Raw genomic sequence first — 52,604 nt, 5'->3', positions numbered from 1 at the left:
TCTGATGACGACCACCACCACTCCGCGTCTGAAGCAGAAGTACCGTGAGGAGATCACGGGCAAGCTGCGTGACGAGTTCAAGTACGAGAACGTCATGCAGATCCCCGGTCTCGTCAAGATCGTGGTCAACATGGGTGTGGGCGACGCCGCCCGCGACTCCAAGCTGATCGAGGGCGCCATCCGCGACCTCACCACGATCACCGGTCAGAAGCCGGCCGTCACCAAGGCCCGCAAGTCCATCGCGCAGTTCAAGCTGCGTGAGGGCCAGCCGATCGGTGCCCACGTCACGCTTCGTGGCGACCGCATGTGGGAGTTCCTGGACCGCACCCTGTCGCTCGCGCTCCCGCGCATCCGCGACTTCCGCGGCCTGTCCCCCAAGCAGTTCGACGGCCGTGGCAACTACACCTTCGGTCTCACGGAGCAGGTCATGTTCCACGAGATCGACCAGGACAAGATCGACCGCACCCGGGGTATGGACATCACCGTGGTGACCACGGCGACCAACGACGCTGAGGGCCGCGCGCTCCTTCGTCACCTCGGCTTCCCCTTCAAGGAGGCGTGAGCGAGATGGCGAAGAAGGCTCTGATCGCTAAGGCTGCTCGCAAGCCCAAGTTCGGTGTGCGTGGCTACACCCGCTGCCAGCGCTGCGGCCGCCCGCACTCCGTGTACCGCAAGTTCGGCCTCTGCCGCGTGTGCCTTCGTGAGATGGCTCACCGTGGCGAGCTGCCGGGCGTGACCAAGAGCTCCTGGTAATCCCCTTCATCAGGGATTACAGGGCTCTCGGTAAGCACGTAGGGGTGGCAGGACGCCCGGCCCGCATGCCTTAGGCTTGTGGGGTTGGGCGTCTGCCGCCGCCCTTTCGCTCGCGGACACCTGTCCGCTCATTGCATGCTTACTACGCCGTAGGTCCACCGCGCCGCACCCGTCCCGTCTCGGATCGGGGAGAGGGATGGCGCACCAGGAAACCCCGGCGAGAGAGGCCGAAGGCCAATTCATGACCATGACTGATCCGATCGCAGACATGCTGACGCGTCTGCGGAACGCGAACTCGGCATACCACGACTCCGTGACGATGCCGGCGTCCAAGATCAAGTCGCACATCGCGGAGATCCTCCAGCAGGAGGGCTTCATCACGGGCTGGAAGGTCGAGGACGCCGAGGTCGGCAAGAACCTCGTCCTGGAGCTGAAGTTCGGCCCCAACCGTGAGCGCTCCATCGCGGGCATCAAGCGGATCTCGAAGCCCGGTCTCCGGGTGTACGCGAAGTCCACCAACCTGCCGAAGGTCCTGGGCGGCCTGGGCGTGGCGATCATCTCCACGTCCCACGGACTCCTGACCGACAAGCAGGCGCAGAAGAAGGGCGTGGGTGGGGAAGTCCTCGCCTACGTCTGGTAATTCGGGAACGGAGGAGAGACAGCAATGTCGCGTATCGGCAAGCTCCCCATCCCGGTTCCCGCCGGCGTGGACGTCACCATCGACGGCCGTACGGTCGCGGTCAAGGGCCCCAAGGGCGAACTGACCCACACCGTCATCGCGCCGATCGACATCGCGAAGGCCGAGGACGGCACCCTTCAGGTGCTCCGGCCCAACGACGAGCGGCAGAGCAAGGCCCTGCACGGCCTGTCCCGCACGCTGGTGGCGAACATGATCACCGGTGTGACCCAGGGATACGTCAAGAAGCTCGAAATCAGCGGTGTCGGTTACCGTGTCGTGGCCAAGGGCTCCAACCTGGAGTTCTCCCTGGGCTACAGCCACCCGATCCTGGTCGAGGCCCCCGAGGGCATCACCTTCAAGGTGGAGTCCCCGACCCGCTTCTCGGTCGAGGGCATCGACAAGCAGAAGGTCGGCGAGGTTGCGGCCAACATCCGCAAGCTGCGCAAGCCCGACCCGTACAAGGCCAAGGGCGTCAAGTACGAGGGCGAAGTCATCCGCCGCAAGGTCGGAAAGGCGGGTAAGTAAGCCATGGCATACGGGCAGAAGATCCTTAAGGGCGACGCCTACAAGCGCGCCGCGATCAAGCGCCGCCACATCCGTATCCGTAAGCACATCAACGGTACGGCGGAGCGTCCGCGTCTGGTCGTTACCCGCTCGAACCGCCACATCGTGGCCCAGGTGATCGACGACATCAAGGGTCACACCCTGGCGTCGGCGTCCACCCTGGACAGCTCGATCCGCGGTGGCGAGGGCGACAAGTCCGCGCAGGCCAAGCAGGTCGGCGCCCTGGTCGCCGAGCGCGCCAAGGCCGCCGGTGTCGAGGCCGTCGTGTTCGACCGTGGTGGTAACCAGTACGCGGGGCGCATCGCCGCCCTGGCGGACGCCGCCCGCGAGGCCGGACTCAAGTTCTGAGTCGGTTCCGTAGCTAGCGGAAACAGAGAGAGGTAATTCCAATGGCTGGACCCCAGCGCCGCGGTGGCGGTGCCGGTGGCGGCGAGCGGCGGGACCGGAAGGGCCGTGACGGCGGCGCTGCTGCCGCCGAGAAGACCGCGTACGTTGAGCGCGTCGTCGCGATCAACCGCGTCGCCAAGGTTGTGAAGGGTGGTCGTCGCTTCAGCTTCACCGCGCTGGTCGTGGTGGGCGACGGTGACGGCACCGTGGGTGTCGGATACGGCAAGGCCAAGGAGGTGCCGGCCGCCATCGCCAAGGGCGTTGAGGAGGCCAAGAAGCACTTCTTCAAGGTCCCCCGCATCCAGGGCACCATCCCGCACCCCATCCAGGGTGAGAAGGCTGCCGGCGTCGTGCTCCTGAAGCCCGCGTCGCCCGGTACCGGTGTGATCGCCGGTGGTCCGGTGCGTGCCGTGCTCGAGTGCGCCGGTATCCACGACGTGCTGTCGAAGTCGCTCGGCTCCGACAACGCGATCAACATCGTGCACGCGACCGTGGAGGCCCTGAAGGGTCTGCAGCGTCCCGAGGAGATCGCGGCCCGCCGTGGTCTGCCCCTCGAGGACGTCGCCCCCGCGGCTCTCCTGCGTGCGCGTGCCGGGGCGGGTGCGTAATCATGGCGCAGCTCAAGATTACGCAGGTCAAGTCCTACATCGGCAGCAAGCAGAACCACCGTGACACCCTGCGTTCCCTTGGTCTCAAGGGCATCAACACGCAGGTCGTCAAGGAGGACCGCCCCGAGTTCCGCGGCATGGTGCACACCGTCCGCCACCTCGTGACGGTCGAGGAGGTCGACTGATCATGGCGGAGCAGAACCCGCTCAAGATCCACAACCTCCGTCCCGCCCCCGGCGCCAAGACCGCCAAGACCCGTGTCGGTCGTGGTGAGGCGTCGAAGGGTAAGACGGCCGGTCGTGGTACCAAGGGCACGAAGGCCCGTTACCAGGTTCCGGAGCGCTTCGAGGGTGGCCAGATGCCCCTCCACATGCGTCTCCCGAAGCTGAAGGGCTTCAAGAACCCGTTCAAGACCGAGTTCCAGGTCGTGAACCTCGACAAGCTGGCCGCGCTCTACCCCGAGGGTGGCGAGGTCACCGTCGAGGGTCTGGTGGCCAAGGGGGCCGTTCGCAAGAACAGCCTCGTCAAGGTCCTCGGCCAGGGTGAGATCTCCGTGGCGCTGCAGGTGACGGTCGACGCCGTCTCCGGCTCCGCCAAGGAGAAGATCACCGCCGCCGGCGGTACTGTCACCGAGCTCGTCTGAACACCACAGGCGTCTCGATGACCTGAGCGATCCCGACCGGGGATACCCCACAAATGGGGTATCCCCGGTTGGTCGTTCCTAGGGCGGCAGTCTCGCCGGTAAGGTGGCCTGCACTGCCCACTTTTCACAGGGTGCTTCACTTCGGGCACTCTGAGCGGCAGTTGACCGTTACCCATGTCGTTGTTCCATTGGACTCTCAAGACGTCACCCTTGACGCAGTTGCGCGGGGGTCGCAGGAGGCACCGTGCTCACCGCGTTCGCCCGGGCGTTCAGGACGCCCGACCTGCGCAAGAAGCTGCTCTTCACGCTCGGCATCATCGTGGTCTACCGGGTCGGTACGCACATCCCGATCCCAGGCGTCGACTACCGGAACGTTCAGACCTGTATCGACAACGCCCAGGCCAACCAGGGTCTCTTCGGCCTGGTCAACATGTTCTCCGGCGGCGCGCTGCTGCAGATCACGATCTTCGCGCTGGGCATCATGCCGTACATCACGGCGAGCATCATCCTGCAGCTGCTGACCGTGGTGATCCCGCGCCTGGAAGCCCTGAAGAAGGAGGGCCAGGCCGGTACGGCGAAGATCACGCAGTACACCCGCTACCTGACGATCGCGCTCGCCATCCTCCAGGGCACCGGCCTCGTCGCCACCGCCCGCAGCGGCGCCCTCTTCTCGGGCTGCCCGGTGGCCAGCCAGATCGTCCCCGACCAGTCGATCTTCGTCACCATCACCATGGTCATCACGATGACCGCCGGCACGGCGGCCGTGATGTGGCTCGGCGAGCTCATCACCGACCGCGGTATCGGCAACGGCATGTCGATCCTGATGTTCATCTCGATCGCCGCCACCTTCCCGTCCGCGCTGTGGGCCATCAAGAAGCAGGGCTCCCTGGCCGGCGGCTGGATCGAGTTCGGCACCGTGATCCTCGTCGGCCTCGTCATGGTCGGCCTGGTGGTCTTCGTCGAGCAGGCCCAGCGCCGCATCCCGGTGCAGTACGCCAAGCGCATGATCGGCCGCCGTTCCTACGGCGGTACGTCCACCTACATCCCGCTCAAGGTGAACCAGGCGGGTGTGATCCCCGTCATCTTCGCCTCGTCGCTGCTCTACATCCCTGCGCTGATCGCCCAGTTCGCCGGCGGCAAGTCCGAGTGGAAGACCTGGATCGAGCAACACTTCGTCAAGGGCGACCACCCGTACTACATCGTTTCGTACTTCCTGCTGATCGTTTTCTTCGCGTTCTTCTACGTGGCGATCTCCTTCAACCCCGAGGAAGTCGCCGACAACATGAAGAAGTATGGTGGCTTCATCCCGGGCATCCGGGCTGGCCGACCGACCGCTGAGTACCTGAGCTACGTGCTCAACCGGATCACCTGGCCGGGTTCGCTGTACTTGGGTCTGATCGCTCTTGTGCCGACGATGGCGTTGGTTGGTTTCGGGGCAAACCAGAACTTCCCGTTCGGCGGGACCAGCATCCTGATCATCGTGGGTGTCGGTCTCGAGACCGTGAAGCAGATCGAGAGCCAGCTCCAGCAGCGCAATTACGAAGGGTTCCTCCGCTGATGCGTATCGTCCTCGTCGGGCCGCCGGGTGCCGGTAAGGGAACGCAGGCCGCGTTCCTGGCCAAGAACCTGTCGATCCCGCACATCTCCACGGGCGACCTGTTCCGGGCCAACATCAGCCGGCAGACGGAGCTCGGCAAGCTGGCGAAGTCCTACATGGACGCGGGCAATCTCGTGCCCGACGAGGTCACCATCGCGATGGCGAAGGACCGCATGGAGCAGCCGGACGCCGAGAACGGTTTCCTGCTGGACGGCTTCCCGCGCAACGTCTCCCAGGCCGAGGCGCTCGACGAGCTCCTCGAGAGCGAGAGCATGCAGCTGGACGCCGTGCTGGACCTCGAGGTCCCCGAGGACGAGGTGGTCAAGCGGATCGCCGGCCGGCGCATCTGCCGCAACGACTCCTCGCACGTCTTCCACGTGACGTACAAGCAGCCGGCCAAGGACGGCGTCTGCGACGTCTGCGGCGGCGAGCTGTACCAGCGCGACGACGACTCCGAGGAGACGGTCCGCACGCGGCTGGAGGTCTACCACACCCAGACCGAGCCGATCATCGACTACTACAAGGCCCAGGGCCTGGTCGTCACGATCTCGGCGCTCGGCAAGGTGGAGGACGTCACGACCCGCGCCATGGAGGCGCTGAAGCGTGGCGAGGACGGCGAGTAGTCGTCCGTACGCAGCTACGGCCGCGGTTCCCCTCGGGGAGCCGCGGCCGCTGTGCGGGTGGGGCCGGCCGCTCGGTCCCCGTATCGTTGAAGGCGTTCGTCGTCGTCGAAGGTCCAGAAAGGCCGTAGCCCCCATGGTGCAGATCAAGAGCCCCGAGCAGATCGCCAAGATGCGTGAGGCGGGGCTGGTCGTCGCGGCCATCCACGCGGCGACGCGTGAGGCAGCCGTGCCCGGGGCCACGACGAGGGATCTGGACCAGGTCGCGCGCAAGGTCCTCGCCGAGCACAACGCCAAGTCGAACTTCCTCGGGTACGGCGGCTTCCCCGCGACGATCTGCACGTCCGTGAACGAGGTCGTCGTCCACGGCATCCCGTCCGACGACGTCGTCCTCAAGGACGGGGACGTCATCTCCATCGACTGCGGCGCGATCATCGACGGCTGGCACGGCGACGCGGCCTACACGGCCTTCGTGGGCTCCGGTCACGCCCCGGAGCTGATCGAGCTCTCCCGGGTGACGGAGGAGTCGATGTGGGCGGGCATCGCCGCGATGAGGCAGGGCAACCGGCTCGTCGACGTCTCCCGGGCGATCGAGACGTACATCCGCCGCCAGCCGAAGCCCGGCGGCGGCAAGTACGGGATCGTCGAGGACTACGGCGGCCACGGCATCGGCACCGAGATGCACATGGACCCGCACCTGCTGAACTACGTCGACCGGCGCCGGGGGAAGGGGCCGAAGCTGGTGCCCGGCTTCTGTCTGGCGATCGAGCCGATGGTGTCCCTCGGCACGCCGAAGACCGAGGTCCTCGAGGACGACTGGACGGTCATCACGACGGACGGTACGTGGTCGTCGCACTGGGAGCACTCCGTTGCTCTGACGGAGGAGGGGCCGCTCGTGCTGACGGCTCCCGACGGGGGCAAGGCGAAGCTCGCCGAGCTGGGCGTCGTCGCCGCGCCGGATCCGCTGGCCTGAGCGTCGCCTGCGGCTGCGGGCCGGTGGGGGTTCGTCGCGCAGTTCGCCGCGCCCCTGAAGGGGCGCTTAAAGATCTGTCCGTCGGGGCAGGATCCTCGATTCGTGTTTCCGAGGGGCCTGACGTAGACTGACTCGTCGGCTCTTGTGTACCCGCATGTCTGCATGCGGCCGCACGGAGTCGATCAAGGTAGTCGATTCGAAGGGCGAAGCGTGGCCAAGAAGCAAGGTGCCATCGAGATCGAGGGCACTGTCGTCGAGTCTCTTCCGAACGCCATGTTCAAGGTCGAGCTCCAGAACGGCCACCAGGTCCTGGCACACATCAGCGGCAAGATGCGCATGCACTACATCCGCATCCTCCCTGACGACCGGGTCGTGGTGGAGCTGTCTCCGTACGACCTGACCCGTGGCCGGATCGTCTACCGCTACAAGTAGATCTTGCCTGTGCCCCGCCGCCCTGGGTGGTGGGGCTGCCGGCACTGACCCGGAGAACCTCACACCCATGAAGGTCAAGCCGAGCGTCAAGAAGATCTGCGACAAGTGCAGGGTGATCCGCCGTCACGGTCGGGTCATGGTCATCTGCGACAACCCGCGCCACAAGCAGCGCCAGGGCTGACGCACGACCGATCCCTCTGCATCTCTCGCAGAGATTCGCGCGACGCAAGCAGAACATGTTCATACGCAGGACCCAGGCGACCGAGCGTCCGCCTGACACCCCCGGTTCGGAGGCTGGGGACCCAGTTCGTACCTGGTACGGCGGCTGGGATCCGGTTCTGCGGAAGACCTCCGACAAGTAACTGGAGCCATTGAATGGCACGCGTTTCCGGTGTTGACATCCCGCGCGAAAAGCGCGTGGAGATCGCCCTCACCTACGTGTTCGGCATCGGCCGGACCCTCTCCCAGCAGACGCTGGCCGCCACCGGCGTGGACCCGAACACCCGTGTTCGGGACCTCTCCGAGGAGCAGCTGGTCGCGATCCGCGAGTACGTCGACAACAACATCAAGACCGAGGGTGACCTCCGTCGCGAGATCCAGGCCGACATCCGCCGCAAGGTCGAGATCGGTACCTACCAGGGTCTGCGTCACCGTCGTGGTCTGCCCGTCCGCGGTCAGCGCACCAGCACCAACGCTCGTACCCGCAAGGGTCCGCGTCGCGCCATCGCCGGCAAGAAGAAGCCGGGCAAGAAGTAGTCCACAGCGGACGCCTGTCCACGGTCTTCGCTGTAGGACCGACCACCTCCCGTAGGAGTTATAGATGCCCCCCAAGGGTCGTCAGGGCGCTGCCAAGAAGGTGCGCCGCAAGGAAAAGAAGAACGTCGCTCACGGCCACGCGCACATCAAGAGCACGTTCAACAACACGATCGTCTCGATCACGGACCCGTCCGGCAACGTGATCTCCTGGGCCTCCGCCGGCCACGTCGGCTTCAAGGGCTCCCGGAAGTCCACGCCGTTCGCCGCGCAGATGGCCGCCGAGTCGGCTGCCCGCCGCGCCCAGGAGCACGGCATGCGCAAGGTCGACGTGTTCGTGAAGGGCCCGGGTTCCGGTCGTGAGACCGCGATCCGCTCCCTGCAGGCCACGGGCCTCGAGGTCGGCTCCATCCAGGACGTCACCCCGACCCCCCACAACGGCTGCCGTCCGCCGAAGCGCCGCCGCGTCTGACGCGAGGCTGCTTCGCGCAGACCGTGGTTCCGGGCGGTACGGCTCTGAAAAGGGCCGTATCGCCCGTACCCTTGCAGTACCCGCACTTTTCCCGGTGCGGTTTCCGTCGGGCGTCAAATAGCGGGCGTCCACGAAAGAAGGATCTGATCCACACATGCTGATCGCTCAGCGTCCCTCGTTGACCGAAGAGGTCGTCGACGAGTTCCGCTCCCGGTTCGTGATCGAGCCGCTGGAGCCGGGCTTCGGTTACACCCTCGGCAACTCCCTGCGCCGGACCCTCCTCTCCTCGATCCCGGGTGCGGCGGTCACGTCCATCCGCATCGACGGCGTGCTGCACGAGTTCACCACCGTGCCGGGCGTCAAGGAGGACGTCACCGACCTGATCCTCAACATCAAGCAGCTGGTCGTCTCCTCGGAGCACGACGAGCCGGTCGTGATGTACCTGCGCAAGCAGGGCCCGGGTCTGGTCACCGCCGCCGACATCGCGCCCCCGGCCGGTGTCGAGGTGCACAACCCCGACCTGGTCCTCGCCACGCTCAACGGCAAGGGCAAGCTGGAGATGGAGCTGACGGTCGAGCGCGGCCGCGGTTACGTCTCCGCCGTGCAGAACAAGCAGGTCGGCCAGGAGATCGGCCGGATCCCGGTCGACTCGATCTACTCGCCGGTGCTCAAGGTCACGTACAAGGTCGAGGCCACGCGTGTCGAGCAGCGGACCGACTTCGACAAGCTGATCGTCGACGTCGAGACCAAGCAGGCCATGCGCCCGCGTGACGCCATGGCGTCCGCCGGTAAGACCCTGGTCGAGCTGTTCGGTCTGGCCCGCGAGCTCAACATCGACGCCGAGGGCATCGACATGGGCCCGTCCCCCACGGACGCCGCCCTGGCCGCCGATCTGGCGCTGCCGATCGAGGAGCTGGAGCTCACCGTTCGGTCGTACAACTGCCTCAAGCGCGAGGGCATCCACTCCGTGGGTGAGCTCGTCGCCCGTTCCGAGGCGGACCTGCTCGACATCCGCAACTTCGGTGCGAAGTCGATCGACGAGGTCAAGGCGAAGCTGGCCGGCATGGGCCTCGCGCTCAAGGACTCGCCTCCCGGGTTCGACCCGACCGCTGCCGCCGACGCCTTCGGTGCGGACGACGACGCGGACGCGGGCTTCGTCGAGACCGAGCAGTACTGAGAGCTCGGGTTCGACGGTTCGTTTTCGGCTGCCGGCCGGCGGTGGCCGGTCGCGCAGTTCCCCGCGCCCCTGTGGGGCGCGGATCCTCCGGGGTGCTTGAAAAGGCGCCCCGGATCTCCGACAGGCGACCGCCTGCTCGGATACTGACCCCGGTACCTGATACGGCCGGGGCAGACACCTAGGAGAAACACCATGCCGAAGCCCACCAAGGGTGCCCGTCTGGGCGGCAGCGCCGCGCACGAGAAGCTGATGCTCGCGAACCTCGCGAAGTCGCTCTTCGAGCACGGTCGCATCACCACCACCGAGGCGAAGGCCCGCCGTCTGCGGCCGTACGCCGAGCGTCTGGTCACCAAGGCGAAGAAGGGCGACCTTCACAACCGCCGTCAGGTTCTCCAGGTCATCACGGACAAGAGCATCGTGCACACGCTCTTCACCGAGATCGGCCCGCGGTACGAGAACCGCCCGGGTGGCTACACCCGCATCACCAAGATCGGTAACCGCCGTGGCGACAACGCGCCCATGGCCGTCATCGAGCTGGTCGAGGCGCTGACGGTGGCGCAGGAGGCGACGGGCGAGGCCGAGGCCGCGACCAAGCGCGCCGCGAAGGACAACGAGGCTGCCGAGGCCCAGGTCGACACGACCAAGGCCGAGGAGACCGAGGAGTCCAAGGACGCGTAAGCGTTCTGCCGGGGGCTGTGCGGTTGCGGCTGCGGGTTCGTGGTGGCTTGTCGCGCAGTTCCCCGCGCCCCTGCGAGGGCGTTGTTGGCGGGTCCGTTCCCTGGTGAGGGGGGCGGGCCCGCTTTCGTGTCGGTGAGAGGATCCTGGGGTGAGTGAGGAAGTGGAGGCCGGCCATGTGCGGGTCCGGCTCGATCTGTCGTACGACGGGAGTGAGTTCTCCGGGTGGGCCAAGCAGGCCGGGGGACGGCGGACCGTGCAGGGGGAGATCGAGGACGCCCTGCGGACCGTGACCCGGTCGCGGGAGACGTACGAGCTGACCGTCGCGGGACGCACCGACGCCGGTGTGCACGCACGGGGGCAGGTCGCTCACGTCGATCTGCCGCGTGAGGTGTGGGCCGAGCACCATCAGAAGCTGCTGAAGCGGCTCGCGGGGCGGCTGCCCCGGGACGTGCGGGTCTGGGCCCTCAGGGAGGCTCCCAGCGGCTTCAACGCCCGCTTCTCGGCGGTCTGGCGGCGGTACGCGTACCGCGTCACGGACAACCCCGGGGGCGTCGACCCGCTGCTGCGCAGCCACGTGCTGTGGCACGACTGGCCCCTGGACGTCGACGCGATGAACGAGGCCGCGCGGCCGCTGCTGGGCGAGCACGACTTCGCCGCGTACTGCAAGAAGCGGGAGGGGGCGACCACCATTCGCACGCTCCAGGAGCTGAGCCTGGTGCGCGGTGCGGACGGTGTCATCACCGCGACCGTGCGGGCCGACGCCTTCTGCCACAACATGGTGCGCTCGCTCATCGGGGCGCTGCTGTTCGTCGGGGACGGGCACCGCCCCGCCGACTGGCCGGGCAAGGTGCTGGCGGCCGGTGTGCGCGACTCGGCCGTGCACGTCGTACGGCCGCACGGGCTGACGCTGGAGGAGGTCGGCTACCCGGCGGACGACCTGCTCGCCGCGCGCAGCAGGGAAGCGCGGAACAAGCGGTCGCTGCCGTCGGCCGGCTGCTGCTGACGCCCGGTCACTCGTCGGCCGCGGCCGAGGCCTGGGCCTCCCCGCGGCGGCGGATCTGGTTGAACGTGAACTGCTGGAGGTCGTCGCCCGTGGCGAACACCTCGGTGTCCTTCGTCGTCACGTCCTTGCCGCTGGTGAAGCCGGCGTTGGTGAAGTAGGCGTAACGGCCGTAGGAGTTGCTGGTCGTGCGGCAGAAGCCGGATTCGCAGAAGGCCTTCACGCCGCCGCCGGAGAGCGACTTGACGAAGCTCTTCTTGGTGGTCTGGCCCTTGGCCTTGGCGGCCTGTGCCTCGGTGTCGAAGACGGCCACGCCGACCGTCACCGCGATGCCGTCCTTGACGTAGGTCACCCGTATCAGGCGGGTGCAGTCGTTGCCGGTGAGGATCTTGGGGAGGGTGCCGCCGGCCGCCGAGGCGCAGTTCCTCGTGTCCGCGGTGGGGCCCTTCTTGTAGACCGTCTCGCCGACGGTGAGCTGGGTGCCCGGGAAGAGCGTGTCCGGGCTGAGCGGGGCCTTGTCCTTCCTCGCGCTGGCGATGAAGTCCTTCGGGTCCAGGGGCGGCGGCGCGCTGGTCGGGGCGAAGGACGGCGCCGAGGCGGACTGGCTCGGGATCTCGGACGAGGGCAGCGAGGTCGGACTGCCCTGCTTGTCGCCGCCGGCGGACACGACGGCCACCGCGACGGCCGTGCCGATCGCGGCGGTGGCGAGCGCGCCGCCGCCGATCAGCAGCACCCGGCGTCGTTTGTTGCGGGCCTCGGAGGCTTCAGCGAGCGCTGCCCAGTCCGGAGACTGGCCGCCCCCGCTGTTCCAGGGCTGCTGCGACTGCGGTTTCCAGGGATCCCACTGGGACTGAGGTCCCCCCTGCCCAAAGCTCATGGGGCGCATCTTAGACGGGACAAGGGGCGTGCTGGTCCGCCCGGTTGGGCACCGAAGCCCCTAGCGTTCCTCCCATGCGCACGGGCAAAGGCGACATCTGCGGGTGGTTGGGACGGCTGCTGCCGGCCGTGGTGCTGCTGGGGTGTCTGCTGTCCTGGCCGGTCCTCACGGCCGGGGTGTGGCCGTCGGTCGTGGTGGGGGCGCTGGGGGCGCTGCGCCGTCCACGCGGGGGCGGGTCCGGCGTGCGGTGGTGGGCCGCGGTCGTGGTGGACGTGGTCGTCTCGTCGGTGTTCCCGTATGTGAGACCGCCGAGGCGGCGGACGCTGCGGCGGGCCGTCACGTTCTGTGCCGCCGTGTGCCTGTCGGTGACCGAGCGGCTGCGGTGATACCGCGTTTTGACCCTTGTGCTGAGCCCCGGTATTCTGCTTGTTCGTTGTGTATTGGCTTGCTCATTCTCACGGGACGGGCCCTTACACCGGTCCACCGGGCCGATGACCAGCGACCCCACGTACGCGGTATGCGTCGCCGCAGTGCGGTCCAGGCTGTCGTGATCGTTTCGGTGACCAGTTATGGACCATTCACTCGAAGCGAAGGCTACGAACCGTGCGTACGTACAGCCCCAAGCCCGGCGATGTGACGCGCCAGTGGCACGTCATCGACGCTCAGGACGTTGTCCTGGGTCGTCTCGCCACCACTGCCGCGACACTCCTCCGCGGCAAGCACAAGCCGATCTACGCCCCCCACGTCGACGCTGGTGACTTCGTCATCATCATCAACGCGGACAAGGTGCACCTGTCCGGCAACAAGCGGACCCAGAAGATGGCGTACCGCCACTCCGGCTACCCGGGTGGTCTGCGCTCCGTCCGCTACGACGAGCTGCTCGACAAGAACCCCGAGAAGGCCATCGAGAAGGCCGTCAAGGGCATGCTCCCCAAGAACACGCTGGGCCGTCAGATGCTCTCGAAGCTGAAGGTCTACAAGGGTGACCAGCACCCGCACGGCGCGCAGCAGCCGCAGCCGTACGAGATCACCCAGGTCGCGCAGTAAGTCCGGCCACCCCCTAAGACTGAACAGAATCTGAGGAGAATCGTGGCCGAGACCACTGCCGAGCAGCCGCTCGAAGAGCTTGACATCGACAGCTACACCACCGAGTCCGAGGTCCCCGTCGAGGGTGAGTACACCTCGGAGTCCATGGCCTCCCGCTTCGGTGAGCCCCAGCCGGCCGCCGGCCTGGGCCGTCGTAAGAACGCCATCGCCCGCGTCCGGATCGTCCCGGGCACCGGCAAGTGGAAGATCAACGGTCGCACCCTCGAGGACTACTTCCCGAACAAGGTGCACCAGCAGGAAGTCAACGAGCCGTTCAAGGTTCTCGAGCTCGAGGGCCGCTACGACGTCATCGCCCGCATCGCCGGTGGCGGTGTCTCCGGCCAGGCCGGTGCGCTGCGTCTCGGTGTCGCCCGTGCGCTGAACGAGGCGGACGTCGACAACAACCGCGGCCCGCTGAAGAAGGCCGGCTTCCTCAAGCGCGACGACCGTGCGGTCGAGCGCAAGAAGGCCGGTCTGAAGAAGGCCCGCAAGGCGCCGCAGTACAGCAAGCGCTAAACGCGACGCCCGTCCTCGCGACTGGCTTCGCCTCGATCGCCCCGGCGGCACGGTTGTGCTGCCGGGGCGGTTCGTTTACACAACCCCTACCGGTCCCGGACAGTCTCAGGGAAGGTACGCGGGAATGTGAGCCGCATTCTCTCCAGCACTGCCGCATTCTCTTCAGCACTACGGAGGACACCACTGTGGGACGACTCTTCGGCACGGACGGCGTGCGCGGTGTCGCCAACGCGGATCTGACGGCGGAGATGGCCCTGGGCCTCTCCGTGGCCGCGGCACACGTACTGGCCGAGGCGGGCACGTTCGAGGGACACCGGCCGAAGGCCGTGGTCGGGCGTGACCCCCGTGCGTCCGGGGAGTTCCTGGAAGCCGCCGTGGTCGCGGGCCTCGCCAGCGCCGGGGTGGACGTCCTGCGTGTCGGCGTGCTGCCGACGCCCGCCGTGGCGTTCCTGACCGGGGAGCTCGGCGCCGATCTCGGTGTGATGCTCTCCGCGAGCCACAACGCCATGCCCGACAACGGCATCAAGTTCTTCGCCCGTGGCGGGCACAAGCTCGCCGACGAGCTGGAGGACCGGATCGAGTCCGTCTACGAGGAGCACCGCACCGGCGCCCCGTGGGACCGTCCGACCGGGTCCGGCGTGGGCCGCGTACGCGCGTACGAGGAGGGCGCCGACCGGTACGTCGCGCATCTGCTGAGTGTCCTGCCGAACCGGCTCGACGGGCTGAAGGTCGTCCTGGACGAGGCGCACGGCGCCGCCGCCCGGGTCTCGCCGGAGGCGTTCCGGCAGGCCGGTGCCGAGGTCGTCACGATCGGGGCCGAGCCCGACGGGCTCAACATCAACGACGGCTGCGGTTCGACGCACCTGGACAAGATCAGGGCCGCCGTCGTGGAGCACGGGGCGGACCTGGGCATCGCGCACGACGGTGACGCCGACCGGTGTCTCGCCGTCGACCACACGGGTGCCGAGGTGGACGGGGACCAGATCCTCGCCGTGCTCGCGCTGGCGATGCGGGAGCGCTCCGCGCTGCGCTCCGACACCGTCGTCGCGACGGTCATGTCGAACCTCGGGTTCAAGCTGGCCATGGAGCGCGAGGGCATCCGGCTGGTGCAGACCGCCGTCGGTGACCGGTACGTGCTGGAGGAGATGAAGGAGCACGGGTTCGCCCTCGGGGGCGAGCAGTCCGGGCACGTGATCATCCTCGACCACGCGACGACCGGGGACGGGACGCTGACCGGGCTGCTGCTGGCGGCGCGGGTGGCGCAGAGCGGGCGCACGCTGGCGGATCTCGCCGCCGTCATGGAGCGGCTGCCGCAGGTGCTGATCAACGTCCCGGACGTGGACAAGTCCCGGGTGAAGACCTCCGCGGAGCTGTCCGAGGCCGTCGCGGACGCGGAGCGGGAGCTCGGGGAGACCGGGCGGGTGCTGCTGCGGTCCTCGGGGACCGAGCCGTTGGTCCGGGTGATGGTGGAGGCGGCCGACATCGAGCAGGCCCGGGCGGTGGCCGGACGGCTGGCCGATGTGGTGAAGTCCGCGCTCGGTTGATGAGCGGGCAGGGGGCGGGGGCTGCGGCGGACGGCGGGCCGACCGCGCGCCGTGGCGTGTCGCGCGGTTCCCCGCGCCCCCTGGGGCGCTGCCGCTAGGGCGTGTTCTTGGGCTGCCTGGACCAGAGCCACTTCTGGGCCGCCAGCGTCAGGGTGCCCGCGAGGATGATGCCCAGCAGATTCAGCAGGAGCTGTTCCGTGGAGCCCCAGGTCTGCTTCGTGTCGCCGTAGCTCAGGGCCACGGCGGCGTTCGCCGCGGCCGGGATCGTGGTGACCGAGATGGCCACGCCCACCAGGGCGCCCGACTTCGCCGAGGTCAGTGAGAGGGTGCCGGCGATGCCGGCCAGGACCGCCACGACGAAGGACAGACGGTCGGGGGCGTAGATGAAGCCCGTGTTGGGGCGGTCGGCTTCCAGTTGGGCCTCGGTGAAGAGGCCGATGGCGTCCATGAAGAGACTGAAGGCGACCGTCACCGCCATCGCCGCCGCGAAGCCCACCAGCAGGGCGATGAGCGAGCGCGCGGCGAGGCGCGGCTGGCGGCGGACCACGGCGGTGCTGATTCCCGCGAGGGGGCCGAACTCCGGTCCCACCGCCATGGCCCCGACGATCAGAATCGAGTTGTCCAGGACCACACCGCAGGCCGCGATCATCGTGGCGAGCGTGATGAAGGCCAGGTACGTGACGGAGAGGGTGGACTCCTCGTGCGTCGCGTCGGACAGGTGCTCCCACAGGACCGCGTCGGACCCCTCGCCGGGTGCGTCCGCCTCGGCCTTCTCGGCCCGCTCGGACAGCGACAGGTCGATGGACTCGACGGCGATGGAACCGGTGGTGTCGATCCCCAGTTCCCGCAGCCCGGTGAGCAGCTCGTCGCCCGCCTCCCGCGCCACGTCGCACATCACGACGTCCCCGGCGGGGTCGCGGGCGGCGCCCGGCAGCACGACGAGGTGGGTGGTGCCGACCGTCTTCTCGACCAGCTGGACCACGTCGTCGGTCCGGTCGGACGGTGTGATCAGACGCAGATGGAGCATGGCGCCCATCTAACCCGCCTTTGCCGTCGGCGTCACAGCTTGCGCAGGCTCAGCCGCTGCACCTTGTGGTCCGGGCCCTTGCGCAGCACGAGGGCGGCGCGGCCACGGGTGGGGGCGATGTTCTCCACCAGGTTGGGCCTGTTGATCGTGCGCCACATCGTCCGGGCGTAATCCAGCGCCTCCTCCTCCGAGACCTGGGTGTACTTGCGGAAGTACGAGTCCGGGTTCTGGAAGGCGGTCGCGCGCAGCTTGCGGAAGCGGTTGAGGTACCAGGTCTCGATGTCCTCGACGCGGGCGTCGACGTACACGCTGAAGTCGAAGTAGTCGGCGAGGCCGACGCGGGTGCGGCCGTCCTTGCCGGGCAGAGCCGGCTGGAGGACGTTCAGGCCCTCGACGATCAGGATGTCGGGGCGGCGGACCGTGAGCCTCTTGTCGGGGACGATGTCGTAGATCAGGTGGGAGTAGACGGGCGCGCTGACCTCGTTCTTGCCGGCCTTGATGTCGGCGACGAAGCGGGTCAGGGCCCGGCGGTCGTAGGACTCCGGGAAGCCCTTGCGGGACATCAGGCCGCGGGCCTGGAGTTCCTTCGTCGGCAGCAGGAAGCCGTCGGTGGTGACCAGCTCGACGCGCGGGTGCTCGGGCCAGCGCGACAGCAGGGCCTGGAGGAGGCGGGCGACCGTCGACTTGCCCACGGCGACCGAACCGGCGACTCCTATGACGAACGGGGTGCCCGACTGGGAGCCCTGTTCGCCCAGGAACGTGTTCAGGGCGCCTCGGAGGCCGTCGGTGGCACCGACGTAGAGGTTGAGAAGTCTGGACAGCGGGAGGTAGATGTCCCGCACCTCGTCGAGGTCGATCACGTCGCCGAGACCGCGCAGCTTCTCGACCTCCTCGGCCGTCAGTGGCAGCGGCGTCTTGTCGCGCAGCGCACTCCACTCGGCTCGGGTGAGGTCGACGTAGGGAGTCGCCTCCGGGCGGGGCCGGTGGGCGCTCCGGGGCATCGGGGAGACCGGAGAGATCACAGTCCATTGTTACGGGAGTACGAACGGACGGTGAGGTGGGATCCGTCACGCGAGGTGTTCGCCCGGCTTGCGACGGAGAAAAACCGATCCGGGTGGAATGTCAGTGGCGTGCGTCACAGTTGTGGGAAGGGTGGGCCCGGTCCGGGGTCCACGAGCGCCCGGGAGTACCCATGACGTACGCGATAGAGGCGGAAGGCCTGGTCAAGCGGTTCCGGGAGACCGAGGCACTGGCCGGTGTCGATCTGGCGGCCCGCAAGGGCACGGTGCTCGGGCTGCTGGGTCCCAACGGTGCCGGGAAGACGACCGCGGTGCGGATCTTCGCGACACTGCTGCGCCCGGACCGGGGGACGGCCCGGGTGGCCGGGCACGACGTGGTCCGGGAGGCCGGGACCGTCCGTTCCCTCGTCGGGCTGACCGGGCAGTACGCGGCGGTCGACGAGAACCTGACCGGCACGGAGAACCTGCTGCTGATCGGCCGGCTGCTGGGGCTGCCCAGGCGGGAGGCGAAGGCGCGGGCCGGTGAACTGCTGGAGCGGTTCCAGCTCACCGACGCGGCCGGGCGGGCCGCGAAGACCTTCTCGGGCGGGATGCGCAGACGCCTGGACCTCGCGGCGAGCCTGGTCGGCCGGCCCAGCATCCTCTTCCTCGACGAACCGACCACCGGTCTCGATCCGCACAGCCGTGGTGAGCTGTGGGACCTGCTGCGGGGTCTGGTCGCGGACGGGGCGACGGCCCTGCTGACCACGCAGTACCTGAACGAGGCCGATGTCCTCGCCGACGACATCGTGGTGATCGACAAGGGCCGGGTGATCGCCGAGGGCACGCCGGACCAGCTGAAGGCGCAGGTCGGCGGCCAGGTGCTGGAGCTCAGGCCGATCGCCGGGCAGGACCTGGCGCGGGCGCACGCCCTGGTGGCCGGCGCCGCCGGGCCGGCGGCCCGGATCGAGGGCGAGGCGGTCACGGCCCCGGTGAAGGACCCCGAGCTGATGCCGGCCGTGGTGCGCGCGCTGGACCGGGAGGGGATCGCGGTCGGGGAGCTGGCCCTGCGCCGCTCCTCGCTCGACGAGGTCTTCCTCTCCCTGACCGGCCACCGCGCCGAGCCGGGCCAGGGCGAGGAGGACGGCGGCGCGGCCGTCCCGGAGGACGAGGAGCTGGAGAAGGCGGTGAGCCGGTCATGACCGCCACCGCGGGCACCCTCGACACCCCGGTCACCGCCTCCGGCCGGGTACCGCCCCTCGCCGGACTGCGGCAGACCTTCACGATGGCCTGGCGGAGCCTGGTCGCCGTCAAGCACAACCCGCTCGAACTGGTCGACTACAGCATCACGCCGATCATGTTCGTGTTCCTCTTCACCTATGTCCTGGGCGGGCAGATGGCCGGCTCGCCGGAGGCGTATCTGAAGTACGCGCTGCCCGGGATCATCGTGCAGAACACCCTGTTCATGACGATGTACACCGCGATGGCGCTCAACACCGACCTCACCAAGGGCGTCTTCGACCGGCTGCGCAGCCTGCCCATCGCCCGCTCCGCCCCGCTCGTCGGCCGGATCACCGCCGACCTCGCGAAGCACCTGTGGGCACTGCTGCTGATGATCGGCCTCGGTCTGGCGCTCGGCTTCCGCATCACCGGCGGGCTCGGCGGGTTCCTGCTCGGCACCCTGCTGGTGATGGTGTTCGCCGCGGCCGTGTCCTGGAGCGCGGTGCTGATCGGGATGCTGGCGGGCGACGCCGAGAAGGTGCAGGCGTTCGCCTTCACGCTCATCTTCCCGATCACCTTCACCAGCAGCGCGTTCGTCGTCGTCGACACGATGCCGGGCTGGCTCCAGGCGTGGAGTGACGTCAATCCGGTGACGCACCTGTCGGACGCGTTCCGGGGGCTGCTGCTGGGCGGGGCGGTGGCGGAGCCGGTGATGTGGTCGCTGGTGTGGGCGGCGGGCATCGCGCTGGTGTTCTATCCGCTGGCGATGCGGGCCTACCGGGCGAAGGTCTGAGGGGCGGTCGGCTCGGCGGCCCGTCGTCACCGTAGGTGCTCCTGAGGAGGCGTCAGGACCGAACTCGGCCTCGCCGGGGTCGTGGAAGGCGGGTTCATTTCCGAATCCGGGCACGCTTCGGGGGTTTTTCGGGAGCATCGGACCGTAGGCTGCGGCCCATGTGTGGAATCGTGGGTTACGTGGGGCCGCAGTCCGCGCTCGAGGTCGTCATGGCCGGGCTGAAGCGGCTGGAGTACCGGGGGTACGACTCGGCGGGCGTCGCCGTCCTGGCCGACGGGGGGCTGGCGACGGCCAAGAAGGCCGGCAAACTGCTCAACCTGGAGAAGGAGCTGGACGGCAGGCCGCTGCCGACCGGCGCGACGGGCATCGGACACACCCGCTGGGCGACGCACGGCGCCCCGACGGACACCAACGCCCACCCGCACATCGACAACGCGGGCCGGGTCGCCGTGGTGCACAACGGCATCATCGAGAACTTCGCCCTGCTGCGCGCCGAGCTGGCCGAGCGGGGTCACGAGCTGTCCTCCGACACGGACACCGAGGTGGTGGCGCACCTGCTCGCCGAGGAGTTCTCCGCCTGTGCGGACCTCGCCGAGGCGATGCGGCTGGTGTGCCGGCGGCTGGAGGGCGCCTTCACGCTGGTCGCGGTGCACGCCGACGAGCCGGACGTGGTGGTCGGCGCCCGGCGGAACTCCCCGCTGGTGGTCGGGGTGGGGGAGGGCGAGGCCTTCCTCGCGTCGGACGTCGCCGCGTTCATCGCCCACACCCGCTCGGCGATCGAGCTCGGGCAGGACCAGGTGGTGGAGCTGCGCCGGGACGGCGTGAGCGTGACCGGCTTCGACGGCCGTCCGGCCGACGTGCGGTCCTACCACGTCGACTGGGACGCCTCGGCCGCCGAGAAGGGCGGCTACGACTACTTCATGCTCAAGGAGATCGCCGAGCAGCCCAAGGCGGTCGCGGACACGCTGCTGGGCCGGATCGACGGTTCCGGTTCGCTGACGCTGGACGAGGTGCGGATCCCGCCGGGCGTGCTGCGGGAGATCGACAAGGTCGTCATCATCGCCTGCGGTACGGCCTTCCACGCCGGGCTGATCGCCAAGTACGCGATCGAGCACTGGACGCGGCTGCCCTGCGAGGTGGAGCTGGCCAGCGAGTTCCGCTACCGGGACCCGATCCTGGACGCGCAGACGCTGGTCATCGCCATCTCCCAGTCGGGCGAGACCATGGACACGCTGATGGCGCTGCGGCACGCCCGGGAGCAGGGCTCCAAGGTGCTGGCGATCTGCAACACCAACGGCTCGACGATTCCCCGCGAGTCGGACGCGGTGCTGTACACGCACGCCGGGCCCGAGGTGGCCGTCGCCTCCACCAAGGCGTTCCTCACCCAGCTCGTGGCGTGCTACCTGGTCGCCCTGTACCTGGGCCAGGTGCGCGGCACGAAGTGGGGCGACGAGATCCGGGCGGTGATCCGCGACCTGTCCTCCATCTCCGGTGCGGTGGAGGAGGTGCTGGGCACGATGGAGCCGGTGCGGGAGCTGGCCCGCACGCTGGCCACCAAGAAGACGGTGCTCTTCCTCGGACGGCACGTGGGGTATCCGGTGGCGCTGGAAGGCGCGCTGAAGCTCAAGGAACTCGCCTACATGCACGCGGAGGGGTTCGCGGCCGGGGAGCTGAAGCACGGGCCGATCGCGCTGATCGAGGAGGACCTGCCGGTGGTCGTGGTGGTGCCCTCGCCGCGCGGACGGTCGGTGCTGCACGACAAGATCGTGTCCAACATCCAGGAGATCCGGGCGCGTGGCGCCCGCACGATCGTGATCGCGGAAGAGGGCGACGAAGCGGTCGTGCCGTACGCGGACCACCTGGTCCGGGTGCCGGCCACCCCGACGCTGCTGCAGCCGCTCGTGGCCACGGTGCCGCTGCAGGTGTTCGCCTGTGAGCTGGCCACGGCCCGCGGTAACGAGGTGGACCAGCCGCGGAACCTGGCGAAGTCGGTGACGGTGGAGTGAGCACCGGGGGCGGGCGGCTCGTCGCCGCCCGCCCCCACCGCCCGTCCGGCGACTACCAGTTGATGCAGGTCTTCGGGACCCAGCCGTTCACCTTGTCGCCGCCGTAGTACCACTGGTTGCTCGTCTTGCCGCAGGCCGTGTACGAGCCGCCCTTGAACGACTTGCCGTCGTTGCAGATGCCGCCCTTCTTGCCCTTGCCCCAGATGCCGAGGGCCGTGGCGGACGTCTTCGGCGCGCTGCGGACGTTGACGGTCTCCTTGGCCTTGACGTTGACGATCGCCTTGCTGCAGTCCTTCGGCGGGGCCGCCGCGGCGGTGCCCGCGGCGGCGACGGTGCCGGTGAGGGCCGTGGCGAAGAGAGCCAGGGCACTGGCAGCGGTTCCCAGCGACGTGAACTTCATGGTCGGTGTCCTCCCGTTGGATGCGATGCCGTTTGCTCATCGCGGTCAGCGCGAACTCTATAGGGAGGGTGGGGAGTTGAAGATCACGGGGTCGTCCTGGAGATGCTCCGGGCGCCGTCCGGGCGGGATTCGGCCCGTCACCGTAGGGTGCTGTCCATGAGCATCATCGGGGTCGGCATCGACGTTGCCGAGATCGAACGGTTCGCGGCTTCACTGGAGCGTACGCCCGCGCTGGCCGAGCGGCTCTTCCTGGAGCGGGAGCTGCTGCTGCCCAGCGGGGAGCGGCGGGGGGTCGCCTCGCTGGCCGCGCGGTTCGCGGCGAAGGAGGCGTTGGCCAAGGCGCTCGGTGCGCCGTCCGGGCTGCTCTGGACCGACGCCGAGGTGTGTGTCGAGGACAGCGGGCGGCCCTGGCTGCGGGTGACCGGGACGGTGGCGGCCCGGGCCGCCGAACTCGGCGTGCGGAGCTGGCATGTGTCGCTGAGTCACGACGCGGGCGTCGCCTCCGCGGTGGTCATCGCCGAGGGGTGAGACACGCCCCCTGGGGGCCCGGCTAATACAGGCCCCAGAGCAGCGTGGCGGTGCCGAGGAAGCCGATCGCGCCCAGGGTCGTACCGGCCGCGGCCGGCCACATCCGGCCGGTGCCCCTGCGGGCGTAGTGCAGGCCCATCGCCCCGAACGTCATCGCGAGCGCTCCGGCCAGGACCGTCCACGGGAACAGGAACGCCCAGGTGCCCACGGCCGAGAAGACGCCGAGGACCAGGGCCGTGGGGCCCAGGGCGGTGGCGGGGCTGTCGCTTTCCCTGGGTGCTGTCGAGCTGGTCATGTCTCGTCGATCCCCCTTTTGAACAAGTTCAAAACGTAGCCCGATGCTACCGGTCCGGCGTGGGCGACGGAACGGCGGGCGGCCGCTTCGGTGGACCGTGGGGCGGATCATCGCGCGGCCGGCAGGTGCACCAGCCGGTGCGCACCGGCCGGCCGACGGCTCCGGAGCCTGCGCGGGCAGGCAGGCGGGGGCTCCGAAGCCCGCGCGGGCAGGCAGGCCGGGGCTCCGGAGCCTGGGGGCGGCCGCTCAGCAGATCGACTGACTGCTGTTCACCCGGGTGATGTTGCGGAACGTCGTGTTCTCACCGCAGGGGCTCTCCCTGACGGCCGAGTCGGTGACCGTCAGGTTCTGGATGGTGATGTCCTTGTTGTTGGGGAACTCCGAGCGGGCCGCCAGGCGCAGTTCACCGCCGCCCGTGATGGTGCCGCCGCGCGCCGCGAGGCTGACGTTGTAGCAGTTCTCGATCAGCACCGAGTTGTTGCCGGTGCGGGAGAGCGTCACCTTGTCGATGACGGCCCCGCCGCTCTCCGAGACGCAGAAGACGCCGCGTCCGCCGCCGCGCGCGACGACCTCGCCGACGCGGATGTTGGTGGGGTAGCCGCTGCCGATCCGGCCGTTGCGGTTGGCCATGCGGAAGGCGGCGTACCCGGTGCCCGCGCCGGCGTTCTCGGCGTCCACCTTGGTGACGGTGGCGTTGACGGTCTGGTTGAGCAGCAGGCCCGACTCGCCGACGTTGCGGGCCGTGACGGTGCCGATCGTGAGGCCGTCGACGCCGTAGGTCTCGACCGCGTGGCTGGACGCGCCCGAGACGTAGACGTCGTCGATGCGGACGTTACGCGTCCACTGGCTGGTGTCGCCCCGGTTGTCGATGCGTACGCCCAGGCCGCGGGAGAGGCGCATGTCGATCCGGCCGAGCGTCACGTTCTGGACGTTGCGCAGGAAGATGCCGTACAGCGGGGTGCCGGTGAGCGTGAGGTTCTGGATCTCGACGTCACGGGTGCCGCGCGAGTAGACGGGCGCCTGGTCGCCCGAGCCGCTGCCGGTGACGTCGATCGTGCCGCAGACGTCGAGGACGGTGTAGCTGGGCAGCGAGATGCGCGCACCCGCCGGGACCGAACCCGAGCCGCGGACCACGACTCGTTCCTTCGACGTGCGCCCGGAGGTGAGGCTGTCGACGGCCGCCTGGACGGCGGCGCGCAGGTCGGTGCCGGTGTACACGGTGCTGCCGCCGCGCCGGGCGGTCCAGGTGTCGCCGCTGCGTACGGCCTCGGCCTGGTAGGAGCCGTCTCCGCAGGCCAGTGCGCGGGTGGGGGCGGCCGTGGCGGGGGCGGTCAGGGTGCCGGCGGCGGTGAGGAGGGCGGTGGCGCCGGCGGCGGCCAGTAATGCGGCTCTGCGTCCCATGGGGGCCTCGGTTTCGTCGGACGTGGGGGAAGGGCAGGCGGTGTGCGAGCCCGGTGTGCGCAGCGGGGTGCAAGCGCTTTCTGCGCGGCGGGGAGTCTGGCAAAGGGGCGGCGGAGCGTCAACGGCTGCGACCCGGTCGGTCGAGGCGGGAGACGCGCGGGGTGCGTGTGAGGGGGAGTGGTCCGGCGGTCCTGCGGGAAACTCGACCGCATGCGTACTGCCTACAGCGTGGAGACGGTCCGGAACGCCGAGCGGGAGCTGATGGCGCGGCTGCCGGAGGGGGCGCTGATGCAACGCGCCGCCGCCGGGCTGGCCGCGGCCTGCGCCGACCTGCTGGGGCGGGTGTACGGGAGCAGGGTCGTGCTGCTGGTCGGCAGTGGCGACAACGGCGGTGACGCCCTGTACGCCGGGGCCCGGCTGGCCCGCCGGGGGGCCGGGGTCACGGCGGTGCTGCTCGCGCCGGACCGGGCGCACGCCGCGGGGCTCGCGGCGTTGCGGCGGGCCGGGGGGTGGGTCGCGGGGGCCGGTCAGGGCGTGCCGCTCGTCGAGGGGGCGGACCTCGTCGTCGACGGGATCGTCGGGATCGGCGGGAAGGGTGGGCTGCGGCCGGACGCGGTGCCGTTGGCCGCCGCCGCCGAGCGATCGCGGGGTGCCGTCGTCGCCGTCGACCTGCCGAGCGGTGTCGACGCCGACACCGGGGAGGTGCACGGGGACGCCGTGCGGGCCGACCTGACCGTCACGTTCGGCACGCACAAGCCGGGTCTCCTGATCGACCCCGCCCGGGAGCACGCGGGGTCGGTGCGCCTGGTCGACATCGGCCTGGAGCTGCCGGCCGAGCCGGAGCTGGAGGCGCTGCAGCACGCGGACGCGGCCCGGGCGCTGCCGGTGCCGGGGGCGGAGAGCGACAAGTACCGGCGGGGCGTGGTCGGCATCGCCGCCGGGTCCGCGCGCTACCCGGGGGCCGCGGTGCTCGCCGTCTCGGGCGCGCTGCGGGGTGGGGCCGGGGCCGTGCGGTACGTCGGGCCGGCCGGGGACGCGGTCATCGCGCGGTTTCCCGAGACGCTCGTGTCGGACGGGGGGCCGAAGCACGCCGGACGGGTGCAGGCGTGGGTCGTCGGGCCGGGGGCCGGGGACGACGCGGTGACGGTGGCGGAGGTGCTGGCGGCGGAGGTGCCGGTGCTGATCGACGCCGACGGGCTGCGGCTGGCGGACGCGGAGACCGTGCGGGGGCGGCGGGCGCCGACGCTGATGACACCCCACGCGGGGGAGGCGGCGGCGCTGCTGGGCGTGGAACGGGCCGAGGTCGAGGGCGGGCGGCTGTCCGCGGTCCGGGAACTGGCGCGGCGTTACGGGGCGACCGTGCTGCTGAAGGGCTCCACGACGCTGGTGGCCGACTCGGCGGGCGGGCCGGTCCGCGTGAACCCGACCGGGACGGGCTGGCTGGCCACGGCCGGGAGCGGGGACGTGCTGTCGGGTCTGTGCGGGTCCTTGCTGGCGGCGGGGCTTTCCGCGGTGGACGCGGCGAGCGTGGGGGCGTATCTGCACGGGCTGGCCGGACGACTGGCGGCGGACGGGGCGCCGGTGGGTGCGCATGACGTGGCGGACACGATCCCGGAGGCCTGGCGGAACGTCCTGGGGTGAGCCGGGGGCGCAGAGGGCCGGGCGACCGGGTCCGATGGCGTGCTGGAGGGCCGGGCGACCGGGTCAGGATCGCCTGCTGGAGGGCTCGGGCGACCGGGTTCGGATGGCGTGCTGGAGGGCCGGACGGCCGAGTCCGGATGGGGTGCTGGAGGGCCGGGCGATCGGGTTCGGACGGCGTGCTGGAGGGCCGGGCGACCGGGTCCGGATGGTGTGCTGGAGAGCCGGGCGGCCGGGTCCGGATGGTGTGCTGGACGGCCGGGCGGCCGGGTCCGGATCGCGTGCTGGAGGGCCGGACGGCCGAGTCCGGATGGTGTGCTGGAGGGCCGGGCGGCCGGGTCCGGATGGTGTGCTGGGCGTCCGGGCGGCCGGTTTCGGCCGGGGCGTGGAGGATCGGGTGACCGGGGTTGGCCGGGGTGTACCTGAACACCGGCGGCCGGTTTCGGTCGGTGTGTGGAGGGCCGGGCGGCCGGGTTCGGCCGGGGGTTCGACGGCCGGGGTCGGTCATGGCGTAGCCGCGCACGGGCCGGACCACTCCGATGGCGGCACCGGAGCGACCGGTCCTGCTGCGTGGCACATCGCCGTACACCCCGGCCGCACCGCGGGCCGCTCCACGCCCCGCGCCGGGTCGTCCCGCCCCCGCCCTGCTCCCGGCAGCCCTTCCCCATCGCCGGTTCGCTCGGCGGCCCCGCTCCCGCTCGACCCGGGCGACGCACAGAGGTACGTAGGCGGTCTGCCCTCGGAGGCCTCTGAGACACTGGGCGCGATGAGCGAGAGAACAGCCCCGACCGCGCCCCTGCGGGCTCGGGCCGAGATCGATCTGGCGGCGCTGCGGGCCAATGTGCGGGCCCTGCGCGCCCATGCGCCGGGCGCGGCCGTGATGGCCGTGGTGAAGTCCGAGGCGTACGGCCACGGGGCCGTGCCGTGCGCCCGTGCGGCCGTCGCCGCGGGAGCGACCTGGCTGGGCACGGCCACGCCCGAGGAGGCCCTCGCCCTGCGGGCCGCCGGGCTGCCGGGCCGCATCATGTGCTGGCTGTGGACACCCGGAGGGCCCTGGCGCGAGGCGGTCGACGCCGAAATCGACGTGTCGGTCAGCGGCATGTGGGCCCTGCAGGAGGTCGTCGAGGCGGCCAGGGGAGCCGACCGGCCGGCCCGGGTGCAGCTGAAGGCCGACACCGGCCTCGGACGCAACGGGTGCCAGCCCGGCGACGACTGGGCCGCGCTCGTCTCCGCCGCGCTGCGGGCCGAGGCCGAGGGGCTGCTGCGCGTCACGGGACTGTGGTCGCACTTCGCCTGCGCCGACGAACCCGGGCACCCCTCCATCGCCGCCCAGCTGGCCGTGTTCCGGGACATGGTCGCCCACGCCGAGCAGCGGGGCGTGCGGCCCGAGGTCCGGCACATCGCCAACTCCCCGGCCACCCTCACGCTCCCCGAGAGCCACTTCGACCTGGTCCGCACCGGCATCGCCACGTACGGCATCTCGCCCAGCCCGGAGCTCGGCACCCCGGCCGACTTCGGGCTGCGGCCGGTGATGACCTTGTCCGCCTCGCTGGCCCTGGTCAAACACGTACCGGGCGGGCACGGCGTCAGTTACGGCCACCGGTACGTGACCCCCGGCCCGACGACCCTGGGCCTGGTCCCGCTGGGCTACGCGGACGGCATCCCGCGGCACGCCTCCTCGGCCGGCCCGGTCCTGGTCGAGGGCAAATGGCGCACGATCGCCGGGCGGGTCGCCATGGACCAGTTCGTGGTCGACCTGGGGGGAGACGAGCCGGTGGCGGGGAGCGATGCGGTCCTCTTCGGGCCGGGGGACCGGGGTGAGCCCACCGCGGAGGACTGGGCGCAGGCGGCCGGAACCATCGCCTACGAAATCGTGACCCGGATCGGAACGCGCGTTCCTCGCGTCTATGTGAATGAGGAACGGGACGGGTAACTCGGCACAGAGAACCGGTCACGCGAGAAACGGCAGTCACAACGGCACCATCGGCATCACCCCGACCCGGTGAACCCGATCGGCACCCGGCGAAGAGGAGCGGTACGTGAGCGAGAGCAGTGCGGAGGTCGTCGCGGACGTCGCCTCCGCGGCCGTCGCGGCCTCCGCCGCGGGGGCGGCGGGCGGCTGGCGCCGGGCGACCGGCGTCGCCGGGGTGGCGATAGGCGTGGTGGCCGCGGGCGCCGCCGCGGGCGTCGCGCTGGAGCGGATGACGGTCGGCCGCGGCATGCGCCAGAAGGCCCGGCTCGCCCTGGACTCGGCGGGACCCTACGGCTCGCTGCGGGGCATGCCCGGCAAGGCGTCCGCCGACGACGGCACGGAGCTCTACTACGAGGTCGACGACCTCGACGAGGAGGCCGCCCCCGCCGCCATCGGCCCGCGCCGCCGCCGGCTGTTCGGCCGTAAGTCACCCGCTCCCGTCACCGTCGTCTTCAGTCACGGCTACTGCCTCAGCCAGGACTCCTGGCACTTCCAGCGGGCCGCCCTGCGCGGCGTCGTGCGGACCGTGCACTGGGACCAGCGCAGCCACGGCCGGTCCGGGCGGGGCGTGGCCCAGACGCGGGACGACGAGCCGATCACGATCGAGCAGCTGGGCCGGGACCTGAAGGCCGTCATCGACGCGGCGGCGCCCGAGGGGCCTCTGGTGCTCGTGGGGCACTCCATGGGCGGCATGACGGTGATGGCGCTGGCCGACCAGTACCCGGAGCTGATCCGCGAACGGGTCGTCGGGGTCGCCTTCGTGGGGACGTCGTCGGGCCGGCTCGGCGAGGTCAACTACGGCCTGCCCGTCGCCGGGGTCAACGCGGTGCGGCGGGTGCTGCCCGGGGTGCTGAAGGCGCTGGGGCAGCGGGCCGAGCTGGTGGAGAAGGGGCGCCGGGCGACCGCGGACCTGTTCGCCGGGATCATCAAGCGGTACTCCTTCGCCTCCCGGGACGTCGACCCGGCCATCGCCCGGTTCGCCGAGCGGATGATCGAGAGCACCCCGATCGACGTGGTCGCCGAGTACTACCCGGCGTTCAACGACCACGACAAGACCGAGGCGCTCGCCCACTTCGCCGACCTGCCGGTGCTGGTGCTGGCCGGGGTGCAGGACCTGGTCACACCGAGCGAGCACAGCGAGGCCATCGCCGATCTGCTGCCGGACGCCGAGCTGGTGCTGGTGCCGGACGCGGGACACCTGGTGATGCTGGAACACCCGGAAGTGGTCACCGACCGCCTCGCCGACCTGCTCACCCGCACGGGTGCCGTGCCCGCAGGGGCTACCGTGAAGGGCTATGGAAGCACCAGCACCGCACAGCCCGGCTGAGCCCGGCTCCGTCCAGATCGTCGTCACGTCCCCCGAGCAGATGCGGGAGCTGGGCCGCCGGCTCGCGAAGCTGCTGCGCGCCGGTGACCTGGTGATGCTCAGCGGGGAGCTCGGCGCGGGCAAGACGACGCTGACCCGCGGCCTGGGCGAAGGGCTCGGCGTGCGCGGGGCCGTCACCTCGCCGACGTTCGTGATCGCCCGGGTGCACCCCGCGCTGGGCGACGGGCCGCCCCTGGTCCACGTCGACGCCTACCGGCTCTCCGGCGGGCTCGACGAGATGGAGGACCTCGACCTCGACGTCTCGCTGCCCGACTCCGTGATCGTCGTGGAGTGGGGCGAGGGCAAGGTCGAGGAGCTGACCGAGGACCGGCTCCAGGTCGTGATCCACCGGGCGGTGGGCGACACGACGGACGAGGTCCGGCAGATGACGCTCACCGGTGTGGGTGAACGCTGGGCCGAGGCGGACCTGAGCGTGCTCTCCGCCTGAGGCCCCTGCCCGGAGCCCTCACGCGGACCTGAAGCCGCTCTCTGGAGCCCTCACGCGGACCTGAAGCCCCTGCCTGGAGCCCTCACGCGGAGTCGCGGTGTGCGGTCTTTTGATGAACGTTCCGACAAGACGTCGGCAAGATGTTGCGTCCGGCGTCTTGTGCGTGGTCACATGGTATCCAGTCAGTGGTTAGGTGAACCTAACTACGTGTGCCCCGGTCCTTCGGGAGGCGTCCATGTCGGCCACAGAGAGCAAAGGGCAGCCGCAGCGGTTCGCGGTCGCCGGGGTGTCCATGCGCGACCTGCTGGCGGCCGGTGAGGCGGCCGCGCTGCTCTGCACGCCGCCGCGCGCCCCCCAGCCGGAACGCGCCGAGCGCGCCCCGGCCCACCGCGAAGCGGCCTGAGGATCCTCCGATCCCGATCCCGATCCCGTTCCCGCTCCCGGTCGCGATGCGCCTAGCGCACCACCACGACCGCGCGGCCGATCGTCGCGAACGTCCACATCGCGTCGCCGTCCGCCCGGGACTCGCGGATACCGCCCGTGCGGACCTTCGAGTCGGGGGCGGGGGCCGGGCCGGGCGACTCGTTCACGGCCGCGCTGAAGCCGACGACCACGCCGTCCACACTGGCGAAGCGCACCACGTGCTCGACCGGGACGCCGTCGGAGCCGGTCACCGCGTTCGAGCGCGACGTCACCGCGTAACGGCCCGGAGCCGGGTCCACCGCGCTGGGCTCGACCGCGAAGGTACGGCTGACCGCCTCGTCCCCGGCGACCAGCCACACCCGGTCGCGGCGCAGCGAGTACACCACCCGGGCGCCCTTCCCCGAGTCGGCGGGCAGCGCGGTCGGGTCCCGCTTGACCTGCGGCGCCTTCGACGTGCCGGGCGCCGGGGACACCCCCGCGTGCGCCGCCCTGCCCATCCCGGCCGGGACCGTCCGGGCGGCCTCGTGGGCGAGGTAGCCGACCGTCGCGAGGGCCGCGGCGGTGAGCCCGGCCACGATTCCCGAGCTGCTGGCTGTCACCGGCGTCCACCTCACGTCGTACGTCCCTGTCGTGACGGTAGGTGACGGTAGCAGCAGGTGACGACCCGACAGGTGCGACCGTGCCGGGCCCCCGGGAGCCGTAGGCTGTTTGCGTGCTCTTGCTCGCTCTGGATACCGCCACGCCCGCCGTCACCGTCGCCCTGCACGACGGACGCGACGTCATCGCCTCCTCGAGTCAGGTCGACGCACGGCGGCACGGGGAACTGCTGCTGCCGGCGATCGACCGGGTGCTCGCCGAGGCCGGTCTGCGGCTCGACGCCGTCACCGGGATCGTCGCCGGGATCGGCCCGGGACCGTACACCGGGCTGCGCGTCGGCCTGATGACCGCCGACACCTTCGGACTCGCCCTCGGCGTCCCCGTGCACGGCGTGTGCACCCTGGACGGCCTCGCCTACGCGGCCGACCTCCAGGGCCCGTTCGTCGTCGCCACCGACGCCCGCCGCAAGGAGGTGTACTGGGCCCGCTACGCCGACTCCCGCACCCGGGTCACCGACCCGGCCGTGGACCGGCCCGCCGACATCGCCGAGCAGGTCGAGGGGCTGCCCTCCGTCGGCGCGGGCGCGCTGCTGTACCCCGCCACCTTCCCCAAGGCGCACGAGCCGGAGCACGTGTCCGCCGCCGCCCTCGCCCGGCTGGCCGCGGAGAAGCTGGCCGCCGGCGAGGAACTGCCCGCGCCCCGGCCGCTGTACCTGCGCCGCCCCGACGCCCAGGTCCCCAAGAACTACAAGGTGGTCACCCCCAAGTGACCGAACCCGTGACGTACACGCTGCGTGAGATGCGCTGGTGGGACATCGACCCCGTCCTGGAGCTGGAACGGGAGCTGTTCCCCGAGGACGCCTGGTCCCGGGGCATGTTCTGGTCCGAGCTCGCCCATGCGCGCGGGCCCGAGGCCAACCGGCGGTACGTGGTCGCCGAGGCCGGCTCCCGGATCGTCGGGTACGCGGGTCTGGTCGCCACCGGCGAGCAGGCCGACGTGCAGACCATCGCCGTCTCCCGCGACCTGTGGGGTACCGGCCTCGGCGGCCGGCTCCTGGCCGAACTGCTGCGGGCCGCCACCACCTTCGAGTGCGCCGAGGTGATGCTGGAGTGCCGGGTCGACAACGTCCGCGCACAGAAGCTGTACGAGCGCTTCGGTTTTGAACCCATCGGTGTCCGGCGCGGCTACTACCAGCCGGGCAACGTGGACGCCCTGGTGATGCGCCTGACCGCCCCCGAGAACTCCGTACAAGGAACCGAGATCAATGGCTGACGAACCCCTCGTACTGGGAATCGAGACCTCCTGCGACGAGACCGGCGTCGGCATCGTCCGGGGCACCACCCTGCTGGCCGACGCCGTCGCCTCCAGCGTCGACGAGCACGCCCGCTTCGGCGGCGTCGTCCCCGAGGTCGCGAGCCGCGCCCATCTGGAGGCGATGGTCCCCACCATCGACCGCGCCCTGAAGGAGGCGGGCGTCACCGCCCGCGACCTCGACGGCATCGCCGTCACCGCCGGTCCCGGTCTCGCCGGTGCCCTGCTGGTCGGCGTCTCCGCCGCGAAGGCCTACGCCTACGCCCTCGGCAAGCCGCTCTACGGCGTCAACCACCTCGCCTCGCACATCTGCGTGGACCAGCTGGAGCACGGCGCGCTGCCCGAGCCGACCATGGCCCTGCTGGTCTCCGGCGGGCACTCCTCGCTGCTGCTGTCCTCGGACATCACCTCCGACGTCCGCCCGATGGGCGCCACCATCGACGACGCGGCCGGCGAGGCCTTCGACAAGATCGCCCGGGTGCTGAACCTCGGCTTCCCCGGCGGGCCGGTCATCGACCGGTACGCCAAGGAGGGCGACCCGAACGCGATCGCCTTCCCGCGCGGCCTGACCGGCCCCCGCGACCCGGCCTACGACTTCTCCTTCTCGGGGCTGAAGACCGCCGTCGCGCGCTGGATCGAGGCCAAGCGGGCGGCGGGGGAGGAGGTGCCGGTGCGGGACGTGGCGGCCTCCTTCCAGGAGGCGGTCGTGGACGTGCTGACCCGCAAGGCCGTGCGGGCCTGCAAGGACGAGGGCGTCGACCACCTGATGATCGGCGGTGGCGTGGCCGCCAACTCCCGGCTGCGCGTCCTCGCCCAGGAGCGCTGCGAGGCCGCGGGCATCCGGCTGCGCGTGCCGCGGCCCAAACTGTGCACGGACAACGGCGCGATGGTCGCCGCCCTGGGCGCCGAGATGGTCGCCCGCAACCGGGCGGCGTCGGCCTGGGACCTGTCGGCGGACTCCTCCCTGCCGGTGACCGAGCCGCACGTGCCCGGGCACGACCACGACCACGACCATGTGCACGAGGTCAGCAAGGAGAACCTCTACTCGTGACGGTCGCGCTGATGTGGGAGGCCCGGGCGGTTGAGGGACGGGGCGAGGAGCTTCTGGCCTGGGCACGCGCCCAGGACCTCCCCCGCGAGCCCCTGCGCCGGGAGACCCTCCGGGCACCCCAGGACCGCGTCCTGGTCCTCACCTGGTGGGACGCCCCCTACGACGCCGAACTGCCCGAACTCCCCGAGCCCGCCCCCGAGCTGACCACCCGGGCGGTACACCGCTGGCGTTTCGAGTCGGTGGGGCTCGGCTGACCGGGCCGGTCAGCGGGCCTCCCGGGACACCTCCGTCTCGCACCGCAGCCGCCGGTCGTGCCCCAGTACCCGCAGGGGCCCGGTGAGGTTCAGGCGGGTCGTGTGGCGTACGTCCGCGCTGGAGGCCGCCAGGCGCAGTTCCAGGGTGCCCGGCTCGACGACCCTGCGTCCCGAGCGGTCGGTGAAGGCCGACAGGTCCGTGTGGAAGCGGAAGGTGACCCGGGCCGCCTCGCCCGGGTCCAGTTCCAGCCGCCGGTAACCGATCAGCCGGACGTCGGGGCGGGTCACCGAGGCCACCGGGTCGTGCAGGTACAGCTGCACGACCTCGGCGCCCGCGCGGTCGCCGGTGTTGCGGACGGTCACCGACACGTCGTGGGAGCCGTCCGTGCCGATCTCGGCCGGACCGGCGGGGGTGCCGTCCTCCCAGGCGAACGCCGTGTACGAGCCGCCGTGGCCGAAGGCGTACAGCGGGGTCGGGTCGAGGTTGCTGACCTCGCCCGCCAGGCCCAGGGGCGGCTGCAGATAGGTCCAGGGCTGCCCGCCGGGGACCCGCGGCACGCTGACGGGCAGGCGGCCCGAGGGGTTCACACGGCCCGACAGGACGCCCGCCACGGCCGGGCCGCCCTCCTCGCCGGGGAAGAACGCCTGCACGACCGCGCCGAGGCGGCCGTGCCAGCGGCCCAGGGCGTAGGGGCGGCCGGTCAGCAGCACCAGCACCACGGGCACGCCCGTGGCGACCAGCGCGTCCAGCAGCTCGCCCTGGACACCCGGCAGGCCGAGGTCCGTCGCGTCGCAGCCCTCGCCCGAGGTGCCGCGCCCGAACAGGCCCGCCCGGTCGCCGAGCACCGCCACGCACACGTCCGCCTCGGCGGTGCGGGCGATCGCCTCCTCGAAGCCCCCGGTGTCAGGGTCCGTCACGTCACAGCCCTGCGCGAACGTCACCTTGGCATCGGGGAGCTCGGTGCGCAGGGCCTCCAGCACGGTCGGGATCTCGATACCGGCCGGCACCCCGGGGTGGTGGGTGAGGACGTGGGAGGGGAACGAGTAGCAGCCCAGCATGGCCAGGGCGTCGGCCGCCCGGGGGCCGACCACCGCGATGCGGGTGTCGGGGGCCAGCGGGAGCAGGCCGCCGGGGTTGTCGAGCAGGACCACCGACTCCTCGGCCATGCGGCGCGCGAGGATGCGGTTGCCCGTCGAGTCGAGCTCGATCCGGGCGGCCGGCTCCGGGGTCCAGTCCTCGTCCAGCAGGCCCAGTTCGCACTTCTGGAGCAGCACGCGGCGGGCCGCGCGGTCCACCAGCTCCTCGGGGATCTCGCCCGAGCCGACCGCCTCCAGCAGCGGCCTGCCGTAGCACTTGACGGTGGGCAGTTCGACGTCGATGCCGGCGGCCAGGGCCGCGTGGGCCGCCCCGGCGGGGGTGGCGGCGACCCGGTGGAGGCTCTGGAGGAAGCCGATGCCGAAGTAGTCGGCGACGACCGTGCCGGTGAAGCCCCACTCCTCGCGCAGGAGCCGGGACAGCAGCCCGGGGTCCGCGGAGGCCGGGACGCCGTCCGTCTCGGTGTAGGCGGCCATGACCGAACGGGCACCGCCCTCGCGCAGGGCCATCTCGAAGGGCGGCAGGGTGACGTCGGCGAACTCGCGGACACCGGCCCGTACCGGGGCGAGATTGCGGGCGCCGGCCGACGAGGCGTACCCGGCGAAGTGCTTGAGCGTCGCGACGATCCCGGCCGACTCCAGGCCCCGCACGTACGCGGTGCCGACCGTGCCGACCAGGTACGGGTCCTCGCCGATCGTCTCCTCCACACGGCCCCAGCGCGGATCGCGTACCACGTCCAGCACGGGTGCGAGACCCTGGTGGACGCCGGCCGAGCGCAGGTCGTCGCCGATGCGGCGGGCCATCTCCTCGACCAGCGGCGGATCCCAGGTCGCGCCCCAGGCCAGCGGGACCGGGTAGGCCGTGGCCTGCCAGGCGGTGAAGCCGGCCAGGCACTCCTCGTGCGCGATCGCCGGGATGCCGAAGCGCCCGGCCGCGGCGATACGGCGCTGGGCGCGCGCCAGGGCCTGCGCGCCGAGCGCCGGGGCCACGGGGGCGGTGCCGAAGGAGCGCGTGAGCTGTCCCAGGCCGTGGGTGATCAGCTCGGCCCAGTCGTACTCGACGGTCATGTCGTGCTGGTGCGGGGCGACCCCCTCGCCGTCCGTCGCGGCGCCCACCCACACGCCGTACAGCTGGGCGGTCTTCTCCTCCAGGGTCATCCGGGAGAGCAGGTCGTCGACACGGGCGGCGGCGGGCAACGCGGGGTCACGCCAGGGCGCGGTGGTCATGAAGCTCCTGTCGGGTGGACGGACGGCCCTCTCACGAACGAATCAACGAATGTTTCGTTATGAACTTCGAATGTTCCGGGAACCTATGGCGGTGCGAGGACTTCGTCAAGGGGGCCCGCAGGGTTACGATCGCCGCCATGACATCCCCGGAGCCCGTTGAAAGCCGGACGCAGACCCGGACAGAGGGGCGCACCGCGCAGACCGCGACACTCGCCGAGATCGCCCGTGAGGCGGGCGTCTCCGCGCCGACTGTTTCGAAGGTCCTCAACGGCCGGGCCGACGTCGCCCCGGCCACCCGGTCCCGCGTCGAGGGCCTGCTGCGCGCGCACGGCTACCGGCGCCGCCGTGCCGAGGCGACCCGCTCGCCCCTGATCGACCTCGTCTTCCACGAGCTGGAGAGCGCCTGGGCGATGGAGGTCATCCGGGGCGTGGAGAACGTGGCCCGGGACGCCGGGCTCAGCGTCGTGCTGTCCGAGAGCGCGGGGCGGCTCACCCCCGGGCGGACCTGGGCCGACCAGGTCGCCGCGCGCCGGCCGCACGGCGTGATCCTGGTCCTGTCCGGGCTCGACGAGTCCCAGCGGGCGCTGCTCACCAGCCGCTCCATCCCGTTCGTGGTGATGGACCCGGCCGGTGACCCGGGCGCCGACGTGCCCTCGATCGGCGCGACCAACTGGCAGGGCGGGCTCGCCGCCACCCGGCACCTGGTCGAGCTGGGGCACCGCAGGATCGGCGCGATCAGCGGGCCCTCGCAGATGATGTGCAGCCGGGCCCGGATCGACGGCTACCGGGCCGCGCTGGAGACGGCCGGGCTGCCGGTGGATCCCGCCCTGATCGCGAGCGGCGACTTCCACCACGAGGCCGGGTACCGGCTCGGCCTGGACATGCTGCGCCGCCCGGACCGGCCGACCGCGATCTTCGCCGGGAACGACCTGCAGGCGCTCGGGCTGTACGAGGCCGCGCGCGAGCTGGGGCTGCGCGTCCCCGAGGACCTGAGCGTGGTCGGGTTCGACGATCTGCCGGTGGCGCCCCTGGTCGGGCCGCCGCTGACGACCGTGCGGCAGCCGCTGACGGAGATGGCCGAGGCGGCGGCCAAGCTGGTGCTCGACCTCGGCCGGGACGGGGGGAGCCCGGCGGCGACCCGGGTGGAGCTGGCGACGAGCCTGGTGGTGCGCAGCAGCACGGCGGCACCCGCGGAACGGTAGGGGCCGCGTCGGCGGTTGATTCCGGCCACCCGCATGCCGAGCCGAAGTCAATCGGCTCCACTGCCGAAACTTTCGGCGGGCCCGCGTCCTGAAATCTGAGAATTTCCGAAGAAAGGGCGCCCTGAGACCCCTGCCCGTCATAATTCGGACTTATGTTCCTGCCCGTGACGGGACACAACGGGGACCAGGGCTCGGAAGCGGGCCGGCGGACGCGAGCGCTGAAAACGGCCGGCCTCCTCCTGGCGGGGACGCTGGTGCTGGGCGCCGGAGCGGCAGGCTGGGCCTACTGGCATCTCAGCGACAACATCACCGGCGTCGACATCGACGGCGCCCTGGGCGACAACCGGCCGCCGAAGCCGGTGACCACACCCTCGCCCTCGGCACCGGCCGCCCCGAGCGAGGCCCTCAACATCCTGGTCCTCGGCTCGGACTCGCGCAGCGGCGAGGACAACCGCAGACTCGGCGGCGGCGACAGCGCGGGCGCCCGTTCGGACACGGCGATGGTCGTCCACCTGGACGCGGGGCGGACCACCGCGACGGTGGTGAGCATCCCGCGCGACACCCTGGTCACCCGCCCGTCCTGCCCGCGCCCCTCCGGCGGCTCGACGCGGGTCGCCCGCCTCGCGATGTTCAACAGCGCGTACGAGGTGGGCGGCCCGGTGTGCGCGGTGAAGACGGTCGAGGCGATGACGAACGTCCGTATGGACCACTACCTCGAAATCGACTTCTCGGGTTTCGCCCGGCTCGTCGACGCGCTCGGCGGTGTCACCGTCACCACGGACGAGGACATCACCGACGAGGACAGCCACCTGCGGCTGAAGGCGGGCACGCATCACCTGGACGGCACCCGGGCCCTGGCGTTCGCCCGCACCCGGCACGGCATAGGCGACGGCAGCGACCTGGGCCGCATAGGCCTCCAGCAGCAGCTGGTGAAGGCCCTGCTGGAGCAGATCGCTGCCCAGGACCTGTTCACCGACCCGGCCAGGCTGTACCGCGTCGCCGACACGGTCACCGCCGGACTCACCGCCGACACCGGCCTGGACTCCCTCGCCGAACTGACCCGTCTCGGGCAGAGCCTGCAGGGGCTCACGGCGAGCGGGGTGCGGACGGTGATGATGCCGGTGGTGCCGGCGCCGTCGGACCCCAACCGGGTGGTCGCCGAGGAGCCGCAGGCCCGGAAACTGTGGGAGTCACTGCGCTGACCTGGGACGACGCGGCCCGGAAAAATCGTCGAAGAAAAATCCGGCGAGCGTGTCGATCCGGCGGCTCCCCGATCGACGCAGGGGTGAGAGCGGGGAGGAGCCCCGCTGTCCGACGACCGGAGGAGTCACCGTGCCGCGCTTTCTCACCCTGATCCGCATCGACGAGAAGAACGCCCCCGCCGAGGGGCCGAGCCCCGAGCTCATGGAGCGCATGGGCAAGCTGCTGGAGGAGATCACCAAGGCCGGCGTCATGCTCGACACGGCCGGGCTGACGCCGACCTCGGACGGCAGCCGGGTGACCTGGGAGGGCGGACAGCTGTCCGTCACCGACGGGCCGTTCACCGAGTCCAAGGAGGTCATCGGCGGCTACTCGATCAGCCAGTGCAAGGACAAGGCCGAGGCGATCGAGTGGACCAAGCGGTTCCTGTCCCTGCACGAGGACTACTGGACGATCACCGCCGAGGTCCGGCAGATCGCCGAGGACTGACCGTCCCGCACGGCCGGTTCCGCTTGGCCGGGCGGCACGAGGGGTGTCTGATGGTGGGCTGTGACCCCGCAGCCCACCCCGGCACCGCCCCCGGAACCGGCCCGGCCGTCCGTGTCCGGGTCCGCCCCGGCACCGCCCCCGGACCCGGCCCGGCCGACCGTGTCCGGGGCCGCCCCGGTACCGCCGCCGGAACCGGCCCGGCCGTCCGCGTCCCGGTCCGGCCGCGCCGCCGAGGCCATCGAGACCGTCTTCCGCATGGAGTCGCCGCGGATCATCGCCGGTGTCGCCCGGGTCGTCCGGGACGTCGGTATCGCCGAGGAACTCGCGCAGGACGCCCTGGTGTCCGCGCTGGAGCAGTGGCCACGGGACGGGGTGCCCGACAACCCGGGCGCCTGGCTCATGGCCACCGCCCGCCACCGCGCCGTCGACCTGGTCCGGCGCCGGGAGAACTACGCCCGCAAGCTGGCGGAGATCGGCCGGGACCTGCCGGCCGCGTCGCCCCCTCAGGAACCCGCCGACCCCGACGGCATCGACGACGACCTGCTGCGCCTGGTCTTCACCGCCTGTCACCCCGTCCTGTCCACCGAGGCCCGCACCGCCCTCACCCTGCGTCTGCTGGGCGGCCTCACCACGGCCGAGATCGCCCGTGCCTTCCTCGTCCCCGAGCCGACGATCGCCCAGCGCGTCGTCCGTGCCAAACGCACCCTCGCGACGCGGAACGTGGCCTTCGAGGTGCCCCACGGCCCCGACCGCGAGGCCCGGCTGGGTTCGGTCCTCGACGTCATCTACCTCATCTTCAACGAGGGGTACGCCGCCACGGCGGGCGACGACTGGCTGCGCCCGTCCCTGTGCGAGGACGCCCTGCGCCTGGCCCGGGTGCTCTCGGCGCTGATGCCGAAGGAGCCCGAGGTGCACGGCCTCACCGCGCTGCTGGAGCTCCAGGCGTCCCGGACGGCGGCCCGTACCGGCCCCTCCGGTGAGCCGGTCCTGCTGAAGGACCAGAACCGCTCCCGCTGGAACCGCATGCTCATCGGCCGCGGCTTCGCGGCGCTGGGCCGGGCCGAGGCCACCTCCTCCGGCGCCCCGGGCCCGTACACCCTGCAAGCGGCCATCGCCGCCTGCCACGCGCACGCGTACACCTACGAGGAGACCGACTGGGCCCGTATCGCCACCCTCTACAGCCTTCTGGCCGCCCGCTCCCCGTCGCCGGTCGTGGAGCTGAACCGCGCGGTGGCCGTCTCGATGTCCGAGGGCCCGGCCCCGGCCCTCGCCCTCGTCGACGCGCTGGCCGGCGATCCCGCCCTGCGCGACTACCACCTGCTGCCCAGCGTCCGCGGCGACCTCCTGGCCCGGCTGGGCCGGACGGAGGAGGCCCGGGCGGAGTTCGCACGGGCGGCGTCGCTCACCCGGAACGAGCGGGAGCGGCACCTGCTGCTGCGGAGGGCGGCCGAACCGTCCTGACGCTCAGGCGGGGTGCCCGACGAGCATCGCCGGGCCGCCCGCGACCCGGGTCAGGAACACCGTCGCCGCGTGCGGGCCCTGCGGCTTGACCTTCCTGCGGAGCTCCTCCGGCTCGACCGCCGACCCCCGCTTCTTCACGGTCAGCGTGCCGACCTGACGCTCCCGCAGGAGTGCCTTCAGCTTCTTGACGTTGAAGGGGAGGTGGTCGGTGATCTCGTAGGCCGTGGCGTACGGGGTGGGGCGCAGGGCGTCGGCCGTGACGTACGCGATCGTCGCGTCGAGCAGACCGCCGTCGACCTGCTCGGCCACCTCGGCGACCAGGTGGGCGCGGATGACGGCGCCGTCGGGCTCGTAGAGGTAGCGGCCGGGCGGGCGGACGTCCGGGTCGGGCAGACCGCGGGAGAGCAGGCTGCGGGGGCCGGGCAGGAGGGTCGCCCGGACCGCCCCCGGCTCGGTGCCGAACCACAGCACGGCCTCCTTGACGTCCCCGCCATCGGAGATCCACTCCGCCTCGGCGTCCTCGGGGACCGCCTCGTGCGGGACGCCGGGGGCGATCTTCAGCGCGGCGTGGGGCGCCCGGCGCGCGGCGGAGACCGCCCAGGACAGCGGCGGCGAGTAGGCCTCGGGGTCGAAGATCCGGCCGCGGCCGCCGCGCCGGGCGGGGTCGACGAACACGGCGTCGAATCCGGCCGTGTCCACCTCCGTGACGTCCGCCTCGCGCACCTCGACCAGGCCGGCCAGGCCCAGCGCCTCGGCGTTGGCCCGGGCCGCGGCGGCCGTCCCCGGGTCGCGGTCCACGGCCAGGACCCGGATGCCGGCCCGGGCCAGCGCGATCGCGTCACCGCCGATGCCGCAGCACAGGTCGGCGACCGAGGTGATGCCCGCCTCGGCCATCCGCCGGGCCCGGTAGGCCGCCACGCTCGCCCGCGTCGACTGCTCGACCCCGTTCGGCGTGAAGAACATCCGGCCCGCGTCCTCCGCCCCGAACTTCGCCACCGCCCGCTGCCGCAGCCGTGCCTGGCCGAGCGCCGCCGACACCAGTTCCGCGGGGTGCTCGCGGCGCAGCCGGGTCGCGACGGCCAGCTCCCGCGCCGGGTCGGTGTCCCGCACCTCGTCGAGGAGGGCGCTGCCTTCGGGGGTGAGGAGGAGGTCGAGGTCGTTCACCGGATCATTGTCGGCCACGGCGGGGGAGGGGGTGCGGCCGGTGCCGGTCGGGGGTTGCCGATGCGCGGGGGTACGGCGGGCTGTGGGGGTTGCCGGAGCGCGGGGTTGTCCAGTGCCGGGGATGGCGGCTGGTCGGAGTTGCCGATGCGCAGCGGGATCGTGGTCGGCCGGGTGCTGACGGAGGGAGCGCGGCCCGTTCCCGGTGGGGGCCGGGGTTTGGGCCAGTCGGTGGATGGTCGGGCGCCGGCCGCGGTGTCGGGCGGGATCGCCCGGAGGGGGCTGGGAGGATCCGGCACCATGCGAGCAGTCGTACAAAACGATAAAAGCCGGGCATGGGGGCGGGCGCCCGCCGGCGCACGGATCATCCTCGCCGTGCTCGTCCTCGCCGCCATCGCCTCCGGCTGCGCGCAGGACGGCGGCGACCAGGTCACCCCGGCCGGCGGCCAGCAGCCCCTCGACGCGCCCCCGGCCCGCGCGCTCGACTCCTACGCCACCCGACTGCGCGCCGCGCACGCCGCCCGGGTCGCCGCCGCACACCGCTGGGACCTGCGCAGGACCCTGTCGGCCGCCCCGCCCGCCCCCGTGACGAAGCCCAGGATCAGGACCCGCAAGGGCTTCGAGGTGGAAGGCCACCGGGAGCTGGACCTCCCGCCCGTCTTCACGAGGATCCCCACCAGCGACAAGGTCGTCTTCCTCACCGTCGACGACGGGGCCGAGAAGGACCCCGCGTTCCTGCGGATGATGCGCGACCTCGACGTGCCCTACAGCGCCTTCCTCAGCGGCTACCTGGTCAAGGACGACCCCGGCTACTTCCGGAGGATGCAGTCCGGGGGCGTGGCGCTGCACAACCACACCCTGTACCACCCCAACCTGCGGGGCCTGTCGTACCGGGCGCAGAAGCGCGAGATCTGCGGCATGCAGCGCTACATGCAAAGACAGTTCGGCACGCGCCCCGCACTCTTCCGCCCGCCCTACGGCAGCTACGACCGGTCGACCCTGCGCGCCGCCAAGGCCTGCGGCATCGCGTACGTGCCCCTGTGGAACGAGGAGGTCTTCGCCGACCACTGGGAGTACCGCGACGGGGGCCGCAGGCTGCGCCCGGGCGACATCGTCCTCACGCACTTCCGGGGACGCGACCAGTGGAAGGGCACGATGGCCGACATGGTCCGCCGCTTCCTGAACAAGGTCACGGCCCAGGGCTACACGGTCGCGCGGCTGGAGGACTACCTGTGAGGCGGACGGCCGCCGCCCTGCTGTGCGCGGCCCTGCTGACCGGCTGCGCCGGGGGCGCGGGGGAGCGGCCCGGCGCAGCCGACGGCCGGGCGCAGGACCCGTCCCGCGGGGTGGGCGACACCCGCCGGCTGCCGCCCGTCGTGGACCATGTCCCCACCCGCGAGCCGGTCGTCTTCCTCACCTACGACGACGGCGCCGAGCGCGACCCCCGCTTCATCGGCCTCGTCCGCGAACGGCGGCTCCCGGTCAGCATGTTCCTCACCGACAGCGTCGTGGGTCCCGGCTACGGACACTTCGCCCGGCTGCGCGCGGTCGGCGCGTCCCTGCAGAACCACACCCTCGACCACCCCGCCCTGCGTGGCCTGCCCTACGCCGGGCAGCGCGCCGAGATCTGCGGCCAGCAGCACAAACTCCGCTCGCGCTTCGGCGTCACCCCCCGGCTCTTCCGCCCGCCCTACGGCACCTACGACACCACGACCCTGCGCGCCGCCGCCGACTGCGGCATCACCGCGGTCGTCCTGTGGCGCGCGTCCCTGGGCGCCGACGGCGACCTGACGTACACCCGGGGCGCGCACGAGCTGCGGCCCGGGGACATCGTCTCGGTGCCGTCCGGGGAGACCGGGTCCCCGACCCTCACGGAACGGACCGGGCGCCTGCTGCGGGAGATCGGGGAACGGGGGCTGCGGGTGGGGCGGCTCGAGGACCACCTGGAGAGGGCAGTTGCCCGACGCGCCGTCGGCAATTAGCAGTCCGCTTGACCGAGTGCTAATCGCAGTCATAGTCTCGGCTCTGGCACTCCCCCTAGGAGAGTGCCAACACAGCGACGGGCAGGTCCGGCACCCGCGACGACGGATCCACCTGGTCGCCACCTCAGACAGTTAACCCCGTGAGATCTCCGAAGGGGGAGGTCGGATCGTGACGACCACCAGCTCCAAGGTTGCCATCAAGCCGCTCGAGGACCGCATCGTGGTCCAGCCGCTCGACGCCGAGCAGACCACCGCCTCTGGCCTGGTCATCCCGGACACCGCCAAGGAGAAGCCCCAGGAGGGCGTCGTCCTGGCCGTGGGCCCGGGCCGCTTCGAGGACGGCAACCGTCTTCCGCTCGACGTCTCCGTCGGCGACGTCGTGCTCTACAGCAAGTACGGCGGCACCGAGGTGAAGTACAACGGCGAGGAGTACCTCGTCCTCTCGGCCCGCGACGTGCTCGCGATCGTCGAGAAGTAATTCACCCCAAGCACCTTGCTTTGACTGCGCCCCTGGCTCCCGCTATCGCCAATAAGCCGGGCGCCCGGGGCGCAGTGCCGTATATCCCAGATTCCGGAAGAGGGCTCACGCTCCCATGGCGAAGATCCTGAAGTTCGACGAGGACGCCCGTCGCGCCCTCGAGCGCGGCGTCAACAAGCTTGCCGACACGGTCAAGGTGACGATCGGCCCCAAGGGCCGCAACGTCGTCATCGACAAGAAGTTCGGCGCTCCCACCATCACCAACGACGGTGTGACCATCGCCCGTGAGGTCGAGGTCGAGGACCCGTACGAGAACCTCGGTGCCCAGCTGGTCAAGGAGGTGGCGACCAAGACCAACGACATCGCGGGTGACGGTACGACCACCGCGACCGTGCTCGCCCAGGCGCTCGTGCGCGAGGGCCTGAAGAACGTCGCCGCCGGTGCCTCCCCGGCCGCCCTGAAGAAGGGCATCGACGCCGCCGTCAAGGCCGTCTCGGACGACCTGCTCGCCACGGCCCGCCCGATCGACGAGAAGTCCGACATCGCCGCCGTCGCCGCGCTGTCCGCCCAGGACCAGCAGGTCGGCGAGCTCATCGCCGAGGCGATGGACAAGGTCGGCAAGGACGGTGTCATCACCGTCGAGGAGTCCAACACCTTCGGTCTGGAGCTGGACTTCACCGAGGGCATGGCCTTCGACAAGGGCTACCTGTCGCCGTACTTCGTGACGGACCAGGAGCGCATGGAAGCAGTCCTGGACGACCCGTACATCCTCATCACGCAGGGCAAGATCTCCGCCATCGCGGACCTGCTGCCGCTGCTGGAGAAGGTCATCCAGGCCAACGCCTCCAAGCCGCTGCTGATCATCGCCGAGGACGTCGAGGGCGAGGCCCTGTCGACCCTCGTCGTGAACAAGATCCGTGGCACCTTCAACGCCGTCGCCGTGAAGGCCCCCGGCTTCGGCGACCGCCGCAAGGCGATGCTGCAGGACATGGCCGTCCTCACCGGCGCCACGGTCGTCTCCGAGGAGGTCGGCCTCAAGCTCGACCAGGTCGGCCTGGACGTCCTCGGCTCCGCCCGCCGCGTCACCGTCACCAAGGACGACACCACCATCGTCGACGGCGCCGGCAAGAAGGAAGACGTGCACGGCCGCGTCGCCCAGATCAAGGCCGAGATCGAGACCACCGACTCCGACTGGGACCGCGAGAAGCTCCAGGAGCGCCTCGCGAAGCTGGCCGGCGGCGTGTGCGTCATCCGCGTGGGTGCCGCCACCGAGGTCGAGCTCAAGGAGCGCAAGCACCGTCTGGAGGACGCCATCTCCGCGACCCGCGCCGCGGTCGAGGAGGGCATCGTCTCCGGTGGTGGCTCCGCGCTGGTCCACGCCGTCAAGGTCCTCGAGGGCAACCTCGGCAAGACCGGCGACGAGGCCACCGGTGTCGCGGTCGTCCGCCGCGCCGCCGTCGAGCCGCTGCGCTGGATCGCCGAGAACGCCGGTCTCGAGGGCTACGTCATCACCTCGAAGGTCGCCGAGCTCGACAAGGGCCAGGGCTTCAACGCCGCCACCGGCGAGTACGGCGACCTGGTGAAGGCCGGCGTCATCGACCCGGTCAAGGTCACCCGCTCCGCCCTGGAGAACGCGGCCTCCATCGCCTCCCTCCTCCTCACGACCGAGACCCTGGTCGTCGAGAAGAAGGAAGAGGAGGAGCCGGCCGCCGCGGGCCACGGCCACGGCCACGCCCACTGAGGCACCGACCTCGTAGCAGAAGCCCCCGTTCCGCCCACGCGGAACGGGGGCTTCTCCCGTTGCGTCCATCGGGTTGTTTCCGTCGATCACAACTCCAGCGGCCCGGTCGGGCCCGCCGGTCACAGCTCCAGCGGCTCCAGCACCCCGAGCTGCTGCATCAGCCCCAGCCGGTCGTACTGCCACCAGCCCTCGGCGATCTTCCCGTCCGGAGTGCAGCGGTGGACGGTCGTCCCGGTCATGGTGACCTCCTGACCGGTCGGCGGGATCCCGAGGAACTCGCCGGTGTGCCGCCCGTGGAAGGTCCACCGGGTGCACACCCGGTCGCCCTGCGCCATCTGGTCCTCGATGGTGAACGAGAAGTCGAAGCCGCCCCGCCACACCTCCACCTCGCGCCGGAGCGCGTCCAGCCCGATGACATCCTGCACATTGCCGGGATCGTGGTCGTGGTAGTCCTCGACGAACACGTCGTTGAACGGCGGCGCGTCCCCCTTCCCCGGTGCGAGCTCGAAGAACCTGCGCGCGGTGGCCGCGTACAGCTGCTCGTCCCGCACCACGTCCAGGTCCGTGAAGGTCGGTGTCTCCTCGCAGAGCGCCACCATGTCCTTGAAGATCCGGTCGGTCTCCGGCAGCCCGGAGTTGCGCATCGCCTCCTCGTACGACGGGAACTCCACGATCTCCACGATGTGCGAGGCGTCGGACCGGTCCTTGGCCACCACACTGTGCGACGCGGTCCGCTTCCCCTTGGTCTGCTCGACCCACCGGTCCATCAGCCGGTTCATCTCGTCGAGCCGGCTGGTCCTGCATTCGATGAGCTGTACGAAGGTCATGGCCTCGCCTCCGGCCCCCCTGGGTCCGGCTGAACAGCTTCATTGTCCCAAGGGGGCGGCCCGGGTGCCTCCCGGTGAACGGTGGCCCGGGGCAGGGGACCAGCCGGCCGGGCCGTGCCGCGTGCGGCTACTGCGGCCCGTACTTCCGGCCCGTCCTGGACGAGACGGCCCCGAGCATCCCCCGCGGCACCAGCTTCGCCGCCCCCATCAGCGCCTTGTAGCGCGGGTCCGGGATCGACAGCGTCTTGCCGCGCGCCAGATCGTGCAGCGCCGCCGCCACCAGCTTGTCCGCGTCGAGCCACATCCACCCCGGGATGTTGTCGGTGCCCATCCCGGCCCGCTCGTGGAACTCGGTGCGCACGAACCCCGGGCACAGCGCCATCAGCCGTACGCCGCTGCCGGCCAGGTCGCGGGCCGCGCCCTGCGTGAACTGCACGACCCAGGCCTTGGAGGCGCCGTAGGTGCCCCGGGGGACGAAGGCGGCCACCGACGCGACGTTGACGACGCCGCCGCGGCCGCGCTCGCGCATCGCCGCCGTCGCCGCCGACGTCAGCCGCAGCACCGCCTCGCAGTGCACCTTCAGCATCCGCAGCTCATCGGCCATGGAGACGTCCAGAAAGCGGCCCTTGTTGCCGAACCCGGCGTTGTTGATCAGCAGGTCGACGGGGTTCTTGCGGTCGCCGAGGCGTCCGGCCACCGCCTCGATGCCCTCGTCCTCCGCCAGGTCGGCCGTCAGCACCTCCGCCTCGATGCCGTGCCGGTCGTGCAGCTCGGTCGCCTGTTCCCGAAGCCGCTTGGTGTCGCGGGCCACCAGCACCAGGTTGTGCCCGTCCGCCGCGAGTCGCCGCGCGAACGCGGCCCCGATGCCTGCCGTCGATCCCGTAATCAGAGCCGTTGTCATGGCAGAAGGTTAGTGACCCGGACCGCGTGCATCCGCTTCCCCGGGGGGCCGTCCGTGGTGAAGGGTCCGTGGAGACCGGCGTGGTGAGCGGCCGTCAGGCCCCGTACTTCTCCTGGTACTCCCGGGCCGTCCGTGCCACTTCCGGGTGGAGGGCCTCGCCCGCCGCCAGCACCCGCGGCAGCAGGGTCCGCTCGGTCGTCACCGCGCGGAACTGCAGGGCCACGGTCACCTCGTGGTCCGGGCGGTGCACGATCTCGACGGCATCGCCCGCGCGGACCTCCCCGGGCACGATCACCCGCAGATACGCCCCCGGCGCCCCGCGCCGCGTGAACCGCCTCACCCAGCCCTTCTCGCCCAGGTGGCCCTGGAACGTACGGCACGGGATCCGTCCGGAGGTGACCTCCAGCACCACCTCGGGCCCGATCCGCCACCGCTCGCCGATCAGGGCGCCGGACACGTCGAGGCCGCAGGTGGTGAGGTTCTCGCCGAACGCGCCGTCGGGCAGCGTCCGGTCCAGCTCGCGCTCCCACTCGTCCATGTCCTCACGGGCCATGGCGTACACCGCCTGGTCGTCACCGCCGTGGTACTTCAGCGTGCACACCGTGTCCCCGGCCAGTCCGCTCCCGCCGACGCCCTTGGGGCCGGGCGCGGACACCCGCACCGGACCGTCCACCGGCCGCTTGTCGATCCCGGTCACTCCCTGCGGATGGTCCGTGTAGGGCACGGCCACGGCGCGGCCCAGATTCACTGACAGAAGCTTCATGCCGGCACGGTAGGCGACCGGCCCCCAAAGCGTCGACGTGATTTCAGCGGAGACATCAAAGAGTGACTTATCCTCGCTATCCTCGAAGGGTGATCGAAGCTCGTCATCTCCGTGTCCTGCGCGCCGTCGCGACCACCGGCTCCTTCTCCGCCGCCGGCCGCGAGCTGGGCTGCACCCAGCCCGCCGTCAGCCAGCAGATGAAGGCCCTGGAGACCTCCGTCGGCACACCGCTGCTGATCCGTACCGGACGCGAGATGCGCCTGACCCAGGCCGGCGAGGCCCTGGTGCGGCACGCCGCCGGGATCCTCTCCGGGCTCACGGCCGCGGAGGAGGAGGTCGCCGCCATCGCCGGGCTGCGCGCGGGCCGGGTCCGGCTCGTCTCCTTCCCCAGCGGCAGCTCCACGCTCGTCCCCACCGCCCTCGCCGCGCTGCGCCGGGCCCACCCCGGCACCCGGGTCTTCCTGGAGGAGGCCGAACCGCCCGCGTCCGTCGGCCTGCTGCGCGAGGGCGACTGCGACGTGGCGCTCGCGTTCCGCTACGAGGGGGCGGCCGGCGCGGAGGAGTGGGACGACCTCGTCGTACGGCCGCTGCTGTCGGACCGGCTCGTCGCGCTCGTGCCGGAGCGTCACCGGCTGGCGGGCGCGGAGTCCGTCGCGATCGGCGAGCTCACCGAGGACCCGTGGATCGCGGGCTGCCCCCGCTGCCGCGGACAGCTCGTCGAGGTGTGCGCCGCGGCCGGCTTCACCCCCCGCATCGACTTCGCCACCGACGACTACCCGGCGGTCGTCGGCCTCGTCGGCGCCGGCCTGGGCGTGGCCGTCCTTCCCCAGCTGGCCGTCGAGTCGGTCCGGCCCCGGGGGGTGCGCGCCGTGCGGCTCGAACCGGCGGTGCGGCGGGAGATCGTCGCACTCACCCTGCCCGACCTCGCACAGGTCCCCGCCGTGGCGGCGACACTCGACCAGCTGGCCCGGGCCGCCCGCCGCCCGTAGCGGCCCACCGCGTCAAAAACCAACGGCACGCGTGCGCGTGCCCTTCGCAGAAACGTTCCTTCAGTTGTTCGAGGCGGTGTGTCCGCCCGATGCCGACGCCGACACCAGCCGGTTGCGCGCCCGCCCCATGAGCTCTTCGCGCTCGTCCTCGGTCAGCCCGCCCCACACGCCGTACGGCTCACGCACCGCCAGGGCGTGGGCAGCGCACTCCGCGCGTACCGGGCACCTCATGCAGACCTCTTTGGCCGAGTTCTCACGAGCGCTCCTCGCCGCACCGCGCTCACCTTCCGGGTGGAAGAAGAGCGAGCTGTCCACCCCTCGACAGGCAGCCAGCAGCTGCCAGTCCCACAGGTCCGCGTTCGGTCCGGGAAGGCGGGAGAAATCTGCCATTACGTGACCCCTTGTAGCCGTCTGGGCGGATCCGGTGTCTACGACCGTACAACTACGATCTAAGGAGATGAAAATATGACTCATTGCGAATCTAGCTCCAGACACTGGCAAAACGGAAGAAATGGGTCTGAATGGGGCATAGCTTGTGATGAAAGTTCGAGGGTCCGCTGTGCATGTCTCCACCGTGTCCGCCCCCTCACGTAGAGTGCCGAAGAGGGCAGCCGCCCCCGTAACTCTTTCGAGTGACCGTCGTTGAGAGTGCGAGGCGGTTGAAGGAACAAGTGCTCGGGCCCGCGTCCGAGACGGTCGACCGCACAGGTGACGATTTCGTACCAGCCTGGAGGCTCAAGGTGACGCGCATCAGCTGCGGAGGGCGGTCATGACATCCGTCCTCGTCTGCGACGACTCCCCGCTTGCCCGAGAGGCGCTCCGTCGTGCGGTGGCGACCGTGCCCGGCGTAGAGCGCGTGACGACGGCGGCCAACGGCGAGGAAGTCCTCCGCCGCTGGGGGGCCGACCGCTCGGACCTGATTCTGATGGACGTACGCATGCCCGGACTGGGCGGCGTCGAGACGGTCCGGCGGCTGCTGTCGGCCGACCCCGGTGCGCGCATCATCATGCTCACCGTCGCCGAGGACCTGGACGGCGTGGCCCTCGCGGTCGCCGCCGGTGCCCGCGGCTATCTGCACAAGGACGCCTCCCGCGCGGAACTGCGCGCGACGGTGACCCAGGCCCTGGCCGACCCGACCTGGCGGCTCGCCCCGCGCCGGCTGCGCTCGGCCGAGATGGGCGCGGCGCCCACGCTCACCGCGCGTGAGATCCAGGTCCTCGAAGGCATGAGCCACGGCCGCTCGAACGCCGAGATCGGCCGCGAGCTGTTCCTCTCCGAGGACACCGTCAAGACGCACGCCCGGCGCCTGTTCAAGAAGCTCGGCGCCTCCGACCGGGCCCACGCCGTCGCGCTCGGCTTCCGGTGGGGTCTGGTGCGCTAGGACCTGTCGTTCGGATCACGCCTGTCCCTCGGATCACGCCCGTCCTCCGGGCCGGGCCGGTTCCGAGGCGGGGGCTCCGGCCCCGGCGGAAGAGCGGGGGCACCCGGATGCCCCCGCGGGAGCCGTGCGCGCCGAAGCCGACGGCCGACGCCGACGCCGGGGATCCGTACCCGCCCGGGCGCGGTCGAGGGTCCGGCAGGGGGCGAGCGAGGACCGACGTCCCCGGCTTGATCCGAACGACAGGTCCCAGCGATCGTGCTGTGGCCGCGGAGAGCCAGGTGGGCGCGGGTGGGCCCGGGGCCCGCAGGGTGCCCGCTGCTCGTTTCGCCGCGGATGCCGCATCCTTGAGGGTGTGGAGTTCCTCGGGGACGAGTCGGTCGAGCGGAAGGGGAGGGCGCAGGGGATGAGTGCCGGCGCACCTGCTCATAACGCTTCAGTGCACAACAACGGGCGCGGTGCCGCGGACCCGGCGGCCGCAAGGCACCATGGACCGATGCGCGACGACGAGGCGGCCCCTGCCCAGGGCGCGATCGGTGCGCTCGTCCACCGCGCCGTCGACGGGGACGAGCAGGCCACGCACGACCTGCTCGCCCATGTCCACCCCCTGGCCCTGCGCTACTGCCGCACCCGGCTGTCCCGTCTCCCGGGCGACGCGCGGCACTTCGTGGAGGACCTCGCGCAGGAGGTCTGCGTGGCGGTGCTCCTCGCGCTGCCCCGCTACCGGGACACCGGCCGCCCCTTCGAGGCGTTCGTCTTCGCCATCGCCGCCCACAAGGTCGCCGACCTGCAGCGCGCGGCGATGCGCCACCCCGGCTCGACGGCCGTCCCCTCCGACGAGATGCCCGAGCGTCCGGACGACTCCCTCGGTCCGGAGGAGCGCGCCCTGCTCAGCAGCGACGCGGAATGGGCCAAGAAACTCCTGGCCAACCTTCCCGAGAACCAGCGGGAGCTGCTCCTGCTGCGCATCGCGGTGGGACTCACGGCCGAGGAGACCGGTCAGATGTTGGGAATGTCACCCGGCGCGGTCCGGGTGGCGCAGCACAGGGCGCTGAGCCGACTGCGGGCGCTGGCCGAGCAGTAGGCCCTCGGCGGCCCTTCGTTGAACAGGCGGTGCGCCGCTTCCGTACGAACATACGAAGCCCGGTGCGGGCCGGAACCGTGGAATGAGACAGCCCCGCTTCCCGTTAGCATGGACATCCGCACCGATCAAGGCCATTTGGGGAAGGTGTCATGACTGCCAACGTCGACGGAGTGCCCGGAAAATTCGCGACACTCGGGCTGACCTACGACGACGTGCTGCTGCTGCCGGGTGCATCCGAGGTGCTCCCCAACGCGGTCGACACCTCGTCCCGCATCTCCCGCAACGTCCGGGTCAACATCCCGCTGCTCTCCGCGGCGATGGACAAGGTGACCGAGTCCCGCATGGCGATCGCGATGGCCCGCCAGGGCGGCGTCGGCGTGCTGCACCGCAACCTGTCCATCGAGGACCAGGTGAACCAGGTCGACCTGGTCAAGCGCTCCGAGTCCGGCATGGTCACCGACCCGATCACGGTGCACCCAGACGCCACGCTCGCCGAGGCCGACGCCCTGTGCGCCAAGTTCCGCATCAGCGGCGTCCCCGTCACCGACGGCAACAAGAAGCTGCTCGGCATCGTCACCAACCGCGACATGGCCTTCGAGACCGACCGCACGCGGCAGGTGCGCGAGGTCATGACCCCCATGCCGCTGGTCACCGGCAAGGTCGGCATCTCCGGCGCGGACGCCATGGAGCTGCTGCGCCGCCACAAGATCGAGAAGCTCCCGCTGGTCGACGACGCGGGGGTCCTCAAGGGCCTGATCACGGTCAAGGACTTCGTCAAGGCCGAGCAGTACCCGAACGCCGCGAAGGACGCCGAGGGCCGGCTGCTCGTCGGCGCGGCGGTGGGAGCCAGCCCCGAGGCCCTGGAGCGCGCCCAGGCGCTCGCCGGCGCCGGCGTGGACTTCCTGGTGGTCGACACCTCGCACGGCCACAACAGCAACGCGCTCAGCTGGATGTCGAAGATCAAGTCGAGCGTCGGCGTCGACGTGATCGGCGGCAACGTCGCCACGCGTGACGGTGCCCAGGCGCTCATCGACGCCGGCGTCGACGGCATCAAGGTGGGCGTGGGCCCCGGCTCGATCTGCACCACCCGCGTGGTCGCCGGCATCGGCGTCCCGCAGGTCACGGCCATCTACGAGGCGTCCCTCGCGGCCCGCCCGGCGGGCATCCCGCTGATCGGCGACGGCGGCCTGCAGTACTCCGGCGACATCGGCAAGGCCCTCGCCGCCGGTGCCGACACCGTCATGCTGGGCAGCCTCCTCGCCGGCTGTGAGGAGTCCCCGGGCGAGCTGCAGTTCATCAACGGCAAGCAGTTCAAGTCGTACCGCGGCATGGGCTCGCTCGGCGCGATGCAGTCCCGCGGCCAGGCCAAGTCGTACTCCAAGGACCGCTACTTCCAGGCCGAGGTCGGCTCCGACGACAAGCTCGTGCCCGAGGGCATCGAGGGCCAGGTGCCCTACCGCGGTCCGCTGGCCAACGTGCTGCACCAGCTCGTGGGCGGCCTGCGCCAGACGATGGGCTACGTGGGCGCCGCCTCCATC

The 52,604-nt window shown here is 71.1% G+C and carries 61 protein-coding genes (2 of these 61 cut by a window edge); 48 read left to right on the top strand and 13 right to left on the bottom strand.

Going from position 1 to position 52,604, the window contains the following annotated elements:
* The 19 genes from rplX to truA all read left to right on the top strand — a co-directional run.
* Window positions 1-5, top strand: the 3' end of a protein-coding gene (gene rplX, locus ACFV20_RS02355) for a 50S ribosomal protein L24 (protein WP_003992365.1). The gene continues 319 nt to the left of window position 1, outside the view; the window shows 5 of its 324 coding nt (coding positions 320-324); its start codon lies off the left edge, out of view; it ends in the stop codon at window positions 3-5.
* Entirely contained in the window at window positions 5-562 is a 558-nt protein-coding gene (gene rplE / locus ACFV20_RS02350) for a 50S ribosomal protein L5 (protein WP_385651491.1), read from the top strand. The genes rplX and rplE overlap by 1 nt, the downstream gene beginning before the upstream one ends.
* Before the next feature lie 5 nt (window positions 563-567).
* On the top strand, window positions 568-753 hold the full coding sequence (locus tag ACFV20_RS02345) for a type Z 30S ribosomal protein S14 (protein ID WP_003948630.1): 186 nt from the start codon (window positions 568-570) through the stop codon (window positions 751-753).
* A gap of 241 nt (window positions 754-994) precedes the next feature.
* Entirely contained in the window at window positions 995-1,393 is a 399-nt protein-coding gene (rpsH, locus tag ACFV20_RS02340) for a 30S ribosomal protein S8 (protein WP_030839654.1), read from the top strand.
* 24 nt (window positions 1,394-1,417) lie between these two features.
* A complete protein-coding gene (gene rplF / locus ACFV20_RS02335; protein ID WP_003992368.1) occupies window positions 1,418-1,957 on the top strand; it encodes a 50S ribosomal protein L6 in 540 nt (179 codons plus the stop codon).
* Window positions 1,958-1,960: 3 nt separating this feature from the next.
* A complete protein-coding gene (rplR, locus tag ACFV20_RS02330) occupies window positions 1,961-2,344 on the top strand; it encodes a 50S ribosomal protein L18 (protein ID WP_003992369.1) in 384 nt (127 codons plus the stop codon).
* A gap of 41 nt (window positions 2,345-2,385) precedes the next feature.
* On the top strand, window positions 2,386-2,991 hold the full coding sequence (gene rpsE, locus ACFV20_RS02325) for a 30S ribosomal protein S5 (protein ID WP_009190144.1): 606 nt from the start codon (window positions 2,386-2,388) through the stop codon (window positions 2,989-2,991).
* A gap of 2 nt (window positions 2,992-2,993) precedes the next feature.
* Window positions 2,994-3,176, top strand: coding sequence for a 50S ribosomal protein L30 (rpmD, locus tag ACFV20_RS02320; RefSeq protein ID WP_003974250.1), 183 nt, complete (start codon window positions 2,994-2,996; stop codon window positions 3,174-3,176).
* Between the two features lie 2 nt (window positions 3,177-3,178).
* Window positions 3,179-3,634: a 50S ribosomal protein L15 gene (gene rplO, locus ACFV20_RS02315; RefSeq protein ID WP_023547373.1), complete on the top strand. Its 456-nt coding sequence runs from the start codon at window positions 3,179-3,181 to the stop codon at window positions 3,632-3,634.
* Window positions 3,635-3,878: 244 nt separating this feature from the next.
* Entirely contained in the window at window positions 3,879-5,192 is a 1,314-nt protein-coding gene (gene secY, locus ACFV20_RS02310; protein ID WP_385651487.1) for a preprotein translocase subunit SecY, read from the top strand.
* A complete protein-coding gene (locus tag ACFV20_RS02305; RefSeq protein ID WP_385651485.1) occupies window positions 5,192-5,854 on the top strand; it encodes an adenylate kinase in 663 nt (220 codons plus the stop codon). Before secY ends, ACFV20_RS02305 begins: the two co-directional genes overlap by 1 nt.
* A 133-nt stretch (window positions 5,855-5,987) precedes the next feature.
* Window positions 5,988-6,824 carry a type I methionyl aminopeptidase gene (gene map, locus ACFV20_RS02300; protein ID WP_385651483.1) on the top strand — a complete coding sequence of 279 codons (837 nt, stop codon included), beginning with the start codon at window positions 5,988-5,990 and terminating at the stop codon, window positions 6,822-6,824.
* 210 nt (window positions 6,825-7,034) lie between these two features.
* Window positions 7,035-7,256 (top strand): translation initiation factor IF-1, encoded by a 222-nt coding sequence (gene infA, locus ACFV20_RS02295; RefSeq protein WP_003948620.1) that lies wholly within the window; start codon window positions 7,035-7,037, stop codon window positions 7,254-7,256.
* 67 nt (window positions 7,257-7,323) lie between these two features.
* Window positions 7,324-7,437, top strand: coding sequence for a 50S ribosomal protein L36 (gene rpmJ / locus ACFV20_RS02290; protein ID WP_003974245.1), 114 nt, complete (start codon window positions 7,324-7,326; stop codon window positions 7,435-7,437).
* A 194-nt stretch (window positions 7,438-7,631) separates the two neighbouring features.
* Window positions 7,632-8,012 (top strand): 30S ribosomal protein S13, encoded by a 381-nt coding sequence (gene rpsM / locus ACFV20_RS02285; RefSeq protein WP_004984507.1) that lies wholly within the window; start codon window positions 7,632-7,634, stop codon window positions 8,010-8,012.
* A gap of 64 nt (window positions 8,013-8,076) precedes the next feature.
* Window positions 8,077-8,481 (top strand): 30S ribosomal protein S11, encoded by a 405-nt coding sequence (rpsK, locus tag ACFV20_RS02280; protein ID WP_003956432.1) that lies wholly within the window; start codon window positions 8,077-8,079, stop codon window positions 8,479-8,481.
* A gap of 154 nt (window positions 8,482-8,635) precedes the next feature.
* Window positions 8,636-9,658 (top strand): DNA-directed RNA polymerase subunit alpha, encoded by a 1,023-nt coding sequence (locus ACFV20_RS02275; protein WP_003966937.1) that lies wholly within the window; start codon window positions 8,636-8,638, stop codon window positions 9,656-9,658.
* A gap of 192 nt (window positions 9,659-9,850) precedes the next feature.
* Window positions 9,851-10,336, top strand: a complete 486-nt coding sequence (gene rplQ / locus ACFV20_RS02270; RefSeq protein ID WP_385651481.1) for a 50S ribosomal protein L17 — start codon at window positions 9,851-9,853, stop codon at window positions 10,334-10,336.
* A gap of 148 nt (window positions 10,337-10,484) precedes the next feature.
* Window positions 10,485-11,339 carry a tRNA pseudouridine(38-40) synthase TruA gene (gene truA / locus ACFV20_RS02265; RefSeq protein WP_385651478.1) on the top strand — a complete coding sequence of 285 codons (855 nt, stop codon included), beginning with the start codon at window positions 10,485-10,487 and terminating at the stop codon, window positions 11,337-11,339.
* A 7-nt stretch (window positions 11,340-11,346) separates the two neighbouring features.
* Here the strand turns inward: truA and ACFV20_RS02260 are convergent, their stop codons facing one another.
* Entirely contained in the window at window positions 11,347-12,213 is an 867-nt protein-coding gene (locus tag ACFV20_RS02260; protein ID WP_385651476.1) for a hypothetical protein, read from the bottom strand.
* A gap of 74 nt (window positions 12,214-12,287) precedes the next feature.
* On the opposite strand from ACFV20_RS02260, the gene ACFV20_RS02255 reads away from it, so the two are divergent.
* From ACFV20_RS02255 to glmM, 4 genes are all read left to right on the top strand, one after another.
* Window positions 12,288-12,599 (top strand): hypothetical protein, encoded by a 312-nt coding sequence (locus ACFV20_RS02255; protein WP_385651474.1) that lies wholly within the window; start codon window positions 12,288-12,290, stop codon window positions 12,597-12,599.
* A 217-nt stretch (window positions 12,600-12,816) separates the two neighbouring features.
* The gene (gene rplM, locus ACFV20_RS02250; RefSeq protein WP_010036634.1) at window positions 12,817-13,260 is read left to right on the top strand and encodes a 50S ribosomal protein L13; all 444 of its coding nucleotides are present in this window, start codon (window positions 12,817-12,819) and stop codon (window positions 13,258-13,260) included.
* A 42-nt stretch (window positions 13,261-13,302) separates the two neighbouring features.
* Window positions 13,303-13,815 (top strand): 30S ribosomal protein S9, encoded by a 513-nt coding sequence (rpsI, locus tag ACFV20_RS02245; protein WP_004927169.1) that lies wholly within the window; start codon window positions 13,303-13,305, stop codon window positions 13,813-13,815.
* A gap of 185 nt (window positions 13,816-14,000) precedes the next feature.
* Window positions 14,001-15,359, top strand: a complete 1,359-nt coding sequence (gene glmM / locus ACFV20_RS02240; RefSeq protein WP_385651471.1) for a phosphoglucosamine mutase — start codon at window positions 14,001-14,003, stop codon at window positions 15,357-15,359.
* Window positions 15,360-15,453: 94 nt separating this feature from the next.
* On the opposite strand, the gene ACFV20_RS02235 is transcribed toward glmM, so the two are convergent.
* Together ACFV20_RS02235 and coaA are read right to left on the bottom strand one after the other, a co-directional pair.
* Entirely contained in the window at window positions 15,454-16,386 is a 933-nt protein-coding gene (locus tag ACFV20_RS02235) for a DUF389 domain-containing protein (protein ID WP_385651964.1), read from the bottom strand.
* Window positions 16,387-16,418: 32 nt separating this feature from the next.
* Window positions 16,419-17,387 (bottom strand): type I pantothenate kinase, encoded by a 969-nt coding sequence (coaA, locus tag ACFV20_RS02230; protein ID WP_385651961.1) that lies wholly within the window; start codon window positions 17,385-17,387, stop codon window positions 16,419-16,421.
* A gap of 191 nt (window positions 17,388-17,578) precedes the next feature.
* Between coaA and ACFV20_RS02225 the strand changes: the two genes are divergently transcribed.
* From ACFV20_RS02225 to glmS, 3 genes are all read left to right on the top strand, one after another.
* Window positions 17,579-18,586: an ATP-binding cassette domain-containing protein gene (locus ACFV20_RS02225; RefSeq protein ID WP_385651469.1), complete on the top strand. Its 1,008-nt coding sequence runs from the start codon at window positions 17,579-17,581 to the stop codon at window positions 18,584-18,586.
* Complete coding sequence (locus ACFV20_RS02220) at window positions 18,583-19,398, top strand: ABC transporter permease (protein ID WP_385651468.1); 816 nt, start codon at window positions 18,583-18,585, stop codon at window positions 19,396-19,398. The genes ACFV20_RS02225 and ACFV20_RS02220 overlap by 4 nt, the downstream gene beginning before the upstream one ends.
* A 158-nt stretch (window positions 19,399-19,556) precedes the next feature.
* A complete protein-coding gene (glmS, locus tag ACFV20_RS02215; RefSeq protein ID WP_385651466.1) occupies window positions 19,557-21,404 on the top strand; it encodes a glutamine--fructose-6-phosphate transaminase (isomerizing) in 1,848 nt (615 codons plus the stop codon).
* Between the two features lie 52 nt (window positions 21,405-21,456).
* Here the strand turns inward: glmS and ACFV20_RS02210 are convergent, their stop codons facing one another.
* Window positions 21,457-21,804: a hypothetical protein gene (locus ACFV20_RS02210; RefSeq protein ID WP_385651463.1), complete on the bottom strand. Its 348-nt coding sequence runs from the start codon at window positions 21,802-21,804 to the stop codon at window positions 21,457-21,459.
* 156 nt (window positions 21,805-21,960) lie between these two features.
* Between ACFV20_RS02210 and ACFV20_RS02205 the strand changes: the two genes are divergently transcribed.
* Complete coding sequence (locus tag ACFV20_RS02205) at window positions 21,961-22,332, top strand: holo-ACP synthase (protein WP_385651460.1); 372 nt, start codon at window positions 21,961-21,963, stop codon at window positions 22,330-22,332.
* 22 nt (window positions 22,333-22,354) lie between these two features.
* On the opposite strand, the gene ACFV20_RS02200 is transcribed toward ACFV20_RS02205, so the two are convergent.
* Window positions 22,355-22,627 (bottom strand): hypothetical protein, encoded by a 273-nt coding sequence (locus tag ACFV20_RS02200; protein ID WP_385651457.1) that lies wholly within the window; start codon window positions 22,625-22,627, stop codon window positions 22,355-22,357.
* A gap of 246 nt (window positions 22,628-22,873) precedes the next feature.
* The gene (locus ACFV20_RS02195; protein ID WP_385651454.1) at window positions 22,874-24,028 is read right to left on the bottom strand and encodes a hypothetical protein; all 1,155 of its coding nucleotides are present in this window, start codon (window positions 24,026-24,028) and stop codon (window positions 22,874-22,876) included.
* A gap of 210 nt (window positions 24,029-24,238) precedes the next feature.
* On the opposite strand from ACFV20_RS02195, the gene ACFV20_RS02190 reads away from it, so the two are divergent.
* The 5 genes from ACFV20_RS02190 (at window position 24,239) to ACFV20_RS02170 (ending at window position 29,855) form a co-directional block, all read left to right on the top strand.
* Window positions 24,239-25,669: an NAD(P)H-hydrate dehydratase gene (locus ACFV20_RS02190; RefSeq protein ID WP_385651452.1), complete on the top strand. Its 1,431-nt coding sequence runs from the start codon at window positions 24,239-24,241 to the stop codon at window positions 25,667-25,669.
* A gap of 763 nt (window positions 25,670-26,432) precedes the next feature.
* Window positions 26,433-27,599, top strand: a complete 1,167-nt coding sequence (alr, locus tag ACFV20_RS02185) for an alanine racemase (RefSeq protein WP_385651449.1) — start codon at window positions 26,433-26,435, stop codon at window positions 27,597-27,599.
* 106 nt (window positions 27,600-27,705) lie between these two features.
* Window positions 27,706-28,965, top strand: a complete 1,260-nt coding sequence (locus ACFV20_RS02180; protein ID WP_385651446.1) for an alpha/beta fold hydrolase — start codon at window positions 27,706-27,708, stop codon at window positions 28,963-28,965.
* Window positions 28,934-29,452 carry a tRNA (adenosine(37)-N6)-threonylcarbamoyltransferase complex ATPase subunit type 1 TsaE gene (gene tsaE, locus ACFV20_RS02175; RefSeq protein WP_385651445.1) on the top strand — a complete coding sequence of 173 codons (519 nt, stop codon included), beginning with the start codon at window positions 28,934-28,936 and terminating at the stop codon, window positions 29,450-29,452. Before ACFV20_RS02180 ends, tsaE begins: the two co-directional genes overlap by 32 nt.
* 235 nt (window positions 29,453-29,687) lie before the next feature.
* Entirely contained in the window at window positions 29,688-29,855 is a 168-nt protein-coding gene (locus ACFV20_RS02170) for a hypothetical protein (RefSeq protein ID WP_385651443.1), read from the top strand.
* A gap of 52 nt (window positions 29,856-29,907) precedes the next feature.
* On the opposite strand, the gene ACFV20_RS02165 is transcribed toward ACFV20_RS02170, so the two are convergent.
* Window positions 29,908-30,474 carry a hypothetical protein gene (locus ACFV20_RS02165; protein WP_385651441.1) on the bottom strand — a complete coding sequence of 189 codons (567 nt, stop codon included), beginning with the start codon at window positions 30,472-30,474 and terminating at the stop codon, window positions 29,908-29,910.
* Window positions 30,475-30,587: 113 nt separating this feature from the next.
* Between ACFV20_RS02165 and tsaB the strand changes: the two genes are divergently transcribed.
* The 4 genes from tsaB to ACFV20_RS02145 are packed head-to-tail and all read left to right on the top strand — an operon-like array spanning window position 30,588 to window position 33,088.
* Window positions 30,588-31,241 (top strand): tRNA (adenosine(37)-N6)-threonylcarbamoyltransferase complex dimerization subunit type 1 TsaB, encoded by a 654-nt coding sequence (tsaB, locus tag ACFV20_RS02160; RefSeq protein ID WP_385651438.1) that lies wholly within the window; start codon window positions 30,588-30,590, stop codon window positions 31,239-31,241.
* Complete coding sequence (rimI, locus tag ACFV20_RS02155; RefSeq protein WP_385651435.1) at window positions 31,238-31,744, top strand: ribosomal protein S18-alanine N-acetyltransferase; 507 nt, start codon at window positions 31,238-31,240, stop codon at window positions 31,742-31,744. The genes tsaB and rimI overlap by 4 nt, the downstream gene beginning before the upstream one ends.
* Entirely contained in the window at window positions 31,737-32,834 is a 1,098-nt protein-coding gene (gene tsaD / locus ACFV20_RS02150) for a tRNA (adenosine(37)-N6)-threonylcarbamoyltransferase complex transferase subunit TsaD (protein ID WP_385651432.1), read from the top strand. The genes rimI and tsaD overlap by 8 nt, the downstream gene beginning before the upstream one ends.
* On the top strand, window positions 32,831-33,088 hold the full coding sequence (locus ACFV20_RS02145; RefSeq protein ID WP_385651430.1) for a hypothetical protein: 258 nt from the start codon (window positions 32,831-32,833) through the stop codon (window positions 33,086-33,088). Before tsaD ends, ACFV20_RS02145 begins: the two co-directional genes overlap by 4 nt.
* A 9-nt stretch (window positions 33,089-33,097) precedes the next feature.
* Here the strand turns inward: ACFV20_RS02145 and ACFV20_RS02140 are convergent, their stop codons facing one another.
* Window positions 33,098-35,410 carry a glycoside hydrolase family 3 N-terminal domain-containing protein gene (locus ACFV20_RS02140; RefSeq protein WP_385651427.1) on the bottom strand — a complete coding sequence of 771 codons (2,313 nt, stop codon included), beginning with the start codon at window positions 35,408-35,410 and terminating at the stop codon, window positions 33,098-33,100.
* 137 nt (window positions 35,411-35,547) lie between these two features.
* Here ACFV20_RS02140 and ACFV20_RS02135 point away from each other — a divergent pair, with 137 nt between their 5' ends.
* The 4 genes from ACFV20_RS02135 (at window position 35,548) to ACFV20_RS02120 (ending at window position 39,762) form a co-directional block, all read left to right on the top strand.
* Window positions 35,548-36,612: a LacI family DNA-binding transcriptional regulator gene (locus tag ACFV20_RS02135; RefSeq protein WP_385651425.1), complete on the top strand. Its 1,065-nt coding sequence runs from the start codon at window positions 35,548-35,550 to the stop codon at window positions 36,610-36,612.
* A gap of 152 nt (window positions 36,613-36,764) precedes the next feature.
* Window positions 36,765-37,814 (top strand): LCP family protein, encoded by a 1,050-nt coding sequence (locus tag ACFV20_RS02130; protein WP_385651423.1) that lies wholly within the window; start codon window positions 36,765-36,767, stop codon window positions 37,812-37,814.
* 130 nt (window positions 37,815-37,944) lie between these two features.
* Window positions 37,945-38,301, top strand: a complete 357-nt coding sequence (locus tag ACFV20_RS02125) for a YciI family protein (RefSeq protein ID WP_033311567.1) — start codon at window positions 37,945-37,947, stop codon at window positions 38,299-38,301.
* Window positions 38,302-38,556: 255 nt separating this feature from the next.
* Entirely contained in the window at window positions 38,557-39,762 is a 1,206-nt protein-coding gene (locus tag ACFV20_RS02120; protein WP_385651958.1) for an RNA polymerase sigma factor, read from the top strand.
* A gap of 3 nt (window positions 39,763-39,765) precedes the next feature.
* On the opposite strand, the gene ACFV20_RS02115 is transcribed toward ACFV20_RS02120, so the two are convergent.
* Window positions 39,766-40,926, bottom strand: coding sequence for a methyltransferase domain-containing protein (locus ACFV20_RS02115; RefSeq protein ID WP_385651420.1), 1,161 nt, complete (start codon window positions 40,924-40,926; stop codon window positions 39,766-39,768).
* A gap of 297 nt (window positions 40,927-41,223) precedes the next feature.
* On the opposite strand from ACFV20_RS02115, the gene ACFV20_RS02110 reads away from it, so the two are divergent.
* The 4 genes from ACFV20_RS02110 (at window position 41,224) to groL (ending at window position 45,124) form a co-directional block, all read left to right on the top strand.
* Complete coding sequence (locus ACFV20_RS02110; RefSeq protein WP_385651417.1) at window positions 41,224-42,159, top strand: polysaccharide deacetylase family protein; 936 nt, start codon at window positions 41,224-41,226, stop codon at window positions 42,157-42,159.
* Window positions 42,156-42,905 carry a polysaccharide deacetylase family protein gene (locus tag ACFV20_RS02105; RefSeq protein ID WP_385651415.1) on the top strand — a complete coding sequence of 250 codons (750 nt, stop codon included), beginning with the start codon at window positions 42,156-42,158 and terminating at the stop codon, window positions 42,903-42,905. The genes ACFV20_RS02110 and ACFV20_RS02105 overlap by 4 nt, the downstream gene beginning before the upstream one ends.
* Before the next feature lie 169 nt (window positions 42,906-43,074).
* Window positions 43,075-43,383, top strand: coding sequence for a co-chaperone GroES (gene groES / locus ACFV20_RS02100; RefSeq protein WP_003974211.1), 309 nt, complete (start codon window positions 43,075-43,077; stop codon window positions 43,381-43,383).
* Window positions 43,384-43,498: 115 nt separating this feature from the next.
* A complete protein-coding gene (gene groL, locus ACFV20_RS02095; RefSeq protein ID WP_385651410.1) occupies window positions 43,499-45,124 on the top strand; it encodes a chaperonin GroEL in 1,626 nt (541 codons plus the stop codon).
* Window positions 45,125-45,243: 119 nt separating this feature from the next.
* Here groL and ACFV20_RS02090 read toward each other — a convergent pair whose 3' ends face one another.
* The 3 genes from ACFV20_RS02090 to ACFV20_RS02080 all read right to left on the bottom strand — a co-directional run bounded on the left by ACFV20_RS02090 (window position 45,244) and on the right by ACFV20_RS02080 (window position 47,615).
* Entirely contained in the window at window positions 45,244-45,951 is a 708-nt protein-coding gene (locus ACFV20_RS02090) for an ester cyclase (protein ID WP_385651407.1), read from the bottom strand.
* A gap of 127 nt (window positions 45,952-46,078) precedes the next feature.
* On the bottom strand, window positions 46,079-46,852 hold the full coding sequence (locus ACFV20_RS02085; RefSeq protein ID WP_385651404.1) for an SDR family NAD(P)-dependent oxidoreductase: 774 nt from the start codon (window positions 46,850-46,852) through the stop codon (window positions 46,079-46,081).
* Between the two features lie 94 nt (window positions 46,853-46,946).
* Window positions 46,947-47,615, bottom strand: coding sequence for an MOSC domain-containing protein (locus tag ACFV20_RS02080; RefSeq protein ID WP_385651401.1), 669 nt, complete (start codon window positions 47,613-47,615; stop codon window positions 46,947-46,949).
* A gap of 89 nt (window positions 47,616-47,704) precedes the next feature.
* On the opposite strand from ACFV20_RS02080, the gene ACFV20_RS02075 reads away from it, so the two are divergent.
* Entirely contained in the window at window positions 47,705-48,604 is a 900-nt protein-coding gene (locus tag ACFV20_RS02075) for a LysR family transcriptional regulator (RefSeq protein WP_385651398.1), read from the top strand.
* Between the two features lie 60 nt (window positions 48,605-48,664).
* On the opposite strand, the gene ACFV20_RS02070 is transcribed toward ACFV20_RS02075, so the two are convergent.
* The gene (locus ACFV20_RS02070; RefSeq protein ID WP_004927066.1) at window positions 48,665-48,994 is read right to left on the bottom strand and encodes a WhiB family transcriptional regulator; all 330 of its coding nucleotides are present in this window, start codon (window positions 48,992-48,994) and stop codon (window positions 48,665-48,667) included.
* Window positions 48,995-49,373: 379 nt separating this feature from the next.
* Here ACFV20_RS02070 and ACFV20_RS02065 point away from each other — a divergent pair, with 379 nt between their 5' ends.
* The 3 genes from ACFV20_RS02065 to guaB all read left to right on the top strand — a co-directional run.
* A complete protein-coding gene (locus tag ACFV20_RS02065; protein ID WP_003948568.1) occupies window positions 49,374-49,985 on the top strand; it encodes a response regulator transcription factor in 612 nt (203 codons plus the stop codon).
* 493 nt (window positions 49,986-50,478) lie between these two features.
* A complete protein-coding gene (locus ACFV20_RS02060) occupies window positions 50,479-51,066 on the top strand; it encodes a sigma-70 family RNA polymerase sigma factor (RefSeq protein ID WP_030854669.1) in 588 nt (195 codons plus the stop codon).
* Window positions 51,067-51,215: 149 nt separating this feature from the next.
* Window positions 51,216-52,604: the 5' portion of an IMP dehydrogenase gene (guaB, locus tag ACFV20_RS02055; RefSeq protein WP_385651392.1), read on the top strand. Its footprint extends 117 nt past the window's final position; 1,389 of the gene's 1,506 nt are visible here — the first part of the coding sequence; it begins with the start codon at window positions 51,216-51,218; its stop codon lies off the right edge, out of view.

Origin of the sequence: Streptomyces sp. NPDC059696, from assembly GCF_042733745.1 — a bacterium.
In the GTDB taxonomy this organism is placed as follows: domain Bacteria; phylum Actinomycetota; class Actinomycetes; order Streptomycetales; family Streptomycetaceae; genus Streptomyces.
Note: the sequence above shows the minus strand (reverse complement) of the source record. Positions and strands in the feature narration are given on the sequence as shown.

What these genes read in the sequence shown, in the direction of transcription:
- rplE (WP_385651491.1), top strand. Translation starts at nt 5, where the DNA reads ATGACGACCACCACCACTCCGCGTCTGAAGCAGAAGTACCGTGAGGAG.
- ACFV20_RS02345 (WP_003948630.1), top strand. Translation starts at nt 568, where the DNA reads ATGGCGAAGAAGGCTCTGATCGCTAAGGCTGCTCGCAAGCCCAAGTTC.
- rpsH (WP_030839654.1), top strand. Translation starts at nt 995, where the DNA reads ATGACCATGACTGATCCGATCGCAGACATGCTGACGCGTCTGCGGAAC.
- rplF (WP_003992368.1), top strand. Translation starts at nt 1,418, where the DNA reads ATGTCGCGTATCGGCAAGCTCCCCATCCCGGTTCCCGCCGGCGTGGAC.
- rplR (WP_003992369.1), top strand. Translation starts at nt 1,961, where the DNA reads ATGGCATACGGGCAGAAGATCCTTAAGGGCGACGCCTACAAGCGCGCC.
- rpsE (WP_009190144.1), top strand. Translation starts at nt 2,386, where the DNA reads ATGGCTGGACCCCAGCGCCGCGGTGGCGGTGCCGGTGGCGGCGAGCGG.
- rpmD (WP_003974250.1), top strand. Translation starts at nt 2,994, where the DNA reads ATGGCGCAGCTCAAGATTACGCAGGTCAAGTCCTACATCGGCAGCAAG.
- rplO (WP_023547373.1), top strand. Translation starts at nt 3,179, where the DNA reads ATGGCGGAGCAGAACCCGCTCAAGATCCACAACCTCCGTCCCGCCCCC.
- ACFV20_RS02305 (WP_385651485.1), top strand. Translation starts at nt 5,192, where the DNA reads ATGCGTATCGTCCTCGTCGGGCCGCCGGGTGCCGGTAAGGGAACGCAG.
- map (WP_385651483.1), top strand. Translation starts at nt 5,988, where the DNA reads ATGGTGCAGATCAAGAGCCCCGAGCAGATCGCCAAGATGCGTGAGGCG.
- rpmJ (WP_003974245.1), top strand. Translation starts at nt 7,324, where the DNA reads ATGAAGGTCAAGCCGAGCGTCAAGAAGATCTGCGACAAGTGCAGGGTG.
- rpsM (WP_004984507.1), top strand. Translation starts at nt 7,632, where the DNA reads ATGGCACGCGTTTCCGGTGTTGACATCCCGCGCGAAAAGCGCGTGGAG.
- rpsK (WP_003956432.1), top strand. Translation starts at nt 8,077, where the DNA reads ATGCCCCCCAAGGGTCGTCAGGGCGCTGCCAAGAAGGTGCGCCGCAAG.
- ACFV20_RS02275 (WP_003966937.1), top strand. Translation starts at nt 8,636, where the DNA reads ATGCTGATCGCTCAGCGTCCCTCGTTGACCGAAGAGGTCGTCGACGAG.
- rplQ (WP_385651481.1), top strand. Translation starts at nt 9,851, where the DNA reads ATGCCGAAGCCCACCAAGGGTGCCCGTCTGGGCGGCAGCGCCGCGCAC.
- ACFV20_RS02260 (WP_385651476.1), bottom strand. Translation starts at nt 12,213, where the DNA reads ATGAGCTTTGGGCAGGGGGGACCTCAGTCCCAGTGGGATCCCTGGAAA.
- ACFV20_RS02255 (WP_385651474.1), top strand. Translation starts at nt 12,288, where the DNA reads ATGCGCACGGGCAAAGGCGACATCTGCGGGTGGTTGGGACGGCTGCTG.
- ACFV20_RS02235 (WP_385651964.1), bottom strand. Translation starts at nt 16,386, where the DNA reads ATGCTCCATCTGCGTCTGATCACACCGTCCGACCGGACCGACGACGTG.
- coaA (WP_385651961.1), bottom strand. Translation starts at nt 17,387, where the DNA reads ATGCCCCGGAGCGCCCACCGGCCCCGCCCGGAGGCGACTCCCTACGTC.
- ACFV20_RS02225 (WP_385651469.1), top strand. Translation starts at nt 17,579, where the DNA reads ATGACGTACGCGATAGAGGCGGAAGGCCTGGTCAAGCGGTTCCGGGAG.
- ACFV20_RS02220 (WP_385651468.1), top strand. Translation starts at nt 18,583, where the DNA reads ATGACCGCCACCGCGGGCACCCTCGACACCCCGGTCACCGCCTCCGGC.
- glmS (WP_385651466.1), top strand. Translation starts at nt 19,557, where the DNA reads ATGTGTGGAATCGTGGGTTACGTGGGGCCGCAGTCCGCGCTCGAGGTC.
- ACFV20_RS02210 (WP_385651463.1), bottom strand. Translation starts at nt 21,804, where the DNA reads ATGAAGTTCACGTCGCTGGGAACCGCTGCCAGTGCCCTGGCTCTCTTC.
- ACFV20_RS02205 (WP_385651460.1), top strand. Translation starts at nt 21,961, where the DNA reads ATGAGCATCATCGGGGTCGGCATCGACGTTGCCGAGATCGAACGGTTC.
- ACFV20_RS02200 (WP_385651457.1), bottom strand. Translation starts at nt 22,627, where the DNA reads ATGACCAGCTCGACAGCACCCAGGGAAAGCGACAGCCCCGCCACCGCC.
- ACFV20_RS02195 (WP_385651454.1), bottom strand. Translation starts at nt 24,028, where the DNA reads ATGGGACGCAGAGCCGCATTACTGGCCGCCGCCGGCGCCACCGCCCTC.
- ACFV20_RS02190 (WP_385651452.1), top strand. Translation starts at nt 24,239, where the DNA reads ATGCGTACTGCCTACAGCGTGGAGACGGTCCGGAACGCCGAGCGGGAG.
- alr (WP_385651449.1), top strand. Translation starts at nt 26,433, where the DNA reads ATGAGCGAGAGAACAGCCCCGACCGCGCCCCTGCGGGCTCGGGCCGAG.
- tsaE (WP_385651445.1), top strand. Translation starts at nt 28,934, where the DNA reads ATGGAAGCACCAGCACCGCACAGCCCGGCTGAGCCCGGCTCCGTCCAG.
- ACFV20_RS02170 (WP_385651443.1), top strand. Translation starts at nt 29,688, where the DNA reads ATGTCGGCCACAGAGAGCAAAGGGCAGCCGCAGCGGTTCGCGGTCGCC.
- tsaD (WP_385651432.1), top strand. Translation starts at nt 31,737, where the DNA reads ATGGCTGACGAACCCCTCGTACTGGGAATCGAGACCTCCTGCGACGAG.
- ACFV20_RS02140 (WP_385651427.1), bottom strand. Translation starts at nt 35,410, where the DNA reads ATGACCACCGCGCCCTGGCGTGACCCCGCGTTGCCCGCCGCCGCCCGT.
- ACFV20_RS02135 (WP_385651425.1), top strand. Translation starts at nt 35,548, where the DNA reads ATGACATCCCCGGAGCCCGTTGAAAGCCGGACGCAGACCCGGACAGAG.
- ACFV20_RS02130 (WP_385651423.1), top strand. Translation starts at nt 36,765, where the DNA reads ATGTTCCTGCCCGTGACGGGACACAACGGGGACCAGGGCTCGGAAGCG.
- ACFV20_RS02120 (WP_385651958.1), top strand. Translation starts at nt 38,557, where the DNA reads ATGGAGTCGCCGCGGATCATCGCCGGTGTCGCCCGGGTCGTCCGGGAC.
- ACFV20_RS02110 (WP_385651417.1), top strand. Translation starts at nt 41,224, where the DNA reads ATGCGAGCAGTCGTACAAAACGATAAAAGCCGGGCATGGGGGCGGGCG.
- groL (WP_385651410.1), top strand. Translation starts at nt 43,499, where the DNA reads ATGGCGAAGATCCTGAAGTTCGACGAGGACGCCCGTCGCGCCCTCGAG.
- ACFV20_RS02090 (WP_385651407.1), bottom strand. Translation starts at nt 45,951, where the DNA reads ATGACCTTCGTACAGCTCATCGAATGCAGGACCAGCCGGCTCGACGAG.
- ACFV20_RS02085 (WP_385651404.1), bottom strand. Translation starts at nt 46,852, where the DNA reads ATGACAACGGCTCTGATTACGGGATCGACGGCAGGCATCGGGGCCGCG.
- ACFV20_RS02080 (WP_385651401.1), bottom strand. Translation starts at nt 47,615, where the DNA reads ATGAAGCTTCTGTCAGTGAATCTGGGCCGCGCCGTGGCCGTGCCCTAC.
- ACFV20_RS02070 (WP_004927066.1), bottom strand. Translation starts at nt 48,994, where the DNA reads ATGGCAGATTTCTCCCGCCTTCCCGGACCGAACGCGGACCTGTGGGAC.
- ACFV20_RS02065 (WP_003948568.1), top strand. Translation starts at nt 49,374, where the DNA reads ATGACATCCGTCCTCGTCTGCGACGACTCCCCGCTTGCCCGAGAGGCG.
- ACFV20_RS02060 (WP_030854669.1), top strand. Translation starts at nt 50,479, where the DNA reads ATGCGCGACGACGAGGCGGCCCCTGCCCAGGGCGCGATCGGTGCGCTC.